The organism is Methylobacterium sp. Leaf89 (assembly GCF_001422215.1).
Lineage (GTDB): Bacteria > Pseudomonadota > Alphaproteobacteria > Rhizobiales > Beijerinckiaceae > Methylobacterium.
Map to the genome: position 1 here is coordinate 836461 of NZ_LMML01000029.1, position 55658 is coordinate 892118.

Here is a 55658-nt window from a genome sequence, read left to right on the forward strand (position 1 = left end):
GCGGTCGTCTCCGAGATGGTGGCCGCCGCGGAACTCGCTCGCGGCGACCAGGAAGCTCGGCTGCGGGCGGAGGGCAGCGGCGTCGATCCGCACATCGTGCAGCTCGCGGGTTGCGCCCCGGAGCCGATGGCGGAGGCCGCGCGCATCGCAGAAGCCAACGGGGCGGACGTGATCGACATCAACATGGGCTGTCCGGCCAAGGTGGTGACCGGCGTCGCCTCGGGCTCGGCGCTGATGCGCGACATCGAGGGGGCGACCCGCATCCTCGCCGCCGTGCGGGGGGCCGTGCGGGTCCCCGTCACGGTGAAGATGCGGCTCGGCTGGGACCACGCCAACCTCAATGCCCCCGACCTCGCGCGCCGGGCCGAGAGGCTCGGGCTGAACGCCGTGACGGTACACGGCCGGACGCGGCAGCAATTCTACAAGGACCAGGCCGATTGGGTCGCGATCCGCGCCGTGGTCGAGGCGGTGGCCATTCCGGTCATCGCCAACGGCGATATCGCCACCCTCGCCGAGGCGCGAACCTGCCTCGCGCGCTCCGGCGCCGCCGGCCTGATGGTCGGGCGGGCGGCGGTGGGACGGCCCTGGCTCGTCGGCGCCCTCGCCGCCGGCCTCGCGGGCCAGCCCGCGCCCGTCCTGTCGGGTGCCGAGAAGGCCGCCCTGGCAGTGGAGCATTATCAAGGCCTCCTCGCCCTCTACGGCCTGCGCATGGGCGTGCGCCACGCCCGCAAGCACCTGGCAGCCTATGCGGAGGCCGGCGGCGGCCTCTCGGCCGAGGACCGGATGCGCCTTCTCACCACCACGGACCCGGCGGTCGCCACCACCCTCCTGGCCCGGGCCTTCGGCGCGGATTGCGGCGGGACACTGCCGCACGCCATCGGGGAGGCCGCATGAGCTCGGACAAGCCGATCTCGGGGCGCAGCGGTGCCATGCGACCCGACGCCATCCCCACCAACGAGGCGGTGATCAACGCCCTGCCGCTGCCGGTCCTGACGGTCGGGGCGGACGACCACATCCTCCACGTCAATCATGCCGGCGAGACCTTCTTCGATCATTCCGCCCGGCTGATGCAGCGGCGGCGCCTCTCGGACATCATCCCCTTCGCCTCGCCGATCATCGCCCTGGTGGCGGAGGTGCGGCGGCGCCGGGCCAGCGTCAGCGAGTACGGGGTGGAGTTGGTGCAGCCGCGCTCGGGCCTCGAGCGCAGCGTCGACGTCTTCGCGACGCCCCTGGGCGACGACGAGGAAGCCGTGGTCCTCATGCTCCAGGAACGCACCATCGCCGACAAGATGAACCGCCAGCTCACCCATCGGGGCGCCGCACGCTCCATGGTGGCGCTCGGCGCCATGCTGGCCCACGAGATCAAGAACCCGCTCGCGGGCATCCGCGGGGCGGCCCAGCTCCTCGAGCAGTCGGGCAACGAGGACGATCGTCTCCTGACCCGCCTGATCTGCGACGAATCCGACCGGATCGTACGCATCGTCGAGCGCATGGAGCTGTTCGGGGACGAGCGCCCGGTGGAGCGCGGCTCGGTCAACGTGCACGGCGTACTCGACCAGGTGAAGCGCTCGGCACAGTCGGGCTTCGCCCGCCATATCCGCTTCGTCGAAACCTACGATCCCTCCCTGCCGCCGGTGCTGGGCAACCGAGACCAGCTCGTGCAGGTGATCCTGAACCTCGTGAAGAACGCCGCCGAGGCCATCGGCGCCGACGCGGTCGACGGCGAGATCACCCTGTCGACGGCCTTCCGCACCGGCCTGCGCCTGCAGGTGCCGGGGTCGCGCGAGCGCGTCAGCCTGCCGATCGAGGTCGCTGTGCGGGACAACGGTCCCGGCGTCTCGGCGGACCTGCTGCCCGACCTGTTCGATCCCTTCGTCACGACGAAGGCGCAAGGCTCCGGCCTCGGACTTGCATTAGTCGCCAAGATCATCGGCGACCATGGCGGGATCGTCGAGTGCGATCCGGTCCCCCGCCGAACCACGTTCCGCCTTCTTCTCCCCATGTCGAGCGCCCGCGACGGGCGCGAATCGTCCGCGGAGCTGTAGAGTCGCGTCATGCCCAACGGACACATCATCGTCGCGGATGACGACGCCGCCATCCGCACCGTCCTCAACCAAGCCCTGTCGCGGGCCGGGTACGAGGTCCGCTCGACCGGCAATTGCGCCACCCTCTGGCGGTGGGTCGCCGAAGGCGCGGGCGACCTCGTCATCACCGACGTGGTGATGCCGGACGAGAACGTCTTCGACTTGCTGCCGCGCATCAAGCGGGTGCGGCCGGAGCTGCCGATCATCGTCATGAGTGCGCAGAACACCTTCATGACGGCGATCCGCGCGTCCGAGCGGGGTGCCTACGAATACCTGCCCAAGCCCTTCGACCTGAAGGAGCTGATCGCCATCGTTGGGCGCGCCCTGTCCCGTCCGCGCGGCACCGCACCCGCCGGGGCCGACCCGGGCAACGAGGACATCCCCCTGGTCGGGCGCTCGCCGGCCATGCAGGAGATCTACCGGGCGCTGGCCCGGCTGATGCCGACCGACCTCACCGTGATGATCACCGGCGAGTCCGGCACCGGCAAGGAGCTCGTCGCCCGGGCGCTGCACGATTACGGACGGCGCCGGACCGGCCCGTTCGTGCCAGTGAACATGGCCGCCATCCCGCGCGACCTCATCGAATCCGAGCTGTTCGGTCATGAGAAGGGAGCCTTCACAGGCGCGTTGTCGCGCTCGGCCGGCCGCTTCGAGCAGGCCGAGGGCGGCACGCTGTTCCTCGACGAGATCGGCGACATGCCCATGGAGGCGCAGACCCGCCTCCTGCGCGTGCTGCAGCAGGGCGAGTACACCACCGTCGGCGGCCGGGTGCCGATCAAGACCAACGTCCGCATCATCGCGGCCACGAACAAGGACCTGCGGGTCTCGATCCAGCAGGGCATCTTCCGCGAGGACCTGTTCTTCCGGCTGAACGTGGTGCCCCTGCGCCTGCCGGCCCTGCGCGAGCGCTCCGAGGACGTGCCCGACCTCATCCGCCACTTCTTCATCCTGGTGGAGCGCGAGGGCCTGAGCCGCAAGCAGCTCGACGGCGAGGCGATGGAGCGGCTGAAGCGCTATCGCTGGCCCGGCAATGTCCGCGAGCTGGAGAACCTCGTCCGGCGCCTCGCGGCCCTCTACCCGCAGGAGACGATCACCGGGCCCGTCATCGAGGCCGAGCTCGACACCCTGCCGCTGGCCCAGAGCCAGCCGAACGGCGCGGCCGGCGCCCGCAAGCCACCCGGCGAGGCCGAGACGCTGTCGGGGGCGGTAGAGCGCCACCTCGCCGAGTATTTCAGCGGATACCGGGACACGCTGCCTCCGCCGGGCCTGTACCACCGCATCCTGCGCGAGATCGAAGGGCCGCTGATCGGTGCGGCGCTGGCCGCCACCCGCGGCAACCAGATCCGGGCGGCGGAGCTGCTGGGCGTGAACCGCAACACCCTGCGCAAGAAGGTCCGAGACCTCGACCTGCAGGTCTTCCGCAACGCGCGGTGACCCGCCCGGGCGACGCCGCGGAGCGCGCACCCGGCCTGTTCCACTTCAGCGAGGATCCGGCGATCCGGCTCTTCGTGCCGCGTCCCGTTCGGGTTCCCATCGATCGCGGTCCGGACCGGGCCTGGCTGAACGGCCCCCTGGTCTGGGCGATCGATGCTGCCCACAGCCTGCTCTACCTCTTCCCCCGCGACTGTCCCCGGATCGTGATCTGGCCGACCGCCGAGACCTCGCCGGAGGACCGGCGGACCTGGTTCGGGGACGTCGCGGGCCGCGCCGTCGCCTATGTGGAGGAAGCCTGGATGGACCGGATCCGATCCGGGACGCTCCACCGCTACGGGATGCCATCCGAAGCGTTCGAGCCTGCCGGAGATCCCGGCACCTGGGTCTCGCCGCGCGCTGTCATTCCGGACAGCCGTGACAGCCTCCCCGATCTGCCGGCTACAATGGCGATGGCGGGTGTGGAGCTTCGCATGCTGCCCCGTCTCACCCCGCTCGCGCCGATCTGGCGATCGAGCCTGCACGCCAGCGGCATTCGCCTCCGGAACGCACAGGACTGGGTAACCCCCGAGGGCGGACCGCCTCGGCCGATCGCCCATCGGCCATGACGATCCCCGCACAGCGAAACGCGGACGGGTTGCCCCGTCCGCGTCGCCGACGCGCTCTCGCTGTGTCGCCTATCAGGCCATGGCGGGCTTGCCCACGAGCACCGGTTCGACGCTTCCGTCGAGCCAGCGCCGACGCATCGGCTTCAGCACGAAGTAGGCGAGGATCGCGGTCAGCACGTCGAGGGTGATGATGATCGCGAAGACCGGCAGCCACGATCCCTGCACGGCGTAGATCCAAGCCGCGATCGGGCCGCCGAAGAGCGAGCCGATGCCCTGGGCCATGTAGAGGAAGCCGTAATTCGTCGTGGCATGCTTGGTGCCGAACGTGTCGGTAAGGATCGAGGGGAACAGCGAGAAGATCTCGCCCCAGGCGAAGAACACCACGCCGGAGAGCAGCGCGAAGGCGTAGGCGTTCTCGCGGAACACCAGGAGCAGGGCGATCGCCACCGCTTCGGCCGCGAAGGCGATGCCCATGGTGTTCTCGCGACCGATCTTGTCGGAGACCCAGCCGAAGAACGGGCGGGTCAGGCCGTTGGTGATGCGGTCGAAGGTCAGCGCGAAGGGCAGGGCAACGAAGCCGAAGATGATCGCATCGGCGACACCGAAGTCGCGGGCGAAGGAGGCGAAGTTGGCCACCACCATCAGGCCGCCGGTCGACATCATCGTCATCATCACGAACATCAGCCAGAACAGCGGCGTCCGCAGCATCACCCGCGGGGGGGTGTCGTGGACGCAGGTCGACAGGTTGACGGCCGGGGGCGGCAGAACCTCACCGGCGCGCGGTGCGCGCAGACCGAGGGCCGCGAGCGCTCCGATCGCTCCGAGCACGATGCCGAACACCGTGAGCGTGTGACGGTAGCCCGATGCGGTGAGCATGTCGCTGATCGGGAAGGTGCTCAGCATGGCGCCCATGCCGTAACCGGCCGCGACCACGCCGACGGCGAAGCCGCGCCGGTCGGGAAACCACTTCACCATCAGGCCGACGATGCCGACATAGACGATGCCGGTGCCGAGGCCGCAGAACAGCCCATAGGTGGCGTAGACACCCAGCAGGGTGTCGACCCGGGCAGCCAGGACCCAGCCGAGGCCGGACAGGGCGGCCCCCAGCGCGATCATCAGCTTGGGGCTGAACCGATCGATCAGGTAGCCCTGTACCGGCGAGAAGAAGGTCTGCAGCACGATCAGGATCGTGAAGGTCCACTGGATCTGCGGCAGCGTCGAGCCGGTCGTCGCGATCAGCGGTTTGGTGAAGAGCGTCCAGACGTACTGCGGACTGGAGATCGCCATCATGGCGATCAGCCCGAGGCCGAGTTGCAGCCAGCGTTGGCGGGAAAGGGTCGTATCCATTATTCGCTCCTTGCGATGGACCGGCCTTGCAAGGATGGTGCCAAGTCGTTGCTCTATCTCGTCTTATGACGCAACCCAGCCGCGAAGATCAGGGGAAGTTACAGCCCCTCCGAACCACCGTCGGATCTCGGATCGTGGACCGCGGCGATCGCGCCGTTGCTTGCGTGACGCACGAGCATGCCGGCATGGCCGAGGGAGTCGATGTAGGCGCCGCCGAGTTCCTCGATCTCGTGTCCGAGCTTGCGCAGCGCGGCGATGCAGGCCGGGTCGAAGCGGTCCTCCACCTTCACGGTGAGGGATTCGGCCCCCCAGGTCCGGCCGTAGAGAAGGCGCGGCGCGTCGACAGCGGCCGCCGGGTCCATCCCGTAATCGGCGTAGCGCGCGAAGATCTGCGACTGGAACTGCGGCTGCCCGTCGCCGCCCATGCTGCCGTAGGACATCACGCGGCCGTCGTCGAAGCAGGCGAGGGCCGGAATCAGGGTGTGGAACGGGCGACGGCCAGGCTCCAGCGGGTTCACCGCCGTGGCGTCGAGGGAGAACGAGGTCCCCCGGTTCTGCCAGTGGATGCCGGTCTTCGGCAACACGATGCCGGAGCCGTATTCCCAGTAGATCGACTGGATGTAGGACACCGCCAGACCGTCGCGGTCGATGGCGCCCATCCAGACGGTGTCGCCCTCGCCGGGGTTGCGCAGGGGCACGCTCGCGGCCCGGCGCATGTCGATCTGTGCCGCCTCGCGGTCCATGCGCTCCGGCGTCAGGAAGCTGGCGGGGTCGACGGCCAGCCGATCGTAGTCGGTCACGATCCGGTCGCGGATCGCGAAGGCGCGCTTCGTGGCCTCGATCAGCCCATGGTAATGCGCGGTGGTCTCGGGCCGGTCGATCCGAAGGCGGTCGAAGATGCCGAGGATCAACAGCGCGGCGATGCCCTGGGTGGGCGGCGGGAAGTTGTAGAGCATGGCATCCCGGCGGCGGATCGCGAGCGGCGCGCGTTCGCGGGGCGCATAGGCTTCGAGGTCGGCCCGGGTGACAGGCGTTTCGAGGCGGTCGAGGTCGGCGGCGATCTCGCGCCCGAGGTCACCCTTGTAGAAGTCCTCGAGACCCGCATGGGCCAGCTGCTCCAGGGTGCCGGCGAGCGCCGGCAGCTTGCGGAGGGCGCCGGCCGCGAACGGCTTGCCGCCGTCGAGGAAGGTCTCCGCGAAGTGCGGCTGGTCGTGGAGCGTGTCGAGCTCCTTCGGGACGTAGCGCGCCTCCGAGGGCGAGACCGCGACGCCGTCCCGGGCATGGCGGATCGCGTCGGCGAGCAGGGTGGAGAGGGGTAGGCGGCCACCCAGCGCCTTCGACAGGTCGAGGGCGAGGCGCCAGCCGCCGATGGCGCCCGCCACGGTGAGCGCCGCATCCGGGCCCCGGGACGGGAGGACCTCGTAGCCCTTCTCCCGGTAGCGCCGGATCGTGGCGTTCTGGCCGGCCGGGCCGCAAGCCTCGATACCGCGCACCCGCCCGCCGCGTTCGCGTACCAGCCAGAAGCCGTCGCCGCCGATCCCGTTCATGTGCGGGTAGACCACCGCGATGGCGGCGGCCATGGCCGTCATCGCCTCGATCGCGTTGCCCCCCTGCGCCAGGACGTGCTGCCCGGCCTGGGCGGCGAGGCGGTGGGGCGCCGCGACCGCGGCCGAAGCGAAGACGGGGGTGTTGGACATGGTGATCTCTGCGTGAGGATGCGCTGAAGGATAATGTATTTACACGGGGCGTCGATCGTTGTCGGGCTGGTCTGGGCGCCGGGCCCACCGGCGCAGACGGCGGCTTCGGGCCCAAGCGGCGCCTCGCCTTCTAGAAGATTCCGACCCTCCTCCGTGCCCAATTCGTATTAATTTCGCCACACTGTTGTGGCGACGCATCAGCGATGCCGTGGCTCCGCTCGTCCCACAATTCCAAGGCCTCCCGGGAAGGTTCGGTCTCCGCCGATCCGGCGGAGACCGGCGGGACCGACCGATCACCCATGACGGTGCGTCCCCCGCCGCGCGGCCCAGGCCTGATCGGTGCGCTGGTGGTCATCACGGCGCTGGTCTCCGCCATCACCACCTTTCTGATCCTGGCCGGCGTGATCCGGGTCACGCCGACGCCGACGGTGGGACTGACCCTCCTCGGCATCAATGTCTTCCTCGTCCTCGGCCTCGTGGTGATCATCGCCTGGGAGGCGCGGGTCTTCCTCTACGCGCGGCGGACGAATGCCGCGGTGGCCCGCCTGCACACCCGCATCGTCGGCCTGTTCAGCCTGATCGCCATCCTGCCGACCGTGCTCCTCGCAGTGGTGGCGGCGGTGACCATCGATCGCGGCCTGTCGCTCGGCTTCACCGACCGGGTACGCGACGTTGTCCTCAAATCCGTCGAGGTGGCGGATGCCTATCAGGAAAACCAGTGCCAGAGCCTGGCGCGCGAGATCCGCATCCTGGCCGACGACCTCACCCGGGCGCGGCCGAACTTCGACGTGAATCGCGCGTGGTTCGAGAGCTTCCTCACCACCCGCGCCACCGCCCTCGGCCTGCCGGTGGCCGAGATCATGCGCGGCCCGAACGAGGTGGTGGCGCGCGCCAAGATCGATACCCTGAAGGAACGCCGCCTGCCTTCGGCGGCGGCCTTCGAGGACGCGGCGAAATCGACCGATCCGATCTGCCTCGTACCGAGCGAGGGGCGCATCTTCGCCGCCCTCCTGCGGATGCCGGCCTACGACGGCGCTGTGCTGCTGGTGCAGCGCGAGGTGAGCCAGCTCGCCATCGAGTTCCCAGGCGTGTCGCGGGCGGCCGCCGCCGAGTACCTGACCTACGACTCGCTGAAGCGCTCGATCCAGATCAGCTTCGCCTCGGTCTTCGTGCTGATCGCCCTGATCGCCCTGCTCTCGGCGGTGTGGTTCGGCCTGAACTTCGCCAACCGCTTCGTCGCGCCGATCCGGCGCCTGATCAACGCCGCCGACCAGGTCGCCTCGGGCAACTTCTACGCCCAGGTCCCGGCCCGCAAGAGCGACGGCGACCTCGCGCACCTGTCCGAGAGCTTCAACAAGATGACGCAGGAGTTGCGCCGCCAGCATGACGGGCTGACGGCGGCCAGCGATCTCATCGACCGGCGCCGTCGATTCACGGAGGCCGTGCTGGCTGGCGTCTCCCCCGGCGTCCTCGGCGTCGACGCGGCGGGGCACGTCACCATCGCCAATCCGTCGGTGGAGCGCACCCTCGGGCTCTCGGCCGACGCGATCGTCGGCAAACCCTTGACCCAGGCGGTGCCCGAGCTGCAGGCGCTGTTCCCAGAGGGCGGCGAGGCGCGCCTGCGCACCCTGCAGCAGCAGATCCAGCTCACACGGGACGGCCGCGAGCGCACCGTGACCGTTCGGGTCACCAGCGAGCAGGCTCAGGGCGGCGCCCGCGGCTTCGTCGTCACCCTCGACGACATCACCGATCTCGTCTCGGCCCAGCGCACCTCGGCCTGGGCGGACGTCGCCCGGCGCATCGCCCACGAAATCAAGAATCCGCTGACCCCGATCCAGCTCTCGGCCGAGCGCATCCGGCGCAAGTACGGCAAGGTCATCACCACCGACAAGGAGGTGTTCGACCAGTGCACGGCGACGATCGTGCGCCAGGTCGACGAGATCAAGCGCATGGTCGACGAGTTCTCGTCCTTCGCACGCATGCCGAAGCCGGCCATCGCGCAGAACGACCTCAGCGAGATCACGCGCCAGAACCTGTTCATGATGCGGGTGGCGCATCCCGACATGAAATTCTCGTTCGGCGAGGACGGCGATCAGCCGATCCTGGCCGCGTTCGATATCCGCCTGCTGTCTCAGGCGATCACGAACATCCTGAAGAACGCCGTCGAGGCGGTGCAGGCCGTGCCGGAGGCCGAACTCGGCCAGGGCAAGGTCGACGTGCGCCTCGTCCTCGAAGAGGGGTTCGTGATCATCGAGGTCACGGATAACGGCAAGGGATTTCCCATCGAGGGGCGCCAGCGGCTGCTGGAGCCCTATATGACCACCCGCGAGGGTGGCACCGGCCTGGGGCTGGCCATCGTTAGCAAAGTCCTCGAAGAGCATGGCGGCGGGATCGAATTGAACGACAATCCGGAAGGTCGGGGAGGGCGCGTACGCCTGCGCGTCCCGCGCGACACCAGCGCCGCCCCCGTCCGAGACTCAGCCAACCACACGCCGCCGGAGGGCAACCCCTCTGCGCAGGATGAGAAGGGCGCCGCGCGGACGGCCCCCCCAATCGCGGAGATCCAGTCATGAGCGCCGATATCCTCATCGTCGACGACGAAGCCGACATCCGCGACCTCGTGGCCGGTATCCTCGACGACGAGGGCCATCGCACCCGCACCGCCGGCGGATCGGACGAGGCCCTGGCGGCGATCGAGTCCCGTCGGCCCCACCTCGTCTTCCTCGACATCTGGCTGCAGGGCTCGCGCCTCGACGGCCTGCAGGTGCTCGACCAAATCAAGGCCGGCCACCCGGACCTGCCGGTGGTGATGATCTCGGGCCACGGCAACATCGAGACCGCCGTGGCGGCGATCAAGGCCGGTGCCTACGACTTCATCGAGAAGCCGTTCAAGGCCGACCGGCTGATCCTGGTGGCCGAGCGCGCCCTCGAAGCCTCGCGCCTCAAGCGCGAGGTTCGCGACCTCAAGGCCCGGTCGGGTCAGGCCAGCCGGCTCGTCGGCGCCTCGGTGGTGGTCAACCAGCTGCGCCAGACCGTGGAGCGGGTGGCACCGACCAACGCCCGCGTGATGATCCTCGGGGCACCGGGCTCGGGCAAGGAGCTCTCGGCACGCACCCTCCACGCCCTGTCGGCCCGGGCGAACGGGCCCTTCGTGGTCATCAACGCCGCCACCATCACACCGGACACGATGGAGGCCGAGCTGTTCGGCGTCGAGGCGGGGGAGGGCCGGGCGCGCCGGGTCGGTGCCCTGGAGGAGGCCCATGGCGGGTCGCTCTACATCGACGAAGTCGCAGACATGCCGCGCGAGACCCAGAACCGCATCCTGCGCGTCCTGGTCGATCAGAACTTCCAGCGCGTCGGCGGCACGACGCGGGTGCACGTGGATGTCCGCATCATCTCGTCCTCGTCGCGCGATCTCGCCGAGGAGATCGCCGGGGGCCGCTTCCGGGAGGACCTGTTCCACCGCCTCTCGGTGGTGCCGATCCGGGTGCCATCCCTGTCGGAGCGCCGCGAGGACGTGCCCGAACTGATCACCTTCTTCATGGAGCAGATCTCGGGCGCGACCGGCCTGCCGCGTCGGCGCATCGCCGAGGACGCCATGGCGGTCCTCCAGTCGCACGACTGGCCCGGCAACGTCCGCCAGCTGCGCAACAACGTCGAACGCCTGATGATCCTGACCCACACGGACCCGGATCAGGAAGTGACCTCCGAGATGCTGCCCACCGAGATCGGCGCCCTGGTGCCGACGACGCCGAACGGGTCGGGCGGCGAGAAGCTGATGAGCCTGGCGCTCCGCGAGGCCCGCGAGATCTTCGAGCGCGAGTACCTGATCGCGCAGATCGCCCGATTCTCCGGCAACATCTCCCGCACGGCGGAGTTCATCGGCATGGAGCGCTCCGCACTCCACCGAAAACTCAAGTCGCTCGGGATCGGCCCCTGAGAACACCGCGGCGATGCACTTGCATCGCGACCGCGATACACGTGTAATGTTCCCGCACCGTCGCCCTGCTGCGCAGCGCGTCGGGGCATGCGAGACCAACGGACGAGAACCCGTCATTACGGCGGGCGGCGATGCGAACCAAGGATAAGAAAAAATGGCGGGCGAGCGCGCTCAGAACCTCCAGGACACGTTCCTGAACCATGTTCGCAAGAACAAGATTCCGCTCACGATCTTCCTCGTGAACGGCGTCAAGCTTCAGGGCGTGGTGACGTGGTTCGACAATTTCTGCGTGCTCTTGCGGCGGGACGGCCATTCGCAGCTCGTCTACAAGCATGCCATCTCGACGATCATGCCGGGGCACCCGGTGCAGCTGTTCGAGCCCGACGAAACGGCGCCTGACAAGGCCTGAGCGCGCGGGAAACTGCATCCGTCCGGCCGGAAAGGTTTGCCGCGCCCTTGTCTGGGGCCGGCAAGCGCCCATTGTCCTGAAGACACGTAGGACAGGGTTGAACAAAGAACTTCATGACTGAACCGATGACGCCCGGCGAAGCCCGGCTCCAGGCGATGGCCGCCCCCGAGGGTGACATCGCGGCGGCAACCCACACCCTCGTCGTCGGACCCTATCTCGGGCGCGCCGCCGCCGCCGCCCGGGGCAATTCCGACGGCAGCCCGGAAGCCTTGCGCTCGACCGAGGCGCGCCTCGATGAGGCCGCCGGGCTCGCGGCCGCCATCGAGCTCGACGTCGTCGAAGCCATCGTGGCGCCGGTGCAGCGGATCCGCCCGTCAACCTATCTCGGCAAGGGACGCGTCGAGGAGCTGGCCGGCGTGATTCGCGCCCGCGAGATCGGTCTCGTGGTGATGGACTGCGCCCTGTCGCCGGTGCAGCAGCGCAACCTCGAGAAGGCCTTCGGCTGCAAGGTCATCGACCGCACCGGCCTGATCCTGGAGATCTTCGGCCGGCGCGCCTCGACTCGCGAAGGCACGCTGCAGGTCGAGCATGCCCATCTCGCCTACCAGAAGAGCCGCCTCGTCCGATCCTGGACCCACCTGGAGCGCCAGCGCGGCGGCTTCGGCTTCCTCGGCGGTCCCGGTGAGACGCAGATCGAGGCCGACCGGCGCATGATCCAGGAACGGATGACGAAGATCGAGCGCGAGCTCGACAGCGTGACCCGCACCCGCGGCCTGCACCGACAGAGCCGGGCACGGGTGCCCTACCCGATCGTGGCCCTCGTGGGCTACACCAATGCCGGCAAGTCGACGTTGTTCAACACTCTCACCAAGGCCCAGGTCATGGCGCAGGACATGCTGTTCGCGACCCTGGACCCGACGGCGCGGGCGACGAAGCTGCCGCACGGCGAGACCGTGATCCTCTCCGACACCGTGGGTTTCATCTCGGAGCTGCCGACCTCCCTGATCGCAGCCTTCCGGGCGACCCTGGAGGACGTGATCCACGCCGACATCCTGCTCCATGTCCGCGACGTGTCTCACGTGGACAGCGCCGCCCAGGCGGAGGATGTGGGCTCCGTTCTGCGCGAGCTCGGGATCGAGACTTCGGCCTCGCGCATCATCGAGGTCTGGAACAAGGCCGATCTCCTCGATGCGGATGAGCGAACCCGCCTCCTGAATCTCAGCGGACAGGGCCGCAGCGATCGGGACAGCGATGCCCCGGTGCTGGTCTCGGCCCTGACGGGGGAGGGGCTCGGTGTCCTGACGGCGCGCATCGAGGCGCGGATCGCGCGCCAGCGTTCGACCTTCGCGGTGGTCCTCCCGCCGGAGGACGGCGCCGCCCTGCACTGGCTCTACGAGAATGCCGAGGTGCTCGACCGGCGCGAGGAGGAGGGCGGCACGATGCACCTCGCCATCCGCATCGCGCCCGAGAAGGAGCCGCGCTTCCTGAACCGCTTCGAGGGTGCGCGCCGCCTCAATCGGGTGAGTTGACGACCTTTCCGACGGCTCGTCCCTGAACGCGTGACGCCCGCGATCCTTTCGGATCGCGGGCGTTTCCGTCAGTGGCGCCGAGGGCCCGATACGATCAGGGCTGGAGCACGCCGTTGATGACGTGGATGACGCCGTTCGACTGCATCACGTTGGCGGTGGTGACGGTGGCGGTGCTGCCCTTGGCGTCGGTCACGTAGACCTTCTTGCCCTTGGTCTGGACGGTCAGCGGCTCGCCCTCGACCGTCTTCAGCTGCGCTTCGCCGCCGCCGTCCTTGGCGAGCTTCATCAGATCCTTGGCCGTGTAGGTGCCGGGGACCACGTGGTAGGTCAGGATCTTGGTCAGGGTCGCCTTGTTCTCGGGCTTCACCAGGGTCTCGACCGTGCCGGCCGGCAGCTTGGCGAAGGCGGCGTTGGTGGGCGCGAACACCGTGAACGGGCCGGGGCTGGCCAGGGTGTCGACGAGGCCGGCGGCCTTCACGGCGGCGACCAGGGTGGTGTGGTCCTTCGAGTTCACCGCGTTCTCGACGATGTTCTTCGAGGCGTACATCGGCGCACCGCCGACCATCGGGTTCTTGGCGAAGGCCGCGACCGGGAAGGTGGCGCCGACGGAGAAGGCGAGCACGACGGCGGCGATCTTGGAAGCCACCGGGCGACGGGCGTGACGCGTGATCATGGAGCGTATCCTCTGGAACGATTGCCCCTTCGTGGGCATCATCGTCCGGTACGGAGGACGGTCGGATAAAGTTTCAGACGCCGGCGGATTGCTTGAAGGGCGGACGGGGTTTCTCTTACCCGCGAGGCACCGGCTCGAATCCCCTCTCGGAGCGCTCTCTGTCGCCGAACACGCGAAAGCCCGTCCGACAGGTGTCGGACGGGCTTTGCGCGATCCCCTCTGCGGCGGGGCCAGGCCCCGCCGCCGGACGTCGGATCAGTACTTGCGGATGATCGGCGCGGGAGCGGCGGCAACCGGGGTCGGCGAGTACAGCGGAACGATCAGGCGGCCCGAGATCTCGGTGCTGTCGAAGCTGGTGGTCGCGACGGTGCGGGCGACGTAGACCTGCGCGGTGACGGGCCCGAAGTCGTAGCCGACGAGGCCGCCCATCAGGAACCGGCCGCGGTCGTTGAAGGCGGCGTTGACGGTGCCGACCCGACCGAGGCTGGTGTCGAAGTTGACGGTGCCGTAGGCGATGGCGCCGATCTCGAACTTGCCGAACTTCTTGGTCGCGGTCAGGTCGAGGTTGAGCGAGTCGGACAGGGTGTAGACGGTACCGAAGTTCCGACCACCACCGAACGACGACGGCGAGTCGTAGAAGTTGGCGGTCAGGTTGGCGGTGATGTTCCAGCCATCAGCCGTGTAGCTGCCTGCGATGCCGGCGCGGTAGGTGTTCGAGGAGAGCTGCGGCAGCACGGCGCCGGCGCCGAGGACACCGTTGTTCTGCACCAGAACGCCGCGGTCGCCGTTCAGCTCGTTCAGGTAGACACCGCCGAGCAAGCTGACGCCGAAGCCGCCGCCGAGATCGAAGGCCCAGATGCCGCCCACGAAGGTACCGACGTTGATCGACAGATCACGCACGCCGGTGGGGCCGCCGCGCTTGCCGAAGGCGAACACGGTGGGGGGAGCAACGAGGAGCTCGACGCGGCCGCCGAAGGGAACGAACGGGGTCGACCAGACCAGCACCGGGACGTTCACACCGACGTCGACGGCCGACGGATTGTCCCGTGACTGGAAGACGAACGTGTTCAGCGCATAGATGCCCTCGGGCAGCGGGGCGCCGGTGGCCAGGCCGACCTGCTCGCCCGGAACCGTCGTGGTCTGCGCGTAGGATGCGGTGGCGGTCATGCCGACCGTGAGCGCGAGCGCTCCGGCAACGAGCCAGTTCTTCGACATTTTTACTCTTCCTTCCCAAGGATTTCAGGCGTCCGCCACGCAGCCGTCCGAACCATTCTGCCGATGCGCCGCTTGTTCGCAGCTTGTTTGCAGTGGATCCGGCGGCCCCCCTTGCGGCCCGTTCTCAAGTCTCAACGTCGAGAACTATTCTACAGGACGCCGCGGAAGGACAGAGGAATGCTTGGAAACGGGGCAGTTCGGATCCGACCGTTGCGCAAAAGTCGCATTTTCGGTGCAGTGCAGCGGAAGGATTTGTTAACCTTTTGAGCAGGTTGGCCGACGTCTTCGCGCCTCCGCGAAGACCTGGAACGGCAAAATACCGCTGAACACTCAAGCTGTTATGGTTACGGTTCCGTCCCAGGACGATCCGGCAACCGCCCGCGGACCATTGCGCAGTCCGGCGCGCTCGGTCGGGTCGGACCGGGCTCCCGACCGGCGGGTTGATGCGTTGCGCCACCGCTTCGGATCGGTCGACCCGGCGAATCGTCAGATCTCGCGTCGTCCCGATGCGCTATTCGGCGGCGGCCCGACCCTTCGCGGGCGCCGCGACCGGCCGACGCGCGAGGACGTCGCGCAGGAATCGACCGGTGTGGCTCGCCCGCGACTTGGCGATCTGCTCGGGCGTTCCTTGGGCCACGACGACGCCACCGCCGTCGCCGCCCTCGGGGCCCATATCGATGACCCAGTCGGCGGTCTTGATGACTTCGAGGTTGTGCTCGATCACCACCACGGTGTTGCCCTGGTCGACGAGCTCGTGGAGCACCTCCATGAGCTTAGCGACGTCGTGGAAGTGCAGTCCCGTCGTCGGCTCGTCGAGAATGTAGAGCGTGCGGCCTGTGGCGCGCTTGGACAGCTCTTTCGAAAGCTTCACCCGCTGCGCCTCACCGCCCGACAGAGTGGTCGCCTGCTGCCCGACCTTGACGTAGCCGAGGCCGACCCGGGCCAAGGTCTCCATCTTCTCGCGAATGGTGGGCACCGCCTTGAACAGGTCGGCGGCTTCCTCGACGGTCATGTCGAGGACGTCGGCGATCGAGTGGTCGCGGTACTTCACCTCCAGGGTCTCGCGATCGTAACGGCGGCCCTTGCAGACGTCGCAGGTGACGTAGACGTCCGGCAGGAAGTGCATCTCGATCTTGATGACGCCGTCGCCGGAACAGGCCTCGCAGCGTCCGCCCTTCACGTTGAAGGAGAAGCGCCCGGCCTGATAGCCGCGGGCCTTGGCCTCGGGCAGGCCCGCGAACCAGTCGCGGATCGGCGTGAAGGCGCCGGTGTAGGTGGCGGGGTTGGAGCGCGGGGTCCGGCCGATCGGCGACTGGTCGATATCGATGACCTTGTCGAGATGCTCCAGCCCGTCGAGCCGCTCGAAGGGCGCCGGGTGCTCCAGGGCACCGTTCAGGGATTTCGCCACCGCCTTGTAGAGCGTGTCGATGATCAGGGTCGACTTGCCGCCGCCGGAGACACCCGAGATGCAGGTGAAGGTGCCGAGCGGGATGTCGACCGAGACGTTCTTGAGGTTGTTGCCCCGGGCCCCGACGAGGCTGAGCGTGCCCTTCCGTCCCTTGCGACGCGCCGTCGGTACCCGCACGCTCATCTCGCCGGTGAGATACTTGGCGGTCAGCGAATCCGGGTTCTTCAGCACCTCTTCGGGCGTGCCCTGGGCGATGATCCGTCCGCCATGGATGCCGGCGCCCGGGCCGACATCCACGACGTAGTCGGCCTGCAGGATCGCGTCCTCGTCGTGCTCGACCACGATCACCGAGTTGCCGAGGTCGCGCAGGCGCTTCAGCGTGCCGAGCAGGCGCTCGTTGTCGCGCTGGTGCAGGCCGATGGACGGCTCGTCCAGCACGTAGAGCACGCCGGTCAGCCCGGAGCCGATCTGGGAGGCCAGACGGATGCGCTGGCTCTCGCCGCCGGACAGCGAGCCGGAGCCGCGCGCCAGCGTCAGGTACTCGAGCCCGACATCGATCAGGAAGGTCAGCCGGTCGCGAATCTCCTTGAGGATCCGGTAGGCGATCTCGTTCTGCTTTTCGGTGAGCTTGCCCGGCAGCTCCGAGAACCATGCATGGGCATTTCGGACCGAGAGGGCGGTGATCTCGCCCACATCGTGCATCGCGATCTTGACCGAGAGTGCTTCGAGCTTCAGGCGCTTGCCGCCGCAGGTGGCGCAGGGCGTCTCGCTCATGAAGCGCGCGATCTCCTCGCGCGAGCTGTCGCTCTCGGTCTCCTTGTAGCGCCGCTCCAGGTTCGGGATGACGCCCTCGAAGGGCTTGTTCACCTCGTAGGCGCGCATGCCGTCGTCGTAGGCGAAGCGGACCGCTTCAGAACCGGTGCCGGACAGGATCACGTCCCGGGCCTTCGTCGGCAGATCGGCCCAGGCGACCGTGGTCTTGAAGCCGAAGTGGCGGGCCAGCGCGTCGAGGGTCTGGCCGTAATAGGGAGAGGTCGACTTCGCCCAGGGACCGACGGCACCGCGCTTCAGGCTGAGCTTGGCATCCGAGATCACGAGCTCCGGGTCGATCCGCATCTCGTGGCCGATGCCCCCGCAGGTCGGGCAGGCGCCGAAGGGATTGTTGAACGAGAAGAGCCGCGGTTCGATCTCCGCGATGGTGAAGCCGGAGACGGGGCAGGCGAAGCGCGACGAAAAGGTGATGGCCTCCCGCGGCGCCGCGCCCTCCGGCGTCTCGGCGAACTCGATCAGGGCGATGCCGTCGGCGAGTTCCAGGGCGGTCTCGAAGGAATCAGCCAGCCGCGCCGCGATGTCCGCCCGCACCACGATCCGGTCCACCACCACGTCGATGTCGTGCTTCAGCTTCTTGTCGAGCTTCGGCACGTCGTCGATGGCGTAGTACTCGCCGTCGATCCGCAGGCGCTGGAAGCCCTTCTTCTGGAACTCGGCGATCTCCTTGCGGTACTCGCCCTTCCGGCCGCGGATCACCGGCGCCAGGAGGTAGAGTCGGCTCTTCTCCGGCAGGGCCAGGACACGGTCCACCATCTGGCTGACGGTCTGGCTCTCGATCGGCAGCCCGGTCGCGGGCGAGTAGGGAATGCCCACCCGCGCCCAGAGCAGGCGCATGTAGTCGTAGATCTCCGTGACGGTGCCGACCGTCGAGCGCGGGTTCTTCGAGGTGGTCTTCTGCTCGATGGAGATCGCCGGCGAGAGCCCGTCGATCTGGTCGACATCGGGCTTCGACATCATCTCCAGGAACTGGCGCGCGTAGGCCGAGAGGGATTCGACGTAGCGGCGCTGGCCCTCGGCGTAGATGGTGTCGAAGGCGAGCGACGATTTGCCGGAGCCGGACAGACCCGTGAAGACCACGAGGCGATCGCGGGGAATCGTCAGGTCGATGTTCTTCAGATTGTGCTCGCGCGCGCCGCGCACCGAGATGACCCGCGCGTCGCGAGCCCCGTCGAACAGCGCCTCGATCTTGGCTTCGACCCGCTCGGCCTCGGCTTGCGATGTCTTGGCAGCGGCTTTGGCTTTGGCCATGGAGTCTCTTCGGAACGTCTTCGGCGCGGAACTCGTCGGGACTCGACCGGAGCCCCTGCGGCATGTCGGGCGCACCACCGCGTCGGGCAAGGCGCGCGCCACGCATAGCCGCTCTTCAGCTAGAACAAAAAGCGTACGCGGACAATATCGCGGCCTTCCGGCAGAGGTTTCGGCCGCCGCGACCGCACCGAATGGCAGTGAGGGAGTTCGCTGCCGACGGTTTGGAAGACGCGGCCCCCGCGGCTTCGGCCGCAGGATTGGGCCGACCCCTGTGGCCTCCGCAGACGGATCAGATGCTTCGCGGTCCAGCGGTCGCGTGAGTGAAGCGGATCACAAAGCAACTGGATGGTTCGCTGAAGCTCCCGACCCGCTCTGCCTAAAATTGAGGGGACCGACCAAAATTTGATCATAAGATAAATTTGAAACACAACTTTTACCGGCTGCTCCGACAGTGCCGCAGCGTTTCGAAGCAGGTTTCATGTGATGTCCGCCGGTCTTTTTTCATCGCTGCGCATTCGGATTCTTCTGGTTGCCCTCGCTCCATGTCTTGCGTTTGCGATGGTCGTGGGCCTTGCCATCACCGAGCGGATGAATGCTCGGACCCGAATGGTCCATGTGCAGGACCTCGTCGGCATGGCGGGCCAGGTCAGCGCCCTGGTGCACGAAGCCCAGCGGGAGCGCGGGGCATCGAGCCTCTATCTCGCCGCCAAGGGAACCAAGTTTCGGTCCGAACTCGATGCGCAGCGCCTGCGGACCGATGCCGCCCGGGCAGCCCTGGACGCGGGCCGGGCCGGCCTCGACCTCGCCGCCTTCGGAGCCGGCGTCGCCCGTCGCAATGCGGCGCTGACCGAGCAGCTGGCGGCGATCGCCCCCCACCGCACGGCGGTCGACGGGCTCGGTCGCACGCCGGCCCAGAACATGGGGCTGTATTCGGGGGTGATCGCGAGCGCGCTCGACCTGGTGCGCGAGGTCTCCCAGGTCGCCGCCAGCGCCGATCTCGCCGCCCGCATCAGTTCCTACTCGTCGTTCCTCGCCCTCAAGGAGCTGGCGGGCCAGGAGCGGGCCGCGGCCTCGGCGATCTTCGGCGCCGGCCAGATCGATCTTGCCGGCCACGAGCGCCTGGCGGGTCTGAGCGCGGGCCAGGGCACCTACGAATCCCTGTTCCGCCTCGGGGCCGAGCCGGAACAGGTGGCCCTCCTCGATGCCGGCAAGGCTGCGCCCGCGGCCCGGGAGGTCGATCGTCTCCGCCGCCTCGTTATCGACACGCCCCCCGGCACGCCGCTCGCCTTCACCGATGCGCCCGCCTGGTTCCGCCTCGCGACCGAGCGCATCGATACGCTCAAGACGATCGAGGACCGGCTCACCGCGGATCTTGGAGCCGCCGCCGGAGCAGCCCGCGCCGATGCCGAGCGGAGCGTCCTGATCTGGGTGGCCGTGGGACTCGCGATCCTGGTCCTCTCGTGCGGCCTCGCCTTCGGCTTCGGGACCGCCATCGCCCGTCCGCTCACCCGTATCGCCGCTTCCCTGACAGCCATCGGCCGAGGCGAGGAAGCCGGCCCGATCCCGCAGAACGGCGCCCGCGAGGTTCGCGCCATCGCGGCAGCGGCCGTCGACTTTCAGGCCAGCGTGGTCGAGCGCCGGCGCATCGCCACGGAAGCCGACCACCTCACCGCCCACGCCGCGGCGGCCCGCCGCGCCGAGATGGTGGCACTGGCCGATCGCTTCGAGGCCCAGGCCAGCGGGATCGTCGAGGCGGTGTCGGCCTCCGCGAGCCAGCTCGAAAGGGCGGCCTATGCCCTCACCCAGGCAGCGACCGATACGTCATCCCTGAGTGGGTCCGTGGCCGCAGCCGCGGCGGAAACCGCGGCCACGGCCGACACCGTGGCGGCAGCCACGGAGGAGCTCAGCGCCTCGGTGCGGGAGATCGGCAACCGCGTCGAGGCCTCGAGCGCGGTCGCCGGTGAGGCGGAGCGCGATGCAGCGCGGATGGCGGAGGATGTCCATCGCCTGGCCCAAGCGGCGAGCAGCATCGGCGAAATCGTCGGCCTGATCACCAGTATCGCGGCCCAGACCAACCTCCTGGCGCTGAACGCCACCATCGAGGCGGCCCGAGCCGGCGAGGCCGGGCGTGGATTCGCGGTCGTCGCCGCAGAGGTGAAGAGCCTCGCGACCCAGACAGCCAGGGCCACCGAAGAGATCGCCGCGAAGGTCGGCGAGATCGCCCAATCGACCGACGCGTCCGTGACGGCCATCGGTGGAATCACCGACGTCATCCAACGCCTGAGTCGGATCTCGGAGGACATCTCGGTGGCCGTCGACCAACAGGAAGCGGCCACGCAGGAGATCGCCCGCAACACGGTCCTGACGTCCGAGGGCACCCGGGCCGTATCCGGCCACATCGTCGGTGTCCGCGAGGCGGCGGATTCCGCCCGCAGCGGGTCGGCTCAGGTGCTTACCGCGGCGAGCGATCTCGCCCGTCAGGCCTCGGCCCTGCGCCGGGAAGTCGACGGCTTCCTGGTCACGGTCCGGGCCGCCTGATCCGCCCTACGGGTTGGTCTTCCAGGGGTTGATGACGCGCATCGCCGTCAGCTCCGGCTTCACGGATTGGTCGACGCTCGCGGGCATCACCTTGCGCGCCTGCGCCATTATCTTCCGGGCCTGCTCCGCTGGGAGAGCTCCGATCGGCAGCATCATCGCGGCGAGCTGGTTGCGGGTGCGCCGATCGACGAATTCCGAGCGCCCGACGCTCTCGAAGTCGCGAACGGTGTGCCGGTCGTCGGGCCGCCCGGTGAAGACCTTCGCGCCGTCCTTCATCACCACGATATCGCCGGGGCGGAGGGTCTCGTCCTTCATGAAGGCGGCCGCGGGGCCGGCCTTCATGTCGAGCGGGGTCTGGCGGTCCGTGACCTTGATCTGCAGGGGCTCGGATGTGGGAAGCGCGGCGTAGCGGATCTTCGGACGCTGGCGCGTGGCCTTTCGGATCGAGCGACGGGCCTGCTGATAGTCGAAGCCGGGATCGGCCACGGGCGCGGGCGCGGCTTGCTGGGCCGGCCGTGCGGGCGCAAAGAGCAGGTCGAACAGGCCGCCATCGGCGCTCTGAGCGCACGCCGGAAGCGTGAGCATCATCAGTCCGAAAACGGGAGCGGCGACAGTGCGCGTGGCTGCGGAGAACGGGATCGTCGGCATCGATGTCTCCGGGTGAGGCGCCCGACGGCGCGCCGAGATGACCCCTTAACAAAAGCACAACCTGAACAGTTCCGAGTTTTTCAAAAGATGGTGAGGGCTGTGCCAAGACTCCGCGAGCCTGCTTTCGCAGCCGAGAAGAGAAAAAAATCCGGCTCGGATCGCATCCGCGGACCGGTCGCCTGATGGTTGCCAGTGAACACCTGGTTCCGCGCCCGCATCAGCGTTCGGCGCGCGACGCGATCCTGGCTGCACGTGCTGCCGGCCGGACAGGATTTCTGCTCGGCGACACGACCGGCCTCGGCAAGACCCTGTCGGTCTGGAGCGCGGTCGCGGCCATGCCCGAGCGCGATGTCCTCATCGTCTGTCCCAAGGGCGCGATGCCCCAGTGGCGGCGCACGATCGCCTTGGCGCATCTCGGCGAGAAGGCGGTGACGCTCACCAATTACGAGCGCACCAAGGCGCTGATGGCGCCGCCTCCCGCCAGCAACCGGCGCTCGACCCGGGCAAAGAACAATGCGCTCGCCCGGCATGGCACACCGAAGCGGACCTGGTCCCTGGTGGTCTTCGACGAGAGCCACCGGATCCGGAACCCGTACGCCCAGCAGAGCCTCGTCTGCCGGCAGATCGCGGATGCGGCCGCCTTCACGATCTATCTCAGCGCCACCGCCGGCCAGGCCCCGCACGAGCTCTCCTATCTCGGGCGCCTGCTGGGTGAGGCCGCGGGCCAGCCCACAGCGACCCTGGCGGACTTCCGAGGTCTGATGCAGCACCTCGGGATCGGCCGGGCCAAGGGCCGCTGGACCAACTGGTCCTGGGACGCGAACCCGCGCGACTGCACGGTGATGGCCGACCTGCTGTTCAAGGGGGAGGGGGCGATCGGCCTGCGCCGGCGCCCCGGCGACATCGCCGGGTGGCCCGAGGTGCAGCGCGCCCTGAGCGCGGTCGCCCTCACGCCGTCCGAACGCCGCCTCTACGACGCGACCTGGCGCGAGTTCCGCCGGGAATGGGGCCTCCTCGGCGGCAGCACCCGCAAGCCGGCCGGCTGGGCGGCGGACCTGCGATTCCGCCAGAAGGCGAGTCTGCTCCGGGTCTCGGGCACCACGGCCTTTGCCGACCTCCTGATGGAGGACGGCCACGCAGTGGCGATCTCGGTGGCCTTCCTGGAGACGGCTTCCGCGCTGGTCGAGGCGATGCGGGGGGCGGGCTGGCGGGCCGACGCGATCACGGGCACGCAGTCGGGCGAGGCGAACGAGGCCGTGCGGCTCGCCTTCCAGACCGGCGGGCTCGACGCCGTCGTCTTCACCGTGACGGAATCGATCTCCCTGCATGCCCACGAGTTGCCGGGGGGCGAGAAGCCGCGCGCGCTCATCGTCCACGACCTGCGCCACAGCGCGATCCAGCTGACGCAGATCGAGGGCCGCTGCCACCGGGACGGACAGCAGGCGACGATCTACTACGCCCTCGCCGAGGGCACGGTGGAGGAGAGCATCGCCGCCACCGTCGTCGGCCGCATGGCCTCGATGGACGCCATGGCGGGCGAGGACACCAGGCTGATCGACGCGATCGCCCAGGCCATCGCCGAGGTGCAGGCCGGCGAGGCGGCCTAGGTCGGCCTCGTTCCGTTGGAACGGGATCGAACCGCCACGGTTGTGGCCATCAGGGTCCCGTCTCGCCGGGGCGCCTACCCCCAACGAGGAGGACCGTCCCGATGGCACGACCGACGCCGAGCCTTGGCCGCCTGATCAGCGAGGGCCTGCGCCATGGCGGCGACCTCGTCGGCCAGGAACTCGAGCTGATGCGGCGCGAGACGGACGGGAACATCCGCGCGATCCTCGGCCTCGTCGCCCGGTTCGGCACCGCGCTCACCCTCGTGGTCGCCGCCCTGGTGATGCTGTTCGTGGCGCTGGTGAAGGGCATCGCCGCCCTGATCGGATCCGAGATCCTGGCGGCGCTCATCGTCGGGGCGCCCTTCGCTGGAATCGCCCTGGTCCTGATGGTCCTGGGCCTGCGCCGGATGGACCGCTCCAACCTGCTGCCGCGTCGCTTCGAGCGCCAGGTGGAGAAGGACGCCGCCCTGGTGGCCAGCCGCGTCGCCGACTGAACCTCAGGCCTTCCGGACGGAACAGAGCAGGGCGTCCTTGTCCACGCCGAGCGCCGCGGCGATCTCGGCCAGGGCCGCGTGCTCCGGCTCGCTGATTCCGGCTTGGTCGGCGACGTCCGCGGCGATCAGGAACACGCTGGTGCGCTGGGCGATCTCGCGCTCCGCGATGGCGGCGACGAAGTGCAGGTTCTCGGCACGGCCGGCGCGGGTGCGGGCGCGGGCGATCCCCTCGAACAGCTCGGCCTCCAGCTTGAGGGTGTCGTAGCCGCGCTCGAGGATCGGATTGGACCGCATGCCGGCGAGCGCGACCTCGATCTCCTCCTCGTCGATCTCGTAATCCGCCAGGATGACGTTGGCCGAGGCCGAGACCGCCGCCTCCATCAGCGCCCGGTCGCCCAGATAGGCGCCCATGGTCTGGGAGAAGCGCCCGACGAACTCCTGAAACACACCCATCCGGCTCCCCGAAGACTTTCAAAATGGGCGGCACCCGGATCTGGCCGGACCGTCCCACGACACCGCTTTCGCATCAAAAGCTTGGCGCCGGAGGCGTGTCAACGCACCTGCCGCTTCACGGCTCGCACGCCTTGGGCGGATAGTCGTGGACGGCTCCCTGCGGGTCGGTCACCCGCCATCCGGCGCCGGCTTCGGCGAGATAATCGGGCCCGGCCGGGACCTTGCCGTGCCCGCCCGGGATGTCGAGCACGTAGAGGGGCTGGGCGAGACCCGAGAGGCGTCCGCGCAGGGCCCGGACGAGGTCGCGGCCCGCGCCGAGATCCGTGCGCAGGTGGCTGGTCCCGGGTGCGAGGTCGCCGTGATGCAGGTAGTAGGGCTTGATCCGGTTCTCGACGAAGCGCCGCATCAGCAGGGCCAGGGTCTCCGGATCGTCGTTGATCCCGGCGAGCAGCACCGTCTGGCTCACCATCGGGATGCCGGCATCGACGAGGCGCGAAACGGCCGCGCAGGCCGCCGGGGTGAACTCGCGCGGGTGATTGGCATGCAGCGCGACGAACACCGCCCCTTCGAATCGCTTCAGGGCCTCGATGAGCTCCGCACCGACCGAGCCGGGGTCCACCACCGGAACCCGGGTGTGGATGCGCAACACCCGCACATGCGGGATCGCCGCGAGGGCGGCGGCGATCTGGGCCAGCCGGCGCGGCGCCAGGGCGAAGGGGTCGCCCCCGGTGACCACGACCTCCCAGATCTCGGGCCGTTTGGCGATGTAGGCGAGGGCCCGGGCAAGATCGGCCTCGCCCAGGGTCCCGAGGCCCTCCGGCCCGACCATTTCGCGCCGGAAGCAGAAGCGGCAATAGACCGGACAGACATGCAGCGGCTTCAGGAGCACCCGGTCCGGGTAGCGATGGACCAGGCCGGGCAGGGGGCTGTGGGCCCCGTCGCCGATGGGGTCGGCCGCCTCCTGATCCTGCGTCTGCAATTCCTCGACCCGGGGCAGGAACTGCAGGGCGATCGGGTCCGCCGGATCGTGCGGATCAATCAGCTCGGCCATGTCGGCGGTGACGGAGACGGCATAGCGGGCCGCCACGGCCTCCAGGGCCGGAAGGTCGGCGGGGGCAACGAGCCCGACGCGGGCGAGGTCGGCCGGCCGACGCAGGGACGGACTCATCGCGCCGTCCCCACCACCGGCGTCCAGAGTACATCCTCGATGTGGCGGGCATCGGTCGCCAGCATGACGAGGCGGTCGAGGCCGAGGGCGATTCCGCTCGCCTCCGGCATGATCGCCAGGGCGTCGAGGAAATCCTCGTCGATGGGATAGGACTCGCCGTAGACGCGCGCCTTCTCAACCATCTCGAGCGTGAAGCGCCGGCGTTGCTCCTCGGCGTCCGTGAGCTCGCCGAAGGCATTGGCGAGTTCGACGCCGCAGGCATAGAGCTCGAAGCGCTCGGCCACGCGCGGGTCGCGCGGGCTCGGCCGGGCCAGGGCGGCTTCGCTTACGGGGTACTCGCACAGGATCGTCGGGCGCCCGAGCCCGAGATGCGGCTCGATCCGCGCCACCAGGACCCGGCTGAACAGGTCGGCCCAGGTGTCGTCAGCGGCGACCCGGAGCCCGGCCCCGGACACGGCCGCCGCGAGCGCCGCACGGTCGGTGGTGCCGTCGGCATCGATGGTGGCGAGGAGGTCGATGCCAGCACGCGCGGCGAAGGCCTCCGCCACGGTCACCCGCTCGGGCTTCGCGAAGGGATCGGCCGTGCGACCGCGATGGCGCAGTGTCGGGACACCCGCCGTCTCCGCGGCGAGCGCCAGGAGCTCGGCCCCGTCGCGCATCAGCGCGGTGTAGTCGGCCCCGGCCCGGTACCATTCGAGCATGGTGAATTCCGGGTGGTGCAGGGGCCCCCGCTCGCGGTTGCGGTAGACACGGGCGAAGCTGACGAGGCGCGGCTCGCCGGCGGCCAGGAGCTTCTTGCAGGCGAATTCCGGCGAGGTGTGGAGGTAGAGCGCCTGCCGCGCGCCGTCCGGACCCAGGGCCTCGGTGGCGAAGGCCGAGAGATGGGCCTCGTTGCCGGGCGAGACCTGCAGCGCGGCCGCCTCGACCTCGACGAAGTCGGCCGCCGCGAAATGCGCCCGGAAGGCCGCGACGATGCGGTTGCGCACCATCAGGGCTGGCCGGCGGTCGGCGTGGCGATGGGGCGCCCACCAGGGGGAGGGGGTGTTCATGCGGCGAGCTTTGCGACCTGCTTCAGACCTGGAATCGACGTCTCGGGAGTGGCGTCTCGCGGAGCGACTGGCAACGGTGGCGCGGATAGGTTAGTGGCGGAGCCAAGATGTCGCTCCCGCGGAGAGATCCGCGTCGGGGTGCCGAGTCGTTTTTCTCAACAAACACAGCAGGACCAGACCCCGTGAAGGTGATCGCCTCTACGCTCCGCAAGGGCAACGTCGTCGACAAGGATGGCAAGCTCTACGTCATCCTGACGGTCGAGAACATCCACCCCGGCAAGGGCACCCCGGTGACCCAGCTCGACATGCGCCGCATCACCGATGGCGTGAAGGTGTCCGAGCGCTACCGCACCACCGAATCGGTCGAGCGCGCCTTCGTCGAGGACCGGGAGCACACCTTCCTCTACGAGGACGGCGAGGGCTTCCACTTCATGAACCCCGAGAACTACGATCAGGTCGCGATCCCCAAGGACGTCGTCGGCAATGCCGCCCCGTACCTTCAGGAAGGCATGGCCGTGATGGTCTCGACCCATAACGGCGTGGCGCTGACCCTCGATCTGCCGCAGCGCGTCGTCCTCGAAGTCACCGAGACCGAGCCGGCGATGAAGGGCCAGACGGCCTCCTCGTCCTACAAGCCCGCGATCCTCTCCAACGGCGTTCGTACCGCCGTGCCGCCGCACATCGCCGTCGGCACCCGCGTGGTGATCATGACCGAGGACGGCTCCTACGTGGAGCGCGCCAAGGACTGACCGCACCGGAGGATCGCGAGCCGGATTCACGGAGCCGGCGCCGTTCCCTCCGCTGCCTCGTAACAGCCCTGCGACAGGCCCTGGGCCCGCAGGCGCTCCTCGGCGGTGAAGCTGCGCGGCCGGTCCGCCCAGAGGTTTTCCCGGCGGAACGCATCGGAGACGCAGGCTGCCGCGCGGGTGCAGGCCTGTGTCTGGCCCCCCGTCGCGACGCAGTTGCGCACGTAGAGCGCCCGGAATTCGGCCACTCCCGCCTGCGGGTGCGGGCCCGTCACGGTCACCAGCCCCAGGAAAAGTCCCATCAGGATCGGCTGGTGGATCAGGTAGATCGCCAGGCTGTGGCGCCCGGCCCAGGCCAGCCCCCGCGCAGGGCGGCCGGTGGGCGTCCAGGTCGCGAGCCGCGAGCGGCGGACGGCGGCCAGGCCGTACAGGGCCGTCGCGACACCGGCGAGAACCAATCCGAACCAGGGAAACAGCGGCACGTAGTCGTTGGTCTGCGGCATGGCGCGCCCGAGTCCCAGGAAGGACAGCATCGGCGCATCGAGGATCCCGCCCGAGATCAGGTGCGGCCCTGCCAGAACGAGCGCCGCGGCGAGAACCGAAGCCCAGCGCGGCAGGACCCGCAGGAAGGGCAGCGCCAGCACGCTCGATACGGCGATGCATTGCAGGATTCCGAAGAAGATGTAACTGGACGGATCGGTGACGACCGTCGCGACGGTCACGAGCAGCGCTGCACCGGTGATCCGGGCCAGCCGCAGAACGAACGGCCGCGCCGCGAAGCGCTCGCCGTTCATCAGCACGAGCCCGATCCCGACGAGGAGCAGGAAGCTTCCGGCGATGCCGTGTGCGGCGAGACGGCCCGACGGCGTCAGCGCATAGTTTTCGGGCGTGAGACGCACCGCCCCGAGATCCCAGGTGGCATGGTAGAGCGCCATGGCCACGAGGGCGATGCCGCGCGTGACATCGAGGGCCGCGTACCGGAAGCGGGGTGCAGCGGAGGAGGGGGGCGGGCGCATCATCGCGCAGGCCCTAGCATCGATCCCGAGCCGTCGCGACGGTCCAGGGTCGATGACAGACTTCGCAGCTTTTCCGCGCCCTTGGCTAACAAATTTTGATCGCCGACGATCCGAGCCCAAAAATACTGAAGCTCAGCGCGAGCTTGGGGCGCGATCGTCGGGGGTCTGCTGTTGCCCCCGCACCGCCCTGCCGAACAATGCGGCATCGAAGTCCAACGAGGATCGCCAAACGGGCTTCCGCCGAGTCATGACTTTGTTAATCTCTGGTGCGGGTCGCGAGACGTGATTCGGTGTGGGTTGCTTACATGTCTGACGAGTTCGGTTCAGGCCCCTTCGGGCAGCGTTCGTCGGGAGAGCAGGACGACACCCGCGCCGTCGAGGGCCAGGGCGCCGAGGCGCAGCGCCCGCTCGACCTCACGGAGGTATCGGGCCGGATCAAATGGTTCGACGTGGCGAAGGGCTTCGGCTTCATCGTGCCGGACGACGGCTCGGCCGACGTGCTCCTCCACATCACCTGCCTGCGTCGGGACGGGCATCAGAGCGCCAGCGAGGGAGCCCGCGTGGTGGTGGAGGCCACGGAGCGGCCCCGCGGCTGGCAGGCCTTCCGGGTCATCTCCCTCGATCAGTCCACCGCGCTCCATCCCTCCGAACTGCCCCTGCCGCGCACCCACGTCACCGTCACGCCGACCAGCGGCCTCGAAACCGCCGTGGTGAAGTGGTTCAACCGCCTGCGCGGCTTCGGATTCCTCAGCCGCGGCGACGGGACGCCGGACATCTTCGTTCACATGGAGACGCTCCGCCGTTACGGAATCGCCGAACTCAAGCCGGGCGAGACCGTTCTCGTCCGCTACGGCGATGGTTCCAAGGGCAAGATGGCCGCCGAAGTTCGGCTCCTCGACGGTGCACTGCCCGCCTCACACTGACGGATGGTCCGGTGGTCACGCGACGTTTGATCGATTGGCGCGACGGGATTCGCGCGCTCCTCGCCCTCGCCCTGCTCGGGCTGCTCCTCGGCCACGCGACGGCGCAGGATGCGGCCTCCGGGCCGACCGAGCCGCTGAGCATCGTCGGCCGCCAGGGGCGGCACGTCTTCGCCGTCGAGGTGATGCGCACCGATGCCGACCGCTCGCGCGGATTGATGTACCGGCGCACCATGGCGCCCGAACACGGCATGCTGTTCGACTTCCAGGCCTCGGCGCCCGTGGCCATGTGGATGAAGAACACCTACCTGCCGCTCGACATGCTGTTCATCCGGGCCGACGGCACCATCGCCAAAATCGCAGCCGATACCGAGCCGCTCTCCACCAAGGTGATCCCTTCGAACGAGCCGGTTCTCTCCGTGCTAGAGCTGAACGCCGGAACGGCCGCGCGTCTCCGGATCCATGCCGGCGATCGGGTGGAGCATGCGCTGTTCGAGCGGACGCCGCGCTAGGGCTGCCTTTGCTCCGATCGAACACACCAAGAACAAACCCTTGACGCTCGATCGATTTATCCCCACTGTTCCCTCAATGTTCTGATCCATTTCGGGACGGCCACGCGGTGGCTCCGAAGCTGGCGAAGAGGGGACATCATGTTCGACCTGCCCTTGGACGACTCGCCTCTGGACGATCTGCCTCTCGACGACCTTTCTCCCGACCACGGGTGCCAGCCGATGGCGATCCTGTTCGAGAACGCCGACTGGTGCGTCGCCGCCGACGGCCTCGTGCATCGCGAGACCGGCTATTTCATCGCGCGGGACATGGTTTCCCAGCGGCGGGGCGACCTCTGGGAATGGCCGATGCATCTGGCCGAGAAGAGCTGGTGCACACCGCGCAGCTTCCGGGAAGCGTTCCTCGCCGCCGTGTCGGCATTCGGGGTCGAGATGGATTCCGCCCTCTCGCAGTCCTTCGCGATCGCCTTCGGGGTGGTCACCGGCGCCGGGACGCGACGGGGCGACGCGGGCTTCGTGCCCCTGGGCGATCTCGTTCGGCCGAAGTCGGCGAGTTCCGGGGTGGCCCGGAAGCGCACCCCGGCCGGCGAGGCCCGTTCGGCGACGCGGCGCGCAGGTTCGCCGGCCGATCCGCGGACGGGCGAGGCGGCACGCCAGCGCGTGGCCCTCTGAGACTGTTCGGCGCGGCGCCGAGCCCTAACTTCCCGGTTGCGATCCAGGATGTCTTCGTCCCGCGCGATCGCTTCTCCCAGTTCGCCCCGGGAACACCATGTCGAACACGTCGGATCATCGCGCTGACACTATGCCGCTCGAGGGCCTCGAGGGACTCCTGACACCGCCCTTTTCCCGGCGCGGTTTCGTCATGACGAGCCTGATGACGGGGCTGACCCTCGCGACGAGTTCCGTCGAGGCCCAGGTCATCAGGACCGACGCCGAGGACATCGAAGCCGGTGAAGTGAAGATCCCCGCCGCCGATGGCCCGATGCCCGGATACCGGGCCATGCCGAAGGGAGAGGGGCCGTTTCCGGTCATCCTCGTCATCGAAGAGATCTTCGGCGTTCACGACTACATCAAGGATATCTGCCGCCGGCTCGCTAAGGTCGGCTACTGTGCGGTCGCTCCCGAGCTCTATGCCCGCCAGGGCGATCTTTCGACCATGACGGACGCGAAGGTGATCATTCGCGATGTCATCTCGAAGACTCCGGACGCCCAATGGATCGCCGACCTGGATGCCGCCGCGGGCTGGGCAGTCTCGGCCTCGCGTGGGGATCCGTCACGGATCGGAACGATGGGCTGGTGCCGCGGCGGCCGTGGCGTCTGGCTCTACGCCGCCCACCGGAAGAACCTCAAGGCGGGGGTCGCGTGGTACGGACCCGTCGGCGGTGAGCGCACCGAGATCCAGCCTCGCACGGCCACGGATCTGGCGGCGGACATCAACGCACCGCTCCTGTGCCTGTACGGTGGCGCGGATACCGGCATCCCGGTCCCGGCCGTGGAAGCCGCGCGGGACAAGGCCAGGGCCGCCGGCAAGTCGGTGGAACTCGTCGTGTATCCGGACGCGCCGCATGGATTTCATGCGGATTACCGGCCAAGCTACCGTGAAGGCGATGCGAAGGACGGTTGGGCGCGGGCCCTAGCCTTTCTCAAATCTCATGGTGTTGGCTAAAAACCTCGCGAAAGCGTGGCACTGAAAGCACAACGGTCCTGCGCGGCGTTCCTTCGGGGCTATTGGTCGGTTCCGCCACATTGACAGCTTCGCGCCTCCGTGGCGCAAGATTGCACTTGGCCCGCCGTTCTGGCCCGAAGAGCGTACCGGACCCATGAGTGCAGTGACCCCATCTGACGCACGTCCCGTGATCCTCGTCGTCGAGGACGAGCCAGATGAGCGGTTCCTCGCGGCCGAGCTTCTCGAAGAGACCGGTTTCCGGGTGATCGAGGCCGAGACGGCCGAACGCGCCCTGGCGATCCTCAATGATCGGGGCGATGAGGTCAGCGTCGTCTTCTCGGATGTCCGCACACCGGGGCCGATCGGGGGCTTCGAACTGGCCCGGATCATCGGCGTCACCTGGCCGCGTGTCCGGGTCCTTCTGACCTCCGGCGATGCCGGGGACCAGCCCAGCGACCTGCGCGTCTCGGCGACGTTCATTCCAAAGCCCTGGCGCGCCGCGGATATCCTGGCGTGGGTCGAGGAGGCCGCCGGACGCCCCGACGACGCAGCCTCCGGGCCGGACGTCATCGGCTCCCCCCTGCGCGGAACCTGAAATTATCATAGATCAGTGGAAACATCGGGGCGCTTGACCGTTGTCCGGGTTCACGCAATCGAGAGGCCGCGCGATGGCCCGAAAGCCGACGATGAACTTTGCCCCATCGGTCCGTGCCCAGCGTTTGGACGAAGCGTGGTCGTCCCTGACCGGCTTGCCCGAAGATCGGATGCTCGCGACACTCGGAAGCAGTCTTCGCGACGTCTATCGAGCGGTTACCGACGCAACGCAGCCCAACGATCTGATGCGACTTGCGGCAATGATCGACGAGCGGCGCGGCCAGTTCAAGCGCTGAATCCCACATTCCGCCGGCCCAGTGCGGCGGGAATACCGCACTCAGACGCGTCGGATTACCGTATGGTTCGGCCCACATTCGATCCGTGCTTCGCGAGGACTGGCCTTCGAAGCTTACGGGCCGCGTCATCGGACTGTCCATGCGTTTCACACTGAGCCTCGGCGTCGCCGCTCTGGGCCTCGCCGCGCTAATCGCGGCGGTCGTTCCAGCCATCGCCGCCGCCCCGCCGAGCCAGCCCGCGGAAGGGCCCGGGGGGGTCGGCGATCGCGCTGCGACCGTCGTGAAGCGCGGCCTCGGCAAGGCCGGCTCCGGCAGCTTCGTCTTCCACAAGGCGGGCGCCGCACCGGCCGAGGGCCGCCCGGTCGTCGTCTTCCTTCACGCTTGGGGGGCCCCCAATCCGCAGGCCTACGGCAGCTGGATCGACCACCTCGCCCGAACCGGCTCGCTCGTCATCTTTCCGCGCTTTCAGGACCTCAACCGGACACGCCCGTCGGAGGCGAGCGCGATCGCCGAGCGCATCCTCAAGTCGACGCTGTCCGACCTGGCGAGCGATGCCGACGCCAAGCCCGACCCAAAGCGGGTCGCAGTCATCGGGCACCTCGCCGGTGCACCGATCGCCGCCAACCTCGCCGCCGACGCGGCCGAGCAGGGCCTGCCGATCCCGCGTCTCGTCTTCGCGATCATGCCCGGCGGTATCGCCAGCGACGCACGTGCCCGTGGGATCGTCCTGCACGATCTCGGCCGGATCGCGCCCGAGACTCTGGTCATCACCGTCATCGGCGACCGGGACGCGCGGGCTGCCGACCTGGCGGGGCGACGCCTTCTGCGGGAGGCCAGCGGCGTGCCGAGCGAGCGCAAGCTGTTCGTGCGCGCCCTCTCGGACGACCATGGGTTTCCCGCCCTGGCCGCGACGCTGACGTCGCCGGCCGGCGTGGATGCCGCCTATGACGGATCGGCAATCAAGCTGCCGCCAGAGCCGCCCCGCGACCCGAAGCAGCCGGCACCACCCTTCAAGTGGTCGCCCGACATGGCCCTCACCGGCGAGCAAACCACCCTGGTCTCCCAGATCAACAATTCCCGCGCCGACAGCCTCGACTATCTCGCCTATTGGAAGACCTTCGACCTCGCCGCGGCTGCGGCCTTCGGTGGAACAGACGCCGCGGGCTTGAAAGCCAACCCGCGCTTCAGCGACATGGAGCGTTGGGCCGACGGCTGGCCGGTCAAACGCCTCGTCGTGGAAACGCCGCGCCCGCCCGCGGCCCAGCCGGCCGCCGCACCGACCCCGGCGACGACGGGTACCCGCCCGAAGCCGGCGGCGTCGCGCCGCCCCTGACGCGCGCGTTCAGCCCCGCCGTACGGCCGGGAGGCGGAAGCCCGCATTCGTGAGGGATCGGGGCTCTGGCGCACGCTTTGCGTGGAGATGTCCGGGTCAACCGGATACGCCGCCATGCCCGATTTCATCGCTATCCTAGCCGCGTCAGCGTTGTTCTGTGGTACCGTGATCGTCCTGAATGGCCTGACGCGCCTTCTGATTCAGATGCACGGACCGATCGGCGATCTCGCGGAGAACGGCTTCGCTCAGTACGGCCTCGCCCTCGCCCTAGCCGGTCTCGTCTGGCGACGCGTCGTCCGCCGCAACGCTCTGTGACGCCGATCCCGGTTTCCGCCCTGCGGCGCCATCGAAGAACTGAGTGAAACGTGCCGTCCATCGCCCGGGGAAAACGTGGCGAACCTGTGACGAACCCAGGAACCGTCCCGCTAACTTGGCGTTATGCTGTCATGAGGTCGCAGCCGATGCTGCACCGTACTTGATGAAGGGTAGAGTCACATGCTCGGATGGGCCGTTACGTTCCTGGTCGTCGCCCTCGTCGCGGCGCTGCTTGGTTTCGGTGGAATTGCCGGTACTGCGATGGAAGCCGCGAAGCTCGTGTTCTTCGTGGCGATCGTCCTGTTCGCCATTTCGGCCGTGATCGGCCTGATGCGCGGTCGTTCGCCGACGCTCTGACGTCCCTCGGCGCAGGCGCGCCGGACGTTTGAAGACATTAAAAGGGCCGCTCACGAAGAGGGGCCCTTTTTCGATGCGGGCGGAGGCGCCGCCACGGACCTATGCGGCCCGGGGAGGGAATGCAGGTGCGGCGGGAACCGCCTCAGCTCGAGGGCTCGGAATTGGTGGCCGAGGCGTCGAGTTTGGCGATGAGATCGCGGAATCGATCCGGCACCGGTTGTTGCACGATGGTGTCGTACATGGCCCGCAGGTGAAGCCCGATGCGCTTCTGGGTATGATCACTCAGGCCCTGCTCGGGCAAAGAGTCGCCTGTCTTCGGGTCGGCGCCCTCGGGTGAGGGGCCGGCACCCGGTCCGTTTTCGTCCATACGTCGGTCCCCTTGGATGTCGACAAGCGACATCGCCGCGATTGTTTTGCGGCTTCACATAGGCCATGGCTGCACCTGCAACGCTGGTGTGAACAATCGGTTCCCGCTCAGCGGAACGGAGCCCTGCATTCCGCGTTGTGGCGGAGGCGCCCGATAGAACGGCAAAGCCAAGGGGATATAATGTCGACAGCTCAACTCGTCGTTCAGCATCTGCCGTACCTGCGTCGTTATGCGCGGGCGCTGACCGGCAGCCAGGTTGCTGGCGACGCCTACGTGGCAGCCACGCTGGAAACACTCGTGAACGAGCCGGAGACACTCGGCCGCAGCTCCAACGTAAAGGCCGACCTGTTCCGCGTCTTCACCCGTATCTGGAACTCGCTCTCGGTGAACGGCCAGAGCGAGCAGGTTCAGCATGATCTGCCGGCGGAAGTCCGCCTCGGTCAGATCACGCCCCTGCCGCGCCAGGCCTTCCTGCTCTCCTGCCTCGAGGGCTTCTCCGAGGAGGATGCCGCGATCATCCTCGACGTCGACGTCAGCCAGGTCCGCGACCTCGTGGACGAAGCTGGACGCGAGCTTGCCGCCGACATGGCGACCGAGATCCTCATCATCGAGGACGAGCCGCTGATCGCGATGGATCTCGAAGCGCTCGTGGAAGGCCTGGGCCACAACGTGATCGGCGTCGCACGCACCCGCACCGAAGCGATCAAGATCGCCTCCGGCGGCACGCGCCCGGGCCTGATCCTGGCCGACATCCAGCTCGCCGATGGCAGCTCCGGGCTCGACGCGGTGAACGACCTCCTGAAGACCTTCGAGGTTCCGGTGATCTTCATCACAGCCTATCCCGAGCGCTTCCTCACCGGCGAGCGGCCCGAGCCGGCCTTCCTCATCGCCAAGCCTTTCCAGCCCGCCAACGTCTCGGCGGTGATCAGCCAAGCGCTGTTCTTCCAGCAGAGCGCGCGGCGGCGCGAGGCGAAATCGGCCTGATCGTCCGCCAAGCGCGTATTGGCCGCCTGCTAGGATCGGCTTACGAGCGACGAAACGAACCCCGGTCCAGCGGCCGGGGTTTTTTCACGCCACCTTCACGGGCCACCGCCGCCCGGAAAACCGGCACAAAAAAACGGGTCGGATTTGCTCCGACCCGCTGAAAGGTTCCGGCCTATGCACAAGGGGAATGCGGGGGAGGACCAGGCGGCCGGGTGCAGGGACAACGACCAGCGCGCGGAGCGGTTCCGATCCGGCATCTCGGCGAGCGCTTTTTTCCTGTACCTATGCAAATTCGCCACGGGATCCGAGAGGCCCCGGGCCATGGCCTTGGCAATTCAGAGAATGCGACGCATCGCCTTAAGGACTGGATATCCAGATCAAAAGGGTTAAGGAACCGTTGTTTCCGGTCTGCGTTGAGCTGACAACCTGTCAAGCTCTGCGCGGAGATTAAGACAATGTCTCGGTCTGGCTTCTTTCTCAGCGTGAGTGGACCGGCCGCCGTACTGACGTTGCTGATCCATCCGACGATCCGCCTGGCGGCCGATCAGTGGGCGCCGGCAACCAAACCGGTCGCTTCGCTTGCGCAGCAGGAAAATCCCGAAATCCGCGACATTCCGGCAACAGTCGGCCATGTGCATCTCGCATCCGTTCCGAGTGCGGCACCGCGTTCCGAGCCGGTTGCTCCCGCTCTGGGGAGGACGGCCAGCGACAGGGAGCTGCTCCGGCTGCGCAAGCCGCTCCAGGAAGGCTGCGAGCGGGCCATCAGTTCCCTGGCCGGTCCGGAGGCTCGTCGTATGGTGCCGGGCCGTTGCATGACCTGACCGAGACCGATCGAACAATTGAGACATACGAAAACGCCCCGTTCTGCTCGAACGGGGCGTTTTCGTAGATTCAGAAGGTACGAAAAAGGCGCGTAGCCCTTGAGGGCCACGCGCCGAGACGGGTGCTACTCGTCGCCGGGACGGCCGGAGCCGCTCGACTGACCGCCCTTGCGGCCCGCATTCGAGGCCAGCTCGCGATCTTGCGAGAACGAGCGCTTCTCGGCCGGCACGCTGCGGCCGCCCTTGCTCGCGATTTCCCGCTGCCGTTCGAGGTCCATCGATGCGAAACCTCGCTTCGAGGTGGAATTTCCTGATGCCATCAGCGCCTCCTCAGATTTGCGTTCACTGCCAAGACAACCTTTGCCAATATCGATGGTTCCTCATCTGATCGCTGAGCGAGCAGTCCAGGCCCCGAGGATTGGCGATTAATTTAAGCTTAACCGTTAGATGTAGAGGCTGTTCTGACGGGCTGAGGCCCAGGCGGATCGCTTCCGCTGGGGGCGCCGCAGCCCGCGGGCCGTCGGGGTCTGGACAAAGGGGCGCCGACCCGCATTGGATGCGCCAGGATCGTGCCGGACCGGGAGGGACGTCGCGTCACGGGAGCCCGACTCAATGACCCTCGAGACAGAGGTTTCGTCCCTTCGCCAGGTGCCCCTGTTCCGCGGTGTCGAGCCGTCGCGCCTGAAGCTTCTCGCCTTCACCAGCGAGCGCGTGCATTTCGAGGCCGGCCAGCAGCTCTTCGCTCGGGGCGACGCGGCCGATGCGGCCTATCTTCTCCTGGAAGGTTCGGCGGAGGTCTCCATCGACGGACCGCAAGGTCCTTTTCGCCTGGCGCTGCTGGGCGCGAACGCCCTCGTGGGGGAGATGGGCATCCTCGCCGACCAGCCGCGCTCGGCGACCGTCGCCGCCGTCGATCCGGCCATGGCCCTGCGCATCGATCGGACGGTCTTCCTGGAACTTCTGGCGCAGTTCCCGCCCATCGCCATCGCGGTGATGCGCGAACTGGCGCTCCGCCTCGAACAGACCAACCAGCAGCTCGCCCAGAGCCGGGGCTGAGGGCGAAGGCCAAGCCGCGTGCCTACGGGGAGGCCGGGTAGGTGATGAACTCCATCAGGGAGCCGTCAGGGTCTCGGAAGTAGAGGCTCACCCCGGCGCCGGCGGCACCGTTGCGCTCCACGGGTCCGAGCTCGATCGTCACGCCCAGCGACGCGAGGTGGTCGGCGGCCTGCTCGATCGTGCCCGACCAGCGAAAGCACAGATCGCTGTTCCCCGGCTGCACGGGGATCCGCGCCAGCGGCGTCGCGTTCACCCCCGGCCCGTGCACGTTCAGCTGGACGCCGCCGAAGCGATAGACGAAGGCCGACCCGCGGGAGATGATCTCGGCCCCCATCACGTCACGATAGAACGCGTTCGAGCGCTCCCAGTCCGTGACGTGGATGACGCAGTGGTCAAGATGGACGGCGGGGGCGAGGTCGGCCAGAGGGGCGCCCGCATCGATCTCGGAAAGCACCTGCGTTTCGACCATCGTCACCCGTACTCCGGAGCCCATGGCGGCCCGGAGCCATCATGGAAGTCCCGTTCGCGCGATGCAATGCGCGGGGCGCAGCCCGGCTCGCCCCGCCGTCATCATCCGATCTCGGACGCCTCCGCCGCAGGGCTGCTCGAGCACGCAACTGCTTACCTGCGGCGGGAATGACACAACGTCGGCGCCCCGGGAGCGGTAGTCAGGGGACAGAGCCGTCCTCCGACGCGTCGAAACGTGGAGCTGTCCATGCCGTCCCGCCGCCTCATCCTCGGCCTGATCCTGATCGCGCCCCTCGCGGCATGCCAGTCCCGTGGCCCCGTGAACCTGGCCCAGGACGACGAAGCGGCCTGGTACACTGGCACGATGCCGGACAAGCCCTACGACGTCCCCCTGGTCGACAAGTCCCGGCTCGATCCGAAGTATCGCCGGCAGGTGGTGCGCTACACCGGTCCGGAGAAGCCCGGCACGATCGTCGTCGACATCGACAACCGGCAGCTCGCCCTGGTGCAGGAGGACGGGACGGCGGTGCAGTACGGCGTCGGCGTGGGCAAGCTCGGCTTCTCCTGGAAGGGCCAGGCCCGGGTCGGACGCAAGGGTGTCTGGCCCGACTGGAGCCCCACCACCACGATGGTCTCCCTCAACCCGGACCTGCCGCGCACCCGAAAGGGCGGCGTCGACAATCCCCTCGGCGCCCGCGCCCTCTACCTCTACCAGGGCAACCGCGACATCCTCTTCCGCATCCACGGCACCAACGAGCCCTGGAGCATCGGCGAGCAGATGTCGTCCGGTTGCGTGCGGATGCTCAACGAGGACATCGTCGACCTCTACGAGCGGGTGCCCGTGGGCACGCAGGTCCTGGTCAGGCGCAACGGCAAGTACCGCGTCTGAGCCGCCGCGCGGCGCCGACAAGTCCTGAAGCCGTGCCGGAGCGCGCCCCATGACCATCACGATCTCCAGTCTTCAGCCCGTCATCGCCCTGGCCGCCGGCGTGCTGATCCTGATCGTCCCGCGGCTGCTGAACTTCATCGTGGCGATCTACCTCATCCTGGTCGGACTGATCGGCCTCGGCGTCTTCCGCGCGCTCGGCTGATCCGGCAACGGCTCCGTTACAGCGGGCCCGAAGCGTCACGCGGTGCCCGCCTGGAGAAGCCGTTCATCTTGCGTTGCAGCAGAAGATGGTCCAACCCGCCGTGTTAGGCATGGGGCAGTGTTCACTCCTGCAAGCGGACGGATACAGATGGGCAAGTGGGTCTACTCCTTCGGTGACGGCAAGGCCGAGGGCCAGTCGTCCATGCGCAACCTCCTGGGCGGGAAGGGCGCGAACCTCGCGGAGATGTCGAATCTCGGTCTTCCGGTACCACCCGGTTTCACCATCACGACCGAAGTCTGCACGTACTATTACGACCACGGACAGCAGTATCCGGACGAGCTTAAGAGCCAGGTCAAGGCCGCCCTGGACGCCGTCGGCGCGCTCACCGGACGCGGCTTCGGCGATCCGGAGAACCCGCTCCTCGTCTCGGTCCGCTCGGGCGCCCGCGCCTCGATGCCGGGCATGATGGACACCGTGCTCAACCTCGGCCTCAACGACATCACGGTCGAGGCCCTGGCGCAGGGCGCCGGCGACCCGCGCTTCGCCTACGATTCCTACCGCCGCTTCATCACCATGTACTCGAACGTCGTCCTCGGCGTGGAGCACCACGCCTTCGAGGAGGCGCTGGAGCACTACAAGGAAGGCAAGGGCGTCAGCCTCGACACCGAGCTCGGGGCCGAGGACTGGAAGCACCTCGTCGGCAAGTACAAGGCCATCGTGAAGGCCGAGCACGGCACCGATTTCCCGCAGGCCCCCGAGGACCAGCTCTGGGGCGCCATCGGCGCGGTGTTCGATTCCTGGATGATTCCGCGCGCGAAGAAGTACCGCGAGCTGAACAGCATTCCGGAGAGCTGGGGCACGGCCGTCAACGTCCAGGCCATGGTGTTCGGCAACATGGGCGACACCTCGGCCACCGGCGTCGCCTTCACCCGCAACCCGTCCACCGGTGAGCGCGCCCTCTACGGCGAGTTCCTGATCAACGCCCAGGGCGAGGACGTGGTGGCGGGCATCCGCACCCCGCAGGACATCACCGAGAAGGCCCGCATCGAGGCGAAGTCCGACCGTCCGTCGATGGAGCTGGCCATGCCCGACTCCTATGCGGAGCTGGTGCGGATCTACGGCCTCCTCGAGAACCACTACCGCGACATGCAGGACATGGAGTTCACCATCGAGAGCGGGAAGCTCTGGATGCTCCAGACCCGCAACGGCAAGCGCACCGCCAAGGCGGCCCTGCGGATCGCCGTCGATCTGGCCGCGGAAGGCCTGATCACCGAGGAGGAGGCCATCGGCCGCGTCGAGCCCGCTGCCCTCGATCAGCTCCTGCACCCGACCATCGACCCGAAGGCCGAGCGCAAGGTCATCGCCGCCGGCCTGCCGGCCTCGCCGGGCGCCGCCACCGGCGAGATCGTCTTCAACTCCGAGGATGCCGAGGCCGCTCGCAAGGCCGAGCGCAAGTGTATCCTGGTGCGCGTGGAGACCTCGCCGGAGGACATCCACGGCATGCACGCCTCCGAGGGCATCCTCACCACCCGCGGCGGCATGACCAGCCACGCGGCCGTGGTGGCCCGCGGCATGGGCAAGCCCTGCGTCTCCGGCGTCGGCTCGATCCGCGTGGACTACAAGGCCGGCACCCTCTCGGTCGCCGGGACCACCCTGAAGGCCGGCGACAAGATCACCATCGACGGCTCGACGGGCCAAGTGCTCCTCGGCGAGGTGGCGATGCTGGAGCCGTCCCTGTCGGGCGAGTTCGCCACCCTGATGGGCTGGGCCGACAAGGTGCGCACCATGAAGGTCCGCACCAACGCGGACACCCCGACCGACGCGCGCGCTGCCCGCAACTTCGGCGCCGAGGGCATCGGCCTGTGCCGCACCGAGCACATGTTCTTCGAGGGTGACCGCATCGTCGCCGTGCGCGAGATGATCCTCGCCGACGACGTGGAGGGCCGCCGCGCGGCGCTCGCCAAGATCCTGCCCTACCAGCGCCAGGACTTCGTCGAGCTGTTCACGATCATGTCGGGCCTGCCCGTCACGATCCGCCTCCTGGATCCGCCGCTGCACGAATTCCTGCCGCATACCGACGAGGAGGTCCGCGACGTCGCCACGAGCACCGGCGTCTCGGAGGACAAGCTGCGCCGCCGCATGACGGAGCTGCACGAGTTCAATCCGATGCTCGGTTTCCGTGGCTGCCGCCTCGCCATCGCCTTCCCGGAGATCGCCGAGATGCAGGCCCGGGCGATCTTCGAGGCTGCCGTCCAGGCCGCCAAGGAGACCGGCGCGCCCGTCACTCCCGAGGTGATGGTGCCGCTCGTCTTCACCAAGATGGAGTTCGACATCGTCAAGGCCCGCATCGACGCCATGGCGAAGGCCGTCGCTGCCGAAACGGGCGGCACGGTTGATTACCAGGTCGGCACGATGATTGAGCTGCCCCGGGCTGCGCTCCGGGCCGGCGACATCGCCGAGACGGCGGAGTTCTTCTCCTTCGGCACCAACGACCTGACGCAGACCGCCCTCGGCATCTCCCGCGACGATGCCGCGACCTTCCTCGGCGCCTACACGCAGAAGGGCATCCTGGCGGCGGATCCGTTCATCAGCATCGATCAGGAAGGCGTCGGCGAACTCGTGCGCATCGGCGTGGAGCGCGGCCGGGCGGTTCGTCCCGACATCAAGCTCGGCATCTGCGGCGAGCACGGCGGCGACCCGGCCTCGGTGGCGTTCTGCCAGGACGTCGGCCTCGACTACGTGTCGTGCTCGCCCTACCGGGTGCCGATCGCCCGTCTCGCGGCCGCCCAGGCGGCTCTTGCCGCCAAGGCCGCAAAGGCTGCCAAGTAGGATCGCACGAGGGGCCGCGGCGACTCGCACAGCGTCGCCGCGGCCCGACGATGACGGATCGGGACGGCCGCGCGCCGTCCCGGGTCAACGGTCGAACGAACCGTTCAACAAATTGTCGAAAACGCGGCGAACCGATTCCGCGCGGGCACGTTCAGTGCTAGTGCCAAACCATGACGCGCAGGCAACCCTGCTGACTGGGGCGGCAGCCAACGCGTGGGATCGCCGGCATGAACGACACCAGCCCACCCCCCCTGTTTCTCAACGAAAGTCCCGTCGCCGTCCCGCTGCCCCGCGTGATGCAGCAGGCGTATCTCTGGGTCGTGGCCGGCCTGAGCGGCCTCGCCACCATCGTGCTGTTCGTCTTCGCCGTCGCTACGCAGAGCGGGGCCGATGCGGAGCGGATCGCCGGCGCGCAGGAGAGCGGACGCTCGAACCTCGCGACCCTGGTCAGCAGCCTGGCGGCGATGCACGGTCGTCCCGGCGCGCTCTGACGCCTCCGCTTAACCGCTCCGCAACCATACCGCACGATAGTTGAACGCAACGGCCGCTTCCGTGTCCTCCTGGGACCGGCGGTGTGAGCGTTTGGAATCCTGGTGCGAGTCGGTTGCGTGGGTAGGAAACAGGTACGGCGCGCGTCGCATCTGCGCTGGCTCAGCGCGGCGATGACTCCCTGGGCGGCGGGCATCGGGCTGCTCGTCTCCTTCACCGCCACGGCCGGCACGGACATGGCGCCGGGCTCCGCCGGGCGCGCGGCCGGTCCGGCTCGGCTCCTCGCGACGGCCTCCCCCGGGGCCCGGCTTGCGGGAACGGAGACGCGCTCGCACGCGCCGCACCGGGTCTACACCCGCGGCACCACCGAAGGCCTTCTCTACGCCGAGGGCCGGGGCGACGCCCTCGTCGTACGGACGAGCCTCGCGGAGCCTGTGAGCGGCTTGCTGGAATCAGGATCGGCGACCTGGAATCCGGACCTCGATGCCGGCTTCGTACCACCCCCCGACCTCGGCCTCGATGCGAGCGGGGAGAGCGAGGGCTCGGTGATCGCGGTGGAGGATGGGGCGACCCCCGCCATTCCCCGCGCGGAAGCGCTCTCCTCGACCACCCCGGCCCCGGCCGATGCGACGCCGATCGAGATCGCCGCCGCGAGCCTCGTCTTCCCAGGCCTGTCGCCGCGGGGATCCCAGGCGGATGGCGCCACGCCGGGTGCGGCCGTGCCCCCGGACGTCGCACGCCACCGCTACGCCGACCTGATCGGTCCCGACGCCATGGACCGCGAGCAGCGCTGTCTCGCCGAGGCCGTGTACTTCGAGGCGCGCAGCGAATCCGAAGAGGGGCAGGCGGCGGTCGCCCAGGTCGTCCTCAACCGAGTGAAGAGCGGTCTCTATCCCAGCAACGTCTGCGGCGTCGTCTATCAGAACCGCCACCGCTACATGGGCTGCCAGTTCTCCTTCGCCTGCGAAGGCAAGTCCCTGCGCATCGCCGACGGGCCGTCCTGGCAGAACGCCACCCGGATCGCCAGCGCGGTCATTGAGGGGCGCACCTATCTGAGCGAAGTCGGCGGAGCGACCCATTACCACGCGGACTACGTCAAACCAGGCTGGTCCCGGCGCCTGAAGAAGATGGACGTCATCGGGCGGCACATCTTTTACCAGCTCAAGCGCGGTCAGACCTGATTTTCTCGACAGTTCCGCGTGTTTTTACCTAAGCAGTGAAACTTCTAAGTAGTCCTAAGCTTGGGTTAATTTTACCTTGAGTCTCGATACAGCTTGATCGAGCGGCAACTTGGCGGCCTCTGGAACGTCGAGATGCGCGCGGGCTTCGCGCGCCATCCCGTCCTATCCAGCGTTTCGAGCCGAGGAACCCGTCATGACCACGCCGGTCGCAGCCCGTATCAGTCTCGCCGCCATCGCGGGCGCCGTCATCACCCTGTCCTCCGCCCAGGCCGGCGGCTGCGGCGGCGCCGAGTGCTACCGCCACGTCAACACCCCTCCGGTCTACGGCGCGGTGTCCGAGCAGGTCCTCGTCCGCCCGGCCGAGACCGTCTACCGCACCATTCCTCCGGTCTACGAGACCGTCTCGGAGCGTGTTCTCGTGGCGCCCGGCGGCCGGGTCTGGCAGACTCGTCGGGATGCCTATGGTGAGCTGATCGGTTGCTGGGTGGACGTGCCGCCGCAATATTCCGTCCGCCGCCGCCGCGTCCTCGTGCAGCCCGCGCAGACGATTCCCGAGACCCTTCCGCCGCAATACGCCAGCGTCCGCCGCCGGGTCCTGGTGCAGCCCGCCCGGTCGGGCTGGGTCCCGGCCAATTACGGCCAGGGCGGCTATCCCGGCGCCTTCGGCCCCAGTCTCGCCGTCGGCTCGATTCCCGACGCCTTCGGCATCACCGGCGCCAGCTCGGCCGATGTCGGCGTCGGCCTCGGCTTCTCCTCCGGCAGCATCTACGACGGCTACTGAGCCCTTCGTCGCCGACCCTTCTCCGGCTCCGGACGCCAGCGGCGCCCGGGGCCGCTTGATTCGGACCGTCCGTGCCACACCTCAGTCCCGTCAGTGGAGGCGTGCCATGGGTCGGTTCAAGGCTTGGGTCATCGAGAAGACCGAGACGGGGCAATCCCTCGCCTTCCAGGATTTCGACGACGCCGACCTGATGCCAGGCGACGTCACGGTCCGGGTCACCCACTCCACGGTGAACTACAAGGACGGGCTGGCGATGACCGGCAAGTCGCCGGTGGTGCGCCGTTTCCCCATGATTCCCGGCATCGACTTCGCCGGGATCGTCGAGACCTCGGATCATCCCGACTACCAGCCCGGCGATGCGGTGGTGCTCACCGGTTGGGGCGTCGGCGAGACCCATCTCGGGGCCTATGCGCAGCGCGCCCGGGTCAAAGGTGACTGGCTGGTGCCGCTTCCCCAGGGCCTGAGCCCCGCCCAGGCGATGGCGATCGGCACCGCCGGTTATACGGCGATGCTCTGCCTGATGGCCCTCGACCACCACGGCGCGACTCCGTCACAAGGACCGGTTCTCGTCACCGGCGCCTCGGGTGGCGTCGGGTCCGTGGCGGTGGCCTTGCTGGCGCGGGCCGGCTGGCACGTCATCGCCTCCACCGGCCGCGATGCGGAATCCGACTACCTGCGCGGCCTCGGTGCCTCGGAAATTCTCGACCGCGCGGAGCTGAGCCAGCCCGGCAAGCCGCTGGCCATGGAGCGCTGGGCAGCGGCGGTGGATGCGGTCGGTTCGGTCACCCTTGCCAATGTCCTGGCGGGGACGAAGGTGGACGGTGCGGTCGCCGCCTGCGGTCTGGCGCAGGGCATGGACCTGCCGACCTCGGTCGCCCCGTTCATCCTGCGCGGGGTCTCCCTGCTCGGCATCAACAGCGTGACGACGCCGCAACCGAAGCGCCGGGCGGCCTGGGACCGGCTCGCCCGGGAGCTCGATCACGACAAGCTTACGGCGATGACCCAGACGGTGCCGCTGGCCGGCGTCGATACGGTGGCACGGGCGATCCTCGAAGGCCGGGTCCGGGGACGCACGGTGGTCGAGGTCGCCCGAGCATGACGGAACGTCGGGCAGGCGCCGGGCGTTTCCCCGATCATGAGCCAAGCATTCGTCCGTGAGCGTGAAGGTGAAGCGGTGTTCGAGGATCTTCCCGAACGCACGATCTCTTCGCACCCGAATTTCGTCACCCCCGAGGGCCTGGCCCATATCGAGGCGGAGGTCGCACGCCTTCAGGCCGCGTTCTCGGCCCTGACGCCCGAGGCCCAGGCCGACGTAGCCCGGGTGAATCGTGATCTCGCTTATTGGACTGCCCGGCGCAGTTCCGCGCAGTTGGTCGAGGCGGAGCCGGGCGACGTGGTCCGTTTCGGCTCGACGGTGACGATCCTGGCCGAGGACGACAGCCGCCGTACCTACCGGATCGTTGGTGAGGACGAGGCCGACCCGGCCCAGGGCACGATCTCCTATGTCTCGCCGATGGCGCGCGCGCTGACCGGCAAGGTCACAGGCGATGTCGTCGAGGTGAACGGGAACGAGAGCGAGATCCTGGAAATCGCCTGACGGGGTCTCGTAAATCGGGTCAGGGCGCCGTGGTTAGGGCCCGAATGACGCGCAAGAAAAAAGGCTCGGATTGCTCCGAGCCCGAGAAGGGAAAAGGCCATTGGGGGCTGAACTGGCCTTCGTACGGGGAAAACACGCCCCCGGCGGCTTGGTTCCAGCGCATCCCGAAAAAATTTCAGCGCGGCGCCGCGGCCCTCCGAAGCCGGTCGTTGATCGCTTCGCCAAGACCCCGCTCTGGAATGGGCGCCACCGCGATCACCGGCGCCCCGAGGCCGTCGAGCTGGCGCAGGGCCGAGAACAGCCGGGCCGCGGCCTCGGCGAGATCCCCTGTGGGACTGAGGTTGAGGCGCGCATGCGCCGCATCCGCTCCCGGGAGCGGATGCGGTCCGAACAGCAGCGCCACTTCGTCCGGTGCGGCGGCGGTCGCCTCGAGGCGGACCTGCGCCCGCGGCGCATAGTGGGAGGCGAGGAGTCCCGGGCCGACCGGATGGGCCGTATCCCCCCGCTCCGGGCCGGCCAGAGCGAAGCCGAGGCGCGCTTCCAGCGCCTCCCGTGTGACGCCCCCGGGCCGCAGCAGTCGGGGTGGGCCGCCGAGACAGGCCACCACGGTGGATTCGACGCCGACCGGCGTCTCGCCGCTATCCAGCACGGCAGCGATCCGGCCCTCGAGATCCGCCAGGACGTGATCGGCGTTGGTCGGGCTGACGCGTCCCGAACGGTTGGCGGAAGGCGCGGCGACAGGACGCCCGACCTGCGCCAGCAGGGCCCGGGTCAGGTCGGGCGCCGGCACCCGGAGGGCGACGCTCGGCAGGCCGGCCCGAGCGAGGTCGCAGACGCGGCAGCCCGGCGCGGCGGGCACCACTAGGGTCAGAGGGCCGGGCCAGAACGCCGTGGCAAGGCTGCGCGCCGCGTCGTCGAACAGGCCCTCGGCGAAGGCCGACTCCGCGTCGGCGAGATGCGCGATCAGCGGATTGAAGCGCGGCCGCGCCTTGGCGGCAAAAATCTTCGCGACCGCCGCCGGATCGGTGGCATCGGCCCCGAGGCCGTAGACCGTCTCAGTGGGGAAGGCCACGACCTGCCCGGCCCGGAGCAGGGACGCGGCCGCCGCGATCCCGGCGGCGTCCTCGGTGAGCCGACGCGTCGCCACCGCCGGGATCGCGGTGTCGGGGATTGACCCGAGATCGTTCATATCTAAACTATCTTCGCTGGCGCCCCTTCGGCGGGGAAAGCCTGGGCCTAGCGCCCGTCCGGGCCATGCGTCAAACACGGGGCGACACGCGTCGATTCAACCAAGGCGCGGGAGGAAGCAACATGACCTATCGCGCTCCGGTGGCCGACATGCTGTTCGCCCTGCGCCACGTGGCCGGGCTCGACGCTGCCCTGGCGGCCGGCCTGCACGGCGACCTCGCCGTCGACGACGCGGAAGCCGTCCTGGCCGAGGCCGGCAAGGTCGCCGAATCGGTGATCGCCCCCCTCAACCGGGTCGGCGACCGGCACGGCACGCCGCTCAAGGACGGCGCCATCACCACCCCGCCGGGCTGGCGCGAAGCCTACCGGACCTGGATCGCCGGCGGCTGGAACGGCCTCAGCGCCGACCCCGACCATGGCGGGCAAGGCCTGCCCCTCGTGCTCAACGCCGCCTGCAACGAGATGTGGAACGCAGCGAGCATCGCCTTCGGCCTCTGCCCGCTCCTCACGGCGGGCGGGATCGAGGCCCTGGCCCAGCACGGGTCGGACGACCTCAAGACGCGCTACCTCGCCAAGCTGATCTCGGGCGAATGGACCGCGACCATGAACCTGACGGAGCCGCAGGCCGGCTCGGACCTGGCCCTGCTGCGCAGCCGCGCCGAACCCCTGGGGGACGGTCGCTACGGCATCGTCGGCGCGAAGATCTACATCACCTACGGCGAGCACGACCTCACCGACAACATCGTCCACCTCGTGCTGGCCCGGCTCAAGGACGCGCCCGCCGGCACCCGCGGAATCTCGCTGTTCCTCGTGCCCAAGATCCTGGCGGACGGCAGCCGCAACGACCTGCGCTGCTCCGGCATCGAGCACAAGCTCGGCATCCACGGCTCGCCCACCTGCTCGATGGCTTTCGGCGACGACGGCGGCGCCGTCGGCTGGCTGATCGGTGAGGAGAATCGCGGGCTCGCCTGCATGTTCACGATGATGAACTCGGCCCGCCTCAACGTCGGCCTCCAGGGCGTCGGCATCGCCGAGCGGGCCTACCAGCAGGCGCTGGGCTATGCCCGCGACCGACGCCAGGGCAAGGCGCCCGGCGCCCCCGAGACCAGCCCTATCGTCGACCACGCCGACGTGCAGCGCATGTTGCTGACCATGAAGGCCTTCACCCAGGCCGCGCGCGGCATCTGCTACCTTACCGCCGCCGCCCTCGACGCGGCTGAGGGCCCGGAAGGGCAGGGGGCGCATGACCGCGCCTCGCTGCTGACGCCGGTGGCCAAGGCCTTCTCCACCGACATCGCCAACGAGGTGACCTCGCTGGGTGTCCAGGTCCATGGTGGCATGGGCTTCGTCGAGGAGACCGGCGCCGCCCAGCACATGCGCGACGCTCGCATCCTCGGCATCTACGAGGGCACGAACGGCATCCAGGCCATCGACCTCGTCGCCCGCAAGTTGCCGCTCAACGGCGGGGCGACGGTGCGGGCGCAGATCGCGAGCCTGCGCCGGACCGCCGAGGGCTTCCTCAAGGATCCCGATCCGGCCTTCGGCAGCCTCGGCGCCCGGCTGCGTGCCGGCATCGAGAGCCTCGACCGGGCGACGAGCTTCCAGCTCAAGGCCCTCGCGTCGAACCGGCCGGAGGCGGCGCTGGCGGGCGCGACGCCGTACCTGCGCCTGTTCGGCCTGGTCCAGGGGGGCGCCTGCCTCGGTCGCCAGGCGCTCGCCGCCCACGCGGCGCTCGAGGCGGGGGACACCGATCCCGCCCATGCTGGCCGGATCGCGCTGGCCCGGTTCTTCGCCGACAACCTGCTGACCGCCGTGGGCGGCCTGGAGGAGAGCGTCGTCGCGGGTGGGCGCTTCATTGAGGACGCCGCCCTCGCCCTGGCGAGCTGATCCGGCCCCGCCGAGCGTCGCACTCGCGCGGATCGAACACCATCCAGGAGGGCAGGGCACCATGAGCGAGCACATCGCGATCGCGGATACCGCCGACGGCGTCCGCCTCATCCGCATCGACCGGCCCGAGAAGAAGAATGCGCTGACCGGCGCCATGTACGACGCCCTGCGCGCCGCCCTGGTGGAGGCCGACGAACACGATGCGATCGGCGCCGTGGTGTTCGCTGGGGCGCCGGGCGCCTTCAGCGCGGGCAACGACCTCGCCGATTTCGTCGCGGGCGCGAGCAAGCCGTTCCGCGAGGCGCCGGCCCTGCAGTTCATCCGCCAGCTCGCCCGCACGCGCACGCCGATGATCGCGGCCGTGGACGGGATCGCGGTGGGGATCGGCACGACTCTGACCCTGCACTGCGACCTCGTCTATGCCAGCCCGGCGGCCCGCTTCCGCATGCCCTTCGTGGAACTCGGCCTCGTGCCGGAGGCGGCGTCGAGCTACCTGCTGCCGCGCCGGGTCGGGCTCCTGAAGGCCACGGAGATGCTGCTCCTGAGCCAGCCCTTCGACGCGGACGAAGCGCTGGGTCTCGGGCTCGTCAACGGGGTGATGCCGGCCGGGCTGCTGCTGGAGCATGCCCGTGCGCAGGGCGCGCGCCTCGCCGGGCTGCCGCGCGGGGCGGTGCAGGCGACGCGGGCGCTGATCCGGGGCGACCAGGCCGCCCTGGACGCCGCCCTGGAGGCCGAGGCCGTGGCCTTCGAGGAGCGCCTGCGGTCGCCCGAGGCCCAGGCCGCCTTCTCGCGCTTCCTCGGCCGGGCCAAGCCGGCGTGACCCCCGCACCGGACCTGCTGCGCGGAAAGATCTGCCTCGTCGCCGGCGCCTCGCGCGGGGTGGGACGCGGCTTGGCGCGGGGGCTCGGCGAAGCCGGCGCCACCGTCATCGTCACCGCCCGGTCCAGCGAGACCGGGCCACGCACGGAGGGGCGGCCCGAGACCATCGAGGATACCGCCCGCGCGGTCGATGCCGCCGGTGGCGAGGGCCATCACTACCTCTGCGACCACACCAGCGAGCGCGCCGTCGACACCTTGGTCCACTGGGCCCTGCGCCGGTTCGGGCGCATCGACGTGGCGGTCTCCAGCGTCTGGGGCGGCAACGAGGGCTATGACGGCGAGCGCTACGCCGATGGCGCCGCCTGGGGCACGCCGTTCTGGCGCCGCTCGGCCGAGCCGTTTTCGGACTTCTTCGGGAGCGGCCCCTATCCGGCCCTCCTCCTCGCCCGCGCCGTCGCCCCCGCGATGGTCTCGGCGAAATCCGGCCTCATCACCTTCGTCTCGTTCGACACCGCGCCGGGCTATCTCGGCGACATCTTCTACGACCTGACCAAGGCGGCCACGAACCGGCTGGCCTTCGCCTGCGCCGAGGAACTGGCGCGGCATGGGGTCACGGCGCTCGGGCTGTCCCCCGGCTTCGTGCGCACCGAGCGCGCCGTCGACGTCGGCCATGCCGACCGGGCGACGGAGAGCCCGCTCTATGCCGGCCGGGCGCTGGCCGCCCTGGCGGCCGACCCGGCCGTGGCGGCGCGGGCCGGGCAGATCCTCCATGCGGGCGACCTCGCGGCCGAATACGGCTTCACCGATGCGGACGGCACGCAGCCGGCCCGCTTCCAGATCAACGCCGAGGAGAGCTGAGACATGAGCGATTCGCTGCAGGGCAAAACCCTGTTCATCACCGGGGCGTCCCGCGGCATCGGACTCGCCATCGCCCTGCGGGCGGCCCGCGACGGCGCCAACATCGCCATCGCGGCCAAGACCGACGCGCCGCATCCCAAGCTAGCGGGCACCATCCACACCGCCGCCGCCGCCATCGAGTCGGCGGGCGGCCGGGCGCTGCCGCTCCTGGTGGATGTCCGCGACGAGGACAGCGTCGCCTCCGCCATCGCCCGAACGGCCGAGACCTTCGGCGGCATCGACATCGTGGTGAACAACGCCAGCGCGATCGCGCTGACCCGGACGCCCGAGACCGAGATGAAGCGCTTCGACCTGATGCATGGCGTCAACACGCGCGGAACCTACATGGTCAGCAAGTACGCGATCCCGCACCTCGCCAAGGCAGAAAACCCGCACATCGTCATGCTGTCGCCGCCCCTCGACATGGCGGAGAAGTGGTTCGCGCCGCACCTCGCCTACTCGATCGCCAAGTACGGCATGTCGCTCTGCGTGCTCGGGCTCGCCGGCGAGCTCAAGCGCCAGGGCATCGCCGTGAACGCTCTCTGGCCGCGCACCACCATCGCCACGGCGGCGGTGCAGAACCTGCTGGGCGGCGAGGCGCTGATGCAGGCGAGCCGCACGCCCGAGATCCTGGCCGACGCCGCCCACGCGCTTTTCCGCCTGCCCGCCCGCGCGGTGACGGGCCGCTTCCTCATCGACGACAGCTTCCTGGCGGAGCAGGGTGTCACGGACTTTTCAAAATACCGGGTCACACCCGGCATTCCTCTTGCGCCGGACTTCTTCGTGCCGGATGCGAGCACACCGCCTCCCGGGGCCTTCGCCTGAGACATCCCGCGTGATCTTCATCCACCAGCCGGTCGCCGGCGCCGGGCAGACCCTGCTCGAGCGCCGTTCCCTCGAATTGCAGGAGCCGATCCCCGACGACACCGTCTGGCTCGACATGGTGCGGCCGAGCCGGGAGGAGGACCTCAAGGTCGAGGTCTTCATGGGCATCTCGGTGCCGACCCGCGAGGAAATGAAGGACATCGAGCCCTCCGAACTCCTCTACGTCGAGGACGGGGCGCGCTACATGACCGGCCGGGTGCTGAGCAAGGTCAGCGAATCCGAGGAGCCGGGGCTGGCCGGCATCACCTTCATCCTGCGCGGCAGCCGCCTCGTCACGGTGCGCTACGAGGAGCCGCAGGCCTTCCGGATGTACACCCAGCGGGCCGGCCGCTCGACGGGCAACGGCCCCTCGGCCGTGCCCTCGGGCGAGACCATCCTGGCCGGGCTGATCGAGACGGTGATCGACCGGGCGGCCGACGTGCTCCAGCTCCAGGGGGAGCGCATCGACCGCCTCTCGGGCAAGATCTTCGAGGAGAAGGAGGACCCGAGCGCCCGCAACACCGCGTTGCAGGACACCCTCCGGGCGCTCGGGCGCCACGGCGACCTGATCTCGAAGCAGCGCGAGAGCCTGGTCTCGATGGAGCGCATCCTGCTCTCGCTCTCGGCGACCTACCGCACCGCCAAGGCGCCGCGCGAGTTGCGCGAGGACGTCCGCTCCACCCTGCGCGACCTGCAGTCCCTGGAGGAGCACGCCACCTTCCTGTCCTCCAAAATCCAGTTCCTCCTCGACGCCACGCTCGGCCTGGTGAACCTGGAGCAGAACAACATCATCAAGCTGTTCTCGGTCATGGCGGTCGTGTTCATGCCGCCGACCCTGATCGCCTCGATCTACGGCATGAACTTCAAGGCGATGCCCGAATTGGATTGGGGATTCGGATACCCGATGGCAGTCGTGATGATGGTCGTGGCGGCTGTCCTTCCATACGTGTTCTTCCGCTGGAAACGCTGGTTGTAGCGAGTATCCGATGCATCCTGTTAAGGATGCCGATGCAATGTAACCGCGCTTGGCATGATCCGGAGGGCGGATGCATGCTCTTGGAGCGGTTCCATGACCTTCAAGACCCTGACCATCCGCACTCGGTTGGTTGCCAGCTTCGCGATCATCACATTCTTCATCGTCGCAATTGGCTGGCTTGGAATGTCCGGTGTCGGACGGATCAACGCACTACTCACCGCCGTCCAGACCAATTGGCTTCCGAGCGTGCAGGTGAGCGGTCGGATCGACGTCGCCCTGGCCCGCTACACCACGAGCCTACTGCGCGTGACGCAGACCACGGATGCCGGCGACCAGGCCAAGATCGAGGCCGACATGACCAAGCGCCGGGAACAGGTCGGTGCCCTGTCGAAGAGCTACGAGCGCCTGATCAGTTCGGATGCGGAGCGCGGGCATTTCCAGGCCTTCAGGCGGGAGGTCACCACCTTCTTCGGCGTGGCCGACCGGATCGTCGCCGCCGCCCGCACCGCCCCGAAGGGCGAGGCTTACGCCCTCTACCTCTCCGACGGCGTCGAGCCGCGGCGGCGCGCCTCCACCGCCCTGGAGAAGCTCATCGAGATCAACGACGCCGGCGCCGCGCAGGCCGAGGCGGAGGGCGTCGCCCTCGCGTCCCAGACGACCTCGATCGCGCTGGCGGCCCTCGGCGTGGCCGTCGTGCTCGCGGTCCTGCTCGCGACCCTGATCATCCGCAGCGTCACGCGGGGCATCGACTCGGTGGTGCAGCCGATGACGGCGCTCACCGCCGGGAACCTCGCCGTGACGGTCCCGCACCAGGGCACCGGCACCGAGATCGGCCGCATCGCCGACGCCGTCCAGGTCTTCAAGGAGAGTCTGATCCGCATGAAGGCCCTCGAGGCGGACACGGCCTCGGCCCGGGCCGGGGCCGAGGCCCAGCGCCGCCGGGCGATGCAGGAGATGGCCGACGGCTTCGAGCGTGCCGTGGGCGGCATCGTGGACTCCGTGGGCAGGGCCGCGGGCGAGTTGCAGGCGACCGCCCAGGCCATGAGCGGCACCGCGAGCGAGACCGCCGGGCGTTCCCTGTCGGTGGCCGCCGCCGCCGAGGAGGCAGCCTCGAACGTCGAGACGGTGGCGGCGGCGGCCGAGGAGCTCGGCTCCTCCGTGCAGGAGATCGGCCGCCAGGTGCAGGGCTCGGCCGAGCTCGCCGGCGCCGCCGTGCGCGAGGCCGGCACGACCGCCGCCCTGGTGCAGGAACTCAGCGGCGCGACGGCGCGGATCGGCGACGTGGTCAAGCTGATCTCCGACATCGCCGGTCAGACCAACCTCCTCGCGCTGAACGCCACGATCGAGGCGGCCCGGGCCGGCGAGGCCGGGCGCGGCTTCGCCGTGGTGGCGACCGAGGTGAAGGAACTGGCCGGGCAGACGGCCCGGGCCACCGACGAGATCAGCACGCAGATCGCGCGGATCCAGGGCGCCACGGCCGAGAGCGTGCACGCCATCGACGCCATCCGCGGCCGGATCGACGAGATCAGCGCGGTGGCGACCACCATCGCGGCGGCCGTCGAGGAGCAGGGCGCGGCGACCCAGGAGATCGTGCGCAACGTCGCGCAGGCCTCCACCGGCACGGGCGAGGTCACGGCCAACATCGCCGGCGTGGCGGGAGCGGCCGAGGAAACCGGCGCCGCGGCAAGCCAGGTCCTGGCGTCCGCCTCGGCCCTCGCGCGCCAGTCCGATCATCTCGGCCAGGAGGTCGGCCGCTTCCTCGCCGGCGTCCGCGCCGCCTGAGACAGGCGACGCGCCCCCGGGGGATCCGTCGCCCCGGGGGGCCTGAGCCCCTTGCCCATCGGGTCGAATTTGCGGATCGTCCGCGGATGTGTGGACGCTTCTTCATCGCCCAGGCTCCGGACATCTTCCGGGCGTTCTACGGCTATCCCGAGCTGCCGAACTTCCCGCCCCGGTACAACGTGGCGCCGACCCAGCCGGTGCCGGTGGTGCTGTCCGAGGGCGGGCGGCGCCGGTTCCGGCTGGTGCGCTGGGGTCTGTGGCCGAGCTGGGTCAAGGACCCGAAGGACTTCCCCCTCGTCATCAACGCCCGGTCCGAGACCCTGCGGGAGAAGCCGACCTTCCGCGGCGCCCTGCGCCACCGCCGCTGCGTCTTCCTGGCCGACGGGTTCTACGAGTGGCGCCGGGAGGGGACGGGCAAGGCCGCGACGAAGACCCCCTTCATGATCCGCCGCGCCGACCGGGCACCGATGGCGCTCGCGGGCCTCTGGGAAAACTGGCTCGGGGCTGACGGCTCGGAGGTCGACACGGCGGCCGTCGTCACCACGGACGCGAACGGCACGATGGCGGCGGTGCACGACCGCATGCCGGCGATCCTCGCGCCGGACCAGATCGATTCCTGGTTCGACACCCGCGACACGGAGCCGGACGCCGCGGTGAAGCTGTGCCGCCCCTGTCCCGATGACTGGCTCACGCTGGACCCCGTCAGCGCCCGGGTGAACGACGCCCGCATCGATGCGCCGGACCTCATCGAGCCCCTGGCCCGGCCGCAGAGGGGCGAAGCCGGGCGGTCTGCCCCGCCCGCCGCGCAGCCGCGCTCCAGCGACGAGGATGCGCAGGGTGCCCTGTTCTGAAGGGGGACCCTCGGGACGACGCCGTCCTTGCGTTCGGCCCCCAAAGGTCGCATCGCTCCCGCGGCCCGGCCGGGCGTTCAGGGGAGCACAGCATGACGGCGGAAGAGATCGACCAGATGAACCGGGCGCGGGACAGCCTGGCCCGTCAGCGCGCTGCGCTCGCCCGGCGGATCGGCAGCAGCGAGGTCGCGGCGCCCTCGGCGGCCGAGGACCTCACCCGCATCCTCCTTGCCATCGAGGCCGTGGACCGGGCGCTCGTGGATGCCGGCCGACCCTACCTGCGTCCCGAGAGCTGAGGGCGCGGGCGATGGACGAGACCCGGGATGCGAACGGCACCAAGCTCGCAGACGGCGACGCGGTGACGCTGATCAAGGACCTGAAGGTGAAGGGAACTTCGGCGACCCTGAAGCGCGGTACGCTGATCAAGAACATCCGCCTGACCGACGATCCGTCCGAGATCGAGGGCAATGCCGAGAAGGTGAAGGGCCTCGTGCTGAGGGCCGAATTCCTCAAGAAGGCCTGAGGCGGGGCCTCGCCGGCCCCGCGCCGCAGGCCGGCCTGGCGAGCGCCTACTCGTCGGACGCCGTGGAGACGCGGGCGG

Annotated in this window: 56 protein-coding genes (2 of these 56 only partly in view); 41 read left to right on the forward strand and 15 right to left on the reverse strand. The window is 69.0% G+C overall.

Annotated elements, in window-relative coordinates:
• The 4 genes in view from dusB to ASF18_RS19265 are tightly spaced (at most 35 nt apart) and all read left to right on the forward strand, a layout consistent with a single transcriptional unit that may run on beyond the window.
• Positions 1 to 894 carry the 3' portion of a tRNA dihydrouridine synthase DusB gene (gene dusB, locus ASF18_RS19250; RefSeq protein ID WP_056354140.1) on the forward strand. The gene continues 159 nt to the left of window position 1, outside the view, so the window shows 894 of its 1053 coding nt (coding positions 160–1053); its start codon lies beyond the left edge, outside the window; its stop codon occupies positions 892 to 894.
• A 35-nt stretch (positions 895 to 929) separates the two neighbouring features.
• Positions 930 to 2045 carry an ATP-binding protein gene (locus ASF18_RS19255; protein ID WP_056211472.1) on the forward strand — a complete coding sequence of 372 codons (1116 nt, stop codon included), beginning with the start codon at positions 930 to 932 and terminating at the stop codon, positions 2043 to 2045.
• Between the two features lie 9 nt (positions 2046 to 2054).
• Positions 2055 to 3518 carry a nitrogen regulation protein NR(I) gene (gene ntrC, locus ASF18_RS19260; RefSeq protein WP_056354145.1) on the forward strand — a complete coding sequence of 488 codons (1464 nt, stop codon included), beginning with the start codon at positions 2055 to 2057 and terminating at the stop codon, positions 3516 to 3518.
• Complete coding sequence (locus ASF18_RS19265; protein ID WP_244472756.1) at positions 3515 to 4123, forward strand: DUF6886 family protein; 609 nt, start codon at positions 3515 to 3517, stop codon at positions 4121 to 4123. Before ntrC ends, ASF18_RS19265 begins: the two co-directional genes overlap by 4 nt.
• Positions 4124 to 4195: 72 nt before the next feature.
• On the opposite strand, the gene oxlT is transcribed toward ASF18_RS19265, so the two are convergent.
• Positions 4196 to 5470 (reverse strand): oxalate/formate MFS antiporter, encoded by a 1275-nt coding sequence (gene oxlT / locus ASF18_RS19270; RefSeq protein WP_056272485.1) that lies wholly within the window; start codon positions 5468 to 5470, stop codon positions 4196 to 4198.
• A 98-nt stretch (positions 5471 to 5568) separates the two neighbouring features.
• Positions 5569 to 7167 (reverse strand): gamma-glutamyltransferase family protein, encoded by a 1599-nt coding sequence (locus ASF18_RS19275; protein ID WP_056354148.1) that lies wholly within the window; start codon positions 7165 to 7167, stop codon positions 5569 to 5571.
• 299 nt (positions 7168 to 7466) lie between these two features.
• Here ASF18_RS19275 and ASF18_RS19280 point away from each other — a divergent pair, with 299 nt between their 5' ends.
• The 4 genes from ASF18_RS19280 to hflX all read left to right on the forward strand — a co-directional run bounded on the left by ASF18_RS19280 (position 7467) and on the right by hflX (position 13045).
• Positions 7467 to 9740: a PAS domain-containing sensor histidine kinase gene (locus ASF18_RS19280; protein WP_156649995.1), complete on the forward strand. Its 2274-nt coding sequence runs from the start codon at positions 7467 to 7469 to the stop codon at positions 9738 to 9740.
• On the forward strand, positions 9737 to 11107 hold the full coding sequence (locus tag ASF18_RS19285; RefSeq protein WP_056211300.1) for a sigma-54 dependent transcriptional regulator: 1371 nt from the start codon (positions 9737 to 9739) through the stop codon (positions 11105 to 11107). The genes ASF18_RS19280 and ASF18_RS19285 overlap by 4 nt, the downstream gene beginning before the upstream one ends.
• Before the next feature lie 154 nt (positions 11108 to 11261).
• A complete protein-coding gene (gene hfq, locus ASF18_RS19290) occupies positions 11262 to 11516 on the forward strand; it encodes an RNA chaperone Hfq (protein WP_009866358.1) in 255 nt (84 codons plus the stop codon).
• Between the two features lie 113 nt (positions 11517 to 11629).
• Positions 11630 to 13045: a GTPase HflX gene (gene hflX / locus ASF18_RS19295; protein WP_056354155.1), complete on the forward strand. Its 1416-nt coding sequence runs from the start codon at positions 11630 to 11632 to the stop codon at positions 13043 to 13045.
• Between the two features lie 94 nt (positions 13046 to 13139).
• On the opposite strand, the gene ASF18_RS19300 is transcribed toward hflX, so the two are convergent.
• The 3 genes from ASF18_RS19300 to uvrA form a co-directional block, all read right to left on the reverse strand.
• A complete protein-coding gene (locus ASF18_RS19300; RefSeq protein ID WP_056354159.1) occupies positions 13140 to 13718 on the reverse strand; it encodes a fasciclin domain-containing protein in 579 nt (192 codons plus the stop codon).
• Between the two features lie 255 nt (positions 13719 to 13973).
• Complete coding sequence (locus ASF18_RS19305) at positions 13974 to 14933, reverse strand: transporter (protein WP_056211306.1); 960 nt, start codon at positions 14931 to 14933, stop codon at positions 13974 to 13976.
• A 511-nt stretch (positions 14934 to 15444) separates the two neighbouring features.
• Entirely contained in the window at positions 15445 to 18420 is a 2976-nt protein-coding gene (gene uvrA / locus ASF18_RS19310; protein ID WP_056354161.1) for an excinuclease ABC subunit UvrA, read from the reverse strand.
• 483 nt (positions 18421 to 18903) lie between these two features.
• Between uvrA and ASF18_RS19315 the strand changes: the two genes are divergently transcribed.
• Positions 18904 to 20958 carry a nitrate- and nitrite sensing domain-containing protein gene (locus tag ASF18_RS19315; RefSeq protein WP_056354164.1) on the forward strand — a complete coding sequence of 685 codons (2055 nt, stop codon included), beginning with the start codon at positions 18904 to 18906 and terminating at the stop codon, positions 20956 to 20958.
• Positions 20959 to 20964: 6 nt separating this feature from the next.
• On the opposite strand, the gene ASF18_RS19320 is transcribed toward ASF18_RS19315, so the two are convergent.
• Positions 20965 to 21606: a hypothetical protein gene (locus ASF18_RS19320; protein WP_244472757.1), complete on the reverse strand. Its 642-nt coding sequence runs from the start codon at positions 21604 to 21606 to the stop codon at positions 20965 to 20967.
• Positions 21607 to 21788: 182 nt separating this feature from the next.
• Between ASF18_RS19320 and ASF18_RS19325 the strand changes: the two genes are divergently transcribed.
• Entirely contained in the window at positions 21789 to 23213 is a 1425-nt protein-coding gene (locus ASF18_RS19325; RefSeq protein WP_056354167.1) for an SNF2-related protein, read from the forward strand.
• Positions 23214 to 23314: 101 nt separating this feature from the next.
• Entirely contained in the window at positions 23315 to 23707 is a 393-nt protein-coding gene (locus tag ASF18_RS23230; protein WP_082487734.1) for a phage holin family protein, read from the forward strand.
• A 3-nt stretch (positions 23708 to 23710) separates the two neighbouring features.
• Here ASF18_RS23230 and ASF18_RS19335 read toward each other — a convergent pair whose 3' ends face one another.
• From ASF18_RS19335 to epmA, 3 genes are all read right to left on the reverse strand, one after another.
• Positions 23711 to 24160, reverse strand: coding sequence for a hypothetical protein (locus tag ASF18_RS19335; RefSeq protein ID WP_056354170.1), 450 nt, complete (start codon positions 24158 to 24160; stop codon positions 23711 to 23713).
• A 115-nt stretch (positions 24161 to 24275) separates the two neighbouring features.
• On the reverse strand, positions 24276 to 25328 hold the full coding sequence (locus ASF18_RS19340) for a lysine-2,3-aminomutase-like protein (RefSeq protein ID WP_056354173.1): 1053 nt from the start codon (positions 25326 to 25328) through the stop codon (positions 24276 to 24278).
• The gene (gene epmA / locus ASF18_RS19345; RefSeq protein WP_056354175.1) at positions 25325 to 26377 is read right to left on the reverse strand and encodes an EF-P lysine aminoacylase EpmA; all 1053 of its coding nucleotides are present in this window, start codon (positions 26375 to 26377) and stop codon (positions 25325 to 25327) included. The genes ASF18_RS19340 and epmA overlap by 4 nt, the downstream gene beginning before the upstream one ends.
• Before the next feature lie 182 nt (positions 26378 to 26559).
• Here epmA and efp point away from each other — a divergent pair, with 182 nt between their 5' ends.
• Complete coding sequence (gene efp / locus ASF18_RS19350) at positions 26560 to 27126, forward strand: elongation factor P (RefSeq protein WP_056211320.1); 567 nt, start codon at positions 26560 to 26562, stop codon at positions 27124 to 27126.
• 26 nt (positions 27127 to 27152) lie between these two features.
• On the opposite strand, the gene ASF18_RS19355 is transcribed toward efp, so the two are convergent.
• Complete coding sequence (locus tag ASF18_RS19355; RefSeq protein WP_156649997.1) at positions 27153 to 28142, reverse strand: heparan-alpha-glucosaminide N-acetyltransferase; 990 nt, start codon at positions 28140 to 28142, stop codon at positions 27153 to 27155.
• Positions 28143 to 28444: 302 nt separating this feature from the next.
• Here ASF18_RS19355 and ASF18_RS19360 point away from each other — a divergent pair, with 302 nt between their 5' ends.
• From ASF18_RS19360 to ASF18_RS23235, 9 genes are all read left to right on the forward strand, one after another.
• Entirely contained in the window at positions 28445 to 29062 is a 618-nt protein-coding gene (locus tag ASF18_RS19360) for a cold-shock protein (protein ID WP_056211323.1), read from the forward strand.
• 71 nt (positions 29063 to 29133) lie between these two features.
• Complete coding sequence (locus ASF18_RS19365) at positions 29134 to 29571, forward strand: DUF192 domain-containing protein (RefSeq protein ID WP_244472777.1); 438 nt, start codon at positions 29134 to 29136, stop codon at positions 29569 to 29571.
• Between the two features lie 138 nt (positions 29572 to 29709).
• Positions 29710 to 30240 carry a hypothetical protein gene (locus ASF18_RS24345; protein ID WP_200917648.1) on the forward strand — a complete coding sequence of 177 codons (531 nt, stop codon included), beginning with the start codon at positions 29710 to 29712 and terminating at the stop codon, positions 30238 to 30240.
• 130 nt (positions 30241 to 30370) lie between these two features.
• The gene (locus ASF18_RS19375) at positions 30371 to 31234 is read left to right on the forward strand and encodes a dienelactone hydrolase family protein (protein WP_056354178.1); all 864 of its coding nucleotides are present in this window, start codon (positions 30371 to 30373) and stop codon (positions 31232 to 31234) included.
• A gap of 154 nt (positions 31235 to 31388) precedes the next feature.
• Positions 31389 to 31829, forward strand: coding sequence for a response regulator (locus tag ASF18_RS19380; protein ID WP_056272453.1), 441 nt, complete (start codon positions 31389 to 31391; stop codon positions 31827 to 31829).
• A gap of 91 nt (positions 31830 to 31920) precedes the next feature.
• On the forward strand, positions 31921 to 32124 hold the full coding sequence (locus ASF18_RS23935) for a hypothetical protein (RefSeq protein ID WP_156394037.1): 204 nt from the start codon (positions 31921 to 31923) through the stop codon (positions 32122 to 32124).
• Positions 32125 to 32263: 139 nt separating this feature from the next.
• Positions 32264 to 33457 carry a hypothetical protein gene (locus tag ASF18_RS19385; RefSeq protein ID WP_056354593.1) on the forward strand — a complete coding sequence of 398 codons (1194 nt, stop codon included), beginning with the start codon at positions 32264 to 32266 and terminating at the stop codon, positions 33455 to 33457.
• A gap of 114 nt (positions 33458 to 33571) precedes the next feature.
• On the forward strand, positions 33572 to 33772 hold the full coding sequence (locus ASF18_RS19390; protein WP_056354182.1) for a hypothetical protein: 201 nt from the start codon (positions 33572 to 33574) through the stop codon (positions 33770 to 33772).
• 180 nt (positions 33773 to 33952) lie between these two features.
• A complete protein-coding gene (locus tag ASF18_RS23235) occupies positions 33953 to 34129 on the forward strand; it encodes a DUF1328 domain-containing protein (protein ID WP_003599466.1) in 177 nt (58 codons plus the stop codon).
• Positions 34130 to 34271: 142 nt separating this feature from the next.
• On the opposite strand, the gene ASF18_RS19395 is transcribed toward ASF18_RS23235, so the two are convergent.
• A complete protein-coding gene (locus ASF18_RS19395; RefSeq protein WP_056354185.1) occupies positions 34272 to 34496 on the reverse strand; it encodes a NepR family anti-sigma factor in 225 nt (74 codons plus the stop codon).
• A gap of 180 nt (positions 34497 to 34676) precedes the next feature.
• Between ASF18_RS19395 and ASF18_RS19400 the strand changes: the two genes are divergently transcribed.
• Positions 34677 to 35480: a response regulator gene (locus ASF18_RS19400; RefSeq protein ID WP_055953119.1), complete on the forward strand. Its 804-nt coding sequence runs from the start codon at positions 34677 to 34679 to the stop codon at positions 35478 to 35480.
• A 455-nt stretch (positions 35481 to 35935) separates the two neighbouring features.
• Positions 35936 to 36301, forward strand: a complete 366-nt coding sequence (locus ASF18_RS23940; protein WP_156647990.1) for a hypothetical protein — start codon at positions 35936 to 35938, stop codon at positions 36299 to 36301.
• A 125-nt stretch (positions 36302 to 36426) separates the two neighbouring features.
• Here ASF18_RS23940 and ASF18_RS19405 read toward each other — a convergent pair whose 3' ends face one another.
• Positions 36427 to 36621 carry a KGG domain-containing protein gene (locus ASF18_RS19405; protein WP_055953126.1) on the reverse strand — a complete coding sequence of 65 codons (195 nt, stop codon included), beginning with the start codon at positions 36619 to 36621 and terminating at the stop codon, positions 36427 to 36429.
• Between the two features lie 292 nt (positions 36622 to 36913).
• On the opposite strand from ASF18_RS19405, the gene ASF18_RS19410 reads away from it, so the two are divergent.
• Entirely contained in the window at positions 36914 to 37357 is a 444-nt protein-coding gene (locus ASF18_RS19410) for a Crp/Fnr family transcriptional regulator (RefSeq protein WP_056211334.1), read from the forward strand.
• Positions 37358 to 37379: 22 nt separating this feature from the next.
• Here ASF18_RS19410 and ASF18_RS19415 read toward each other — a convergent pair whose 3' ends face one another.
• Positions 37380 to 37826, reverse strand: a complete 447-nt coding sequence (locus tag ASF18_RS19415) for a VOC family protein (protein WP_056211336.1) — start codon at positions 37824 to 37826, stop codon at positions 37380 to 37382.
• A gap of 246 nt (positions 37827 to 38072) precedes the next feature.
• On the opposite strand from ASF18_RS19415, the gene ASF18_RS19420 reads away from it, so the two are divergent.
• The 8 genes from ASF18_RS19420 (at position 38073) to greA (ending at position 45793) form a co-directional block, all read left to right on the forward strand.
• Positions 38073 to 38714, forward strand: a complete 642-nt coding sequence (locus tag ASF18_RS19420) for a L,D-transpeptidase (RefSeq protein WP_056211338.1) — start codon at positions 38073 to 38075, stop codon at positions 38712 to 38714.
• Positions 38715 to 38763: 49 nt separating this feature from the next.
• A complete protein-coding gene (locus ASF18_RS23240) occupies positions 38764 to 38916 on the forward strand; it encodes a DUF3096 domain-containing protein (RefSeq protein ID WP_082487738.1) in 153 nt (50 codons plus the stop codon).
• Between the two features lie 147 nt (positions 38917 to 39063).
• Positions 39064 to 41745 (forward strand): pyruvate, phosphate dikinase, encoded by a 2682-nt coding sequence (gene ppdK / locus ASF18_RS19425; RefSeq protein WP_056354189.1) that lies wholly within the window; start codon positions 39064 to 39066, stop codon positions 41743 to 41745.
• Positions 41746 to 41972: 227 nt separating this feature from the next.
• On the forward strand, positions 41973 to 42236 hold the full coding sequence (locus ASF18_RS19430; RefSeq protein ID WP_056354192.1) for a hypothetical protein: 264 nt from the start codon (positions 41973 to 41975) through the stop codon (positions 42234 to 42236).
• Positions 42237 to 42407: 171 nt separating this feature from the next.
• Complete coding sequence (locus ASF18_RS19435) at positions 42408 to 43415, forward strand: cell wall hydrolase (protein ID WP_056354195.1); 1008 nt, start codon at positions 42408 to 42410, stop codon at positions 43413 to 43415.
• Positions 43416 to 43608: 193 nt separating this feature from the next.
• Entirely contained in the window at positions 43609 to 44196 is a 588-nt protein-coding gene (locus ASF18_RS19440) for a hypothetical protein (protein WP_056211346.1), read from the forward strand.
• A gap of 106 nt (positions 44197 to 44302) precedes the next feature.
• The gene (locus ASF18_RS19445; RefSeq protein ID WP_056354198.1) at positions 44303 to 45295 is read left to right on the forward strand and encodes an MDR family oxidoreductase; all 993 of its coding nucleotides are present in this window, start codon (positions 44303 to 44305) and stop codon (positions 45293 to 45295) included.
• Positions 45296 to 45331: 36 nt separating this feature from the next.
• Positions 45332 to 45793, forward strand: a complete 462-nt coding sequence (greA, locus tag ASF18_RS19450) for a transcription elongation factor GreA (RefSeq protein WP_056354201.1) — start codon at positions 45332 to 45334, stop codon at positions 45791 to 45793.
• Between the two features lie 175 nt (positions 45794 to 45968).
• Here greA and ASF18_RS19455 read toward each other — a convergent pair whose 3' ends face one another.
• Positions 45969 to 46982, reverse strand: coding sequence for an L-threonylcarbamoyladenylate synthase (locus ASF18_RS19455; RefSeq protein ID WP_056354203.1), 1014 nt, complete (start codon positions 46980 to 46982; stop codon positions 45969 to 45971).
• A gap of 122 nt (positions 46983 to 47104) precedes the next feature.
• Between ASF18_RS19455 and ASF18_RS19460 the strand changes: the two genes are divergently transcribed.
• The 9 genes from ASF18_RS19460 (at position 47105) to ASF18_RS19500 (ending at position 55580) form a co-directional block, all read left to right on the forward strand.
• A complete protein-coding gene (locus ASF18_RS19460; RefSeq protein WP_056354206.1) occupies positions 47105 to 48868 on the forward strand; it encodes an acyl-CoA dehydrogenase in 1764 nt (587 codons plus the stop codon).
• 61 nt (positions 48869 to 48929) lie between these two features.
• Complete coding sequence (locus tag ASF18_RS19465; RefSeq protein WP_056354209.1) at positions 48930 to 49688, forward strand: enoyl-CoA hydratase-related protein; 759 nt, start codon at positions 48930 to 48932, stop codon at positions 49686 to 49688.
• Positions 49685 to 50545 carry an SDR family NAD(P)-dependent oxidoreductase gene (locus ASF18_RS19470; RefSeq protein WP_056354213.1) on the forward strand — a complete coding sequence of 287 codons (861 nt, stop codon included), beginning with the start codon at positions 49685 to 49687 and terminating at the stop codon, positions 50543 to 50545. The genes ASF18_RS19465 and ASF18_RS19470 overlap by 4 nt, the downstream gene beginning before the upstream one ends.
• Positions 50546 to 50548: 3 nt before the next feature.
• On the forward strand, positions 50549 to 51409 hold the full coding sequence (locus ASF18_RS19475) for an NAD(P)-dependent oxidoreductase (protein WP_056211359.1): 861 nt from the start codon (positions 50549 to 50551) through the stop codon (positions 51407 to 51409).
• A 10-nt stretch (positions 51410 to 51419) separates the two neighbouring features.
• Positions 51420 to 52424 (forward strand): magnesium transporter CorA family protein, encoded by a 1005-nt coding sequence (locus ASF18_RS19480; protein ID WP_056211361.1) that lies wholly within the window; start codon positions 51420 to 51422, stop codon positions 52422 to 52424.
• A gap of 93 nt (positions 52425 to 52517) precedes the next feature.
• A complete protein-coding gene (locus ASF18_RS19485) occupies positions 52518 to 54206 on the forward strand; it encodes a methyl-accepting chemotaxis protein (RefSeq protein WP_056354217.1) in 1689 nt (562 codons plus the stop codon).
• An 86-nt stretch (positions 54207 to 54292) separates the two neighbouring features.
• Entirely contained in the window at positions 54293 to 55057 is a 765-nt protein-coding gene (locus ASF18_RS19490; RefSeq protein WP_056354220.1) for an SOS response-associated peptidase, read from the forward strand.
• A gap of 92 nt (positions 55058 to 55149) precedes the next feature.
• Positions 55150 to 55353, forward strand: coding sequence for a hypothetical protein (locus ASF18_RS19495; protein WP_056211367.1), 204 nt, complete (start codon positions 55150 to 55152; stop codon positions 55351 to 55353).
• Between the two features lie 11 nt (positions 55354 to 55364).
• Entirely contained in the window at positions 55365 to 55580 is a 216-nt protein-coding gene (locus ASF18_RS19500) for an alkylphosphonate utilization protein (RefSeq protein ID WP_056211370.1), read from the forward strand.
• A 46-nt stretch (positions 55581 to 55626) separates the two neighbouring features.
• Here ASF18_RS19500 and ASF18_RS19505 read toward each other — a convergent pair whose 3' ends face one another.
• On the reverse strand, positions 55627 to 55658 hold the 3' end of the coding sequence (locus ASF18_RS19505) for a hypothetical protein (RefSeq protein WP_056211374.1). Its footprint extends 223 nt past the window's final position; the window shows 32 of its 255 coding nt (coding positions 224–255); its start codon lies off the right edge, out of view; its stop codon occupies positions 55627 to 55629.

Excerpts from the sequence above, each read along its gene's own strand:
- ASF18_RS19255 (WP_056211472.1), top strand. The coding sequence starts at position 930 with ATGCGACCCGACGCCATCCCCACCAACGAGGCGGTGATCAACGCCCTG.
- ntrC (WP_056354145.1), top strand. The coding sequence starts at position 2,055 with ATGCCCAACGGACACATCATCGTCGCGGATGACGACGCCGCCATCCGC.
- oxlT (WP_056272485.1), bottom strand. The coding sequence starts at position 5,470 with ATGGATACGACCCTTTCCCGCCAACGCTGGCTGCAACTCGGCCTCGGG.
- ASF18_RS19275 (WP_056354148.1), bottom strand. The coding sequence starts at position 7,167 with ATGTCCAACACCCCCGTCTTCGCTTCGGCCGCGGTCGCGGCGCCCCAC.
- ASF18_RS19280 (WP_156649995.1), top strand. The coding sequence starts at position 7,467 with ATGACGGTGCGTCCCCCGCCGCGCGGCCCAGGCCTGATCGGTGCGCTG.
- ASF18_RS19285 (WP_056211300.1), top strand. The coding sequence starts at position 9,737 with ATGAGCGCCGATATCCTCATCGTCGACGACGAAGCCGACATCCGCGAC.
- hfq (WP_009866358.1), top strand. The coding sequence starts at position 11,262 with ATGGCGGGCGAGCGCGCTCAGAACCTCCAGGACACGTTCCTGAACCAT.
- hflX (WP_056354155.1), top strand. The coding sequence starts at position 11,630 with ATGACTGAACCGATGACGCCCGGCGAAGCCCGGCTCCAGGCGATGGCC.
- ASF18_RS19300 (WP_056354159.1), bottom strand. The coding sequence starts at position 13,718 with ATGATCACGCGTCACGCCCGTCGCCCGGTGGCTTCCAAGATCGCCGCC.
- ASF18_RS19305 (WP_056211306.1), bottom strand. The coding sequence starts at position 14,933 with ATGTCGAAGAACTGGCTCGTTGCCGGAGCGCTCGCGCTCACGGTCGGC.
- uvrA (WP_056354161.1), bottom strand. The coding sequence starts at position 18,420 with ATGGCCAAAGCCAAAGCCGCTGCCAAGACATCGCAAGCCGAGGCCGAG.
- ASF18_RS19315 (WP_056354164.1), top strand. The coding sequence starts at position 18,904 with ATGTCCGCCGGTCTTTTTTCATCGCTGCGCATTCGGATTCTTCTGGTT.
- ASF18_RS19320 (WP_244472757.1), bottom strand. The coding sequence starts at position 21,606 with ATGCCGACGATCCCGTTCTCCGCAGCCACGCGCACTGTCGCCGCTCCC.
- ASF18_RS19325 (WP_056354167.1), top strand. The coding sequence starts at position 21,789 with ATGGTTGCCAGTGAACACCTGGTTCCGCGCCCGCATCAGCGTTCGGCG.
- ASF18_RS23230 (WP_082487734.1), top strand. The coding sequence starts at position 23,315 with ATGGCACGACCGACGCCGAGCCTTGGCCGCCTGATCAGCGAGGGCCTG.
- ASF18_RS19335 (WP_056354170.1), bottom strand. The coding sequence starts at position 24,160 with ATGGGTGTGTTTCAGGAGTTCGTCGGGCGCTTCTCCCAGACCATGGGC.
- ASF18_RS19340 (WP_056354173.1), bottom strand. The coding sequence starts at position 25,328 with ATGAGTCCGTCCCTGCGTCGGCCGGCCGACCTCGCCCGCGTCGGGCTC.
- epmA (WP_056354175.1), bottom strand. The coding sequence starts at position 26,377 with ATGAACACCCCCTCCCCCTGGTGGGCGCCCCATCGCCACGCCGACCGC.
- ASF18_RS19355 (WP_156649997.1), bottom strand. The coding sequence starts at position 28,142 with ATGATGCGCCCGCCCCCCTCCTCCGCTGCACCCCGCTTCCGGTACGCG.
- ASF18_RS19360 (WP_056211323.1), top strand. The coding sequence starts at position 28,445 with ATGTCTGACGAGTTCGGTTCAGGCCCCTTCGGGCAGCGTTCGTCGGGA.
- ASF18_RS24345 (WP_200917648.1), top strand. The coding sequence starts at position 29,710 with ATGTTCGACCTGCCCTTGGACGACTCGCCTCTGGACGATCTGCCTCTC.
- ASF18_RS19375 (WP_056354178.1), top strand. The coding sequence starts at position 30,371 with ATGCCGCTCGAGGGCCTCGAGGGACTCCTGACACCGCCCTTTTCCCGG.
- ASF18_RS19380 (WP_056272453.1), top strand. The coding sequence starts at position 31,389 with ATGAGTGCAGTGACCCCATCTGACGCACGTCCCGTGATCCTCGTCGTC.
- ASF18_RS23935 (WP_156394037.1), top strand. The coding sequence starts at position 31,921 with ATGAACTTTGCCCCATCGGTCCGTGCCCAGCGTTTGGACGAAGCGTGG.
- ASF18_RS19385 (WP_056354593.1), top strand. The coding sequence starts at position 32,264 with ATGCGTTTCACACTGAGCCTCGGCGTCGCCGCTCTGGGCCTCGCCGCG.
- ASF18_RS19390 (WP_056354182.1), top strand. The coding sequence starts at position 33,572 with ATGCCCGATTTCATCGCTATCCTAGCCGCGTCAGCGTTGTTCTGTGGT.
- ASF18_RS23235 (WP_003599466.1), top strand. The coding sequence starts at position 33,953 with ATGCTCGGATGGGCCGTTACGTTCCTGGTCGTCGCCCTCGTCGCGGCG.
- ASF18_RS19395 (WP_056354185.1), bottom strand. The coding sequence starts at position 34,496 with ATGGACGAAAACGGACCGGGTGCCGGCCCCTCACCCGAGGGCGCCGAC.
- ASF18_RS19400 (WP_055953119.1), top strand. The coding sequence starts at position 34,677 with ATGTCGACAGCTCAACTCGTCGTTCAGCATCTGCCGTACCTGCGTCGT.
- ASF18_RS23940 (WP_156647990.1), top strand. The coding sequence starts at position 35,936 with ATGTCTCGGTCTGGCTTCTTTCTCAGCGTGAGTGGACCGGCCGCCGTA.
- ASF18_RS19405 (WP_055953126.1), bottom strand. The coding sequence starts at position 36,621 with ATGGCATCAGGAAATTCCACCTCGAAGCGAGGTTTCGCATCGATGGAC.
- ASF18_RS19410 (WP_056211334.1), top strand. The coding sequence starts at position 36,914 with ATGACCCTCGAGACAGAGGTTTCGTCCCTTCGCCAGGTGCCCCTGTTC.
- ASF18_RS19415 (WP_056211336.1), bottom strand. The coding sequence starts at position 37,826 with ATGGTCGAAACGCAGGTGCTTTCCGAGATCGATGCGGGCGCCCCTCTG.
- ASF18_RS19420 (WP_056211338.1), top strand. The coding sequence starts at position 38,073 with ATGCCGTCCCGCCGCCTCATCCTCGGCCTGATCCTGATCGCGCCCCTC.
- ASF18_RS23240 (WP_082487738.1), top strand. The coding sequence starts at position 38,764 with ATGACCATCACGATCTCCAGTCTTCAGCCCGTCATCGCCCTGGCCGCC.
- ppdK (WP_056354189.1), top strand. The coding sequence starts at position 39,064 with ATGGGCAAGTGGGTCTACTCCTTCGGTGACGGCAAGGCCGAGGGCCAG.
- ASF18_RS19430 (WP_056354192.1), top strand. The coding sequence starts at position 41,973 with ATGAACGACACCAGCCCACCCCCCCTGTTTCTCAACGAAAGTCCCGTC.
- ASF18_RS19435 (WP_056354195.1), top strand. The coding sequence starts at position 42,408 with ATGACTCCCTGGGCGGCGGGCATCGGGCTGCTCGTCTCCTTCACCGCC.
- ASF18_RS19440 (WP_056211346.1), top strand. The coding sequence starts at position 43,609 with ATGACCACGCCGGTCGCAGCCCGTATCAGTCTCGCCGCCATCGCGGGC.
- ASF18_RS19445 (WP_056354198.1), top strand. The coding sequence starts at position 44,303 with ATGGGTCGGTTCAAGGCTTGGGTCATCGAGAAGACCGAGACGGGGCAA.
- greA (WP_056354201.1), top strand. The coding sequence starts at position 45,332 with ATGAGCCAAGCATTCGTCCGTGAGCGTGAAGGTGAAGCGGTGTTCGAG.
- ASF18_RS19455 (WP_056354203.1), bottom strand. The coding sequence starts at position 46,982 with ATGAACGATCTCGGGTCAATCCCCGACACCGCGATCCCGGCGGTGGCG.
- ASF18_RS19460 (WP_056354206.1), top strand. The coding sequence starts at position 47,105 with ATGACCTATCGCGCTCCGGTGGCCGACATGCTGTTCGCCCTGCGCCAC.
- ASF18_RS19465 (WP_056354209.1), top strand. The coding sequence starts at position 48,930 with ATGAGCGAGCACATCGCGATCGCGGATACCGCCGACGGCGTCCGCCTC.
- ASF18_RS19475 (WP_056211359.1), top strand. The coding sequence starts at position 50,549 with ATGAGCGATTCGCTGCAGGGCAAAACCCTGTTCATCACCGGGGCGTCC.
- ASF18_RS19485 (WP_056354217.1), top strand. The coding sequence starts at position 52,518 with ATGACCTTCAAGACCCTGACCATCCGCACTCGGTTGGTTGCCAGCTTC.
- ASF18_RS19490 (WP_056354220.1), top strand. The coding sequence starts at position 54,293 with ATGTGTGGACGCTTCTTCATCGCCCAGGCTCCGGACATCTTCCGGGCG.
- ASF18_RS19495 (WP_056211367.1), top strand. The coding sequence starts at position 55,150 with ATGACGGCGGAAGAGATCGACCAGATGAACCGGGCGCGGGACAGCCTG.
- ASF18_RS19500 (WP_056211370.1), top strand. The coding sequence starts at position 55,365 with ATGGACGAGACCCGGGATGCGAACGGCACCAAGCTCGCAGACGGCGAC.